Here is a 56,879-nt window from a genome sequence, read left to right as displayed (position 1 = left end):
AGTGGCGTAGCTCGTGCAGCAGGGGGTTCGTGACGGTGTCGGACTCGGCGAACAGCCGCCGCATCCGGGCCGCCTCGATGGCGCAGCGGCGCTGGACCACCGGCTCCTCAGGGCGGAGCGAGCCGTCGGCAAGCCCCTCCAGCAGCGGAATCGTGGTCGCCGACAACTCGGCGAACCTCTGCTGCCTGCGCCGGTGCGACTCGGCTGCGACGGCCTCGGCGACGCGTACCTGCTCGATCTCCCTGCGCGAGGCCTCCGCCGCCGCGCTGAGACTGCGCAGGATGGCGGCCGCCACAGCCACGCACAGGGGAAAGCCGATCACCGTCACCGAGCCTGTGGCGAACCTGGCCAGCGCCCCCCGGCTGGGCTCGTCGAACAGCACCAGATGCAGCAGGGCCATGACCTCGTGGGCGAGCAGGAACGCGGCCGAGGTCCGCAGCGGACGGTCCAGCAGCACGACGAGACCCGCCCAGTTGGCGGCGCCGAAGAGCCAGTCCACACCGGTCGACGTTCGCCCGTCCGGCAGCGTCGCGTACGACAGCGCGGACGCGGCCAGCACGACCGCGATGGCGGCCCAGCGCAGCCGCCCCCACGACCGCCGCCGCACGAGCAGCACGGCCTCGCCCGCGAGCACGGCGCCCAGCGCCGCGAGGGCGGCCACCTGCGCGAGAGCCGGCTCGTAGGCGTCCAGGTGCCGCAGCATGTTGGCCTGCCCGAGCCCCAGCACGATCGCCCCGGCGACGAGCAGGGTCGCGATCCGCAGGCCGTGCCGTAACTGCGTGCGCGTCCGCTCCTCGACGCCGTCACTCATCGCCGGCCCGCCATTCCAGCCGGACGAGGGTGCCCTCGCCCTCGGCGGAGGTGATCGTGGCCGTGCCGCCGACGCGGCTCATCCTGCCGCGTACGGACTCGCGCAGGCCGCGCCGGGTGTCCGGCACGTCCGCGGGCGAGAAACCCTTCCCCTGGTCGGCGATGTCGAGCCGCAGCGCGCGGGTGTCCCCGCTCAGCCGGACGGCCGCCCGCGTGGTGCCGGCGTGGCGGCGTACGTTGGTGAGGGCCTCCCCCGCCGCGTCGGCGATGACCCTGGCGATCTCGAACGGGAGCACCAGCCGCGCGGGTGCGTCGAACTCCACGGTCAGATGCGTCGCGTCGAGGTCGGCGCGCAGCAGGTCGACGAGGTCGGCGCGGCGGGGCGCTCGCCCGCTGTCGGAGCGCAGCCGGTCCAGGTCGCGGCGGGCCTGCGGGGCCAGCCAGTCCGCGTCCGAGCGCACCTGCCCGGTGCCGACCATCAGCAGGGTCGTGGCCGCGGTGTCGTGCAGGGAGTTGGCGAGCTCACGTTCTTCGGTGCGGACGGCAGTGGCCACCAGCGACTCGCCGCGTACGCGCGCGGCCTCGGCCGCCATCCGGTCGGCCTTTTCCGCGGCGTGGTGAACGAGCACCCAGGCCGCGCGGGACAACGCGGCCGCCGGCACCGCCCACATCTGCCCGGTGACCAGGGTCGCGTCCACGTCCAGCGCTCCCGCCGCCGTGTAGAAGGCCATCGCCCCGCCCCCGGCCACCACCGCCGCCGTGCCGCCCACCGGCGGCGAGGTGTGCCACTGGCACGTCACGCAGGCGAAGGTGATCAGCAGACGCAGCCACCCGGTGTTCCTGTCCTCGATCGCGCCGGTCCAGAAGACGCTCGCGGCCAGCCCCAGCAGGACGGCCACGTCGAGCGCGACCGGCGCGGTCCCCCGTCCGGCCCGCAGCCACCACGCATAACCGCAGGTCCACACCGCCGCGACGGCGACCACGGCCGCGGTGGGCGCCAGGTGCTCGGGTGGGGCACGGAACAGGGCGATCGCGCAGATCGGCGCCAGCGTGGCCAGGCGCACGGCGGCCGCGTACCGGCGGCCGAAGCGCACCAACAGCCGCGCCGCCTCCCCGGCCAACCGTCACCTCGCAATCCGCCCGTTTCGCGATCTCGCTGTGACGCAGCCTAACGCGCGAGATCAGCACGACCACGATCGACTGCACGGCGGCGCCGGCGCGACAAGCGTGCGCATCATGTCAAGCAGGCATTCCGCAGCGCCCGCACCATCGAGCCCCGCCTGCCGTGCCCCGGCCGCTATGGTCGCGTCATGTACTCGACGCAGGTTTCCCGGCACGTGAATGCCTCGCGTTCGGCCGTCTACCAAGCGCTGCTGGATGCGGATGCGATCGCGAAGTGGCGGGTGCCGGCCGGTATGAGCAGCCATGTGCACGCATTCGATGCCCGCGAAGGAGGCGCCTTCCGCGTCTCGCTCACCTATGACGCGCCGGTCGGCACCGGCAAGTCGGCACCTCACACCGACACCTACCACGGCCATTTCGTGAAGCTCGTGCCGGACGAACAGGTGGTCGAAGTGTTCGAGTTCGAGACGGCGGATCCCGCGCTCCGCGGCATGATGACGATGACGACCACGCTCACCGATGCGGACGGCGGCGGCACCGAGGTCAGCATCCTGCATGAAGGCATTCCCGACACTGTGCCCGCCGCCGACAACGAGCTGGGCACGCGCATGGCACTGGACAACCTCGCCCGGCTCGTCGAGTCGAGCGAGCGTTCCGGGTGACCGAATCCGCGCCCGACTCGATCGAACCGTGACCTCGTTGTCAGGCGTTCACCGGACACGTCCCCTTTCCCGCCGTCCGTAGGCTGGTGACCAGCCGTGATACAGGCGCAGGCGGCATCGGCATCGGCATCGCCGAGCACGGTCCCGCGCGTTTTCCGCTCGCTCGAGAACGAGCCCGCGCGCACGGGGGTTCCGCCTGACAATCGCTGGTCCGTTCGAGAGGTCGACGTTGTCCACACCATTCCCGCCATCCCCGGGTCCGGTCCCCGGCCGGCATCCGCAGGGCCCCACTGCGACCGGAACACCGGGATGGCCGGGAGGGCCGGGCCGGCATTCCGGAGGCCTTCCGGCCGTCCCGCCGGGGGGACCGGCGCCGGGATGGCCTGGACCCGGTGGCCCCGGCGGGCAGTGGCCGCCTCCCCAGCGCCGCCGCGGCGGTGGGAAGGGGCCGCTGATCGCCGTCATCGTCGTCGTGCTCTGCGTCGTCGTGATCGCCGGACTGGCCGGGGCCTGGATCCTCCTCCGCCCAGGTGGCGGCGAACCCGCATCGTCCTCGCGTCTCACCCTGGACCAGCGCGATCCGCTCCGGTCGCCGTCGCCGGCGGCCGAGGCGGTGAAATTGCGGCCGATCACCGGCGACCAGCTCTGCGCCGCCGTACCGGACAGCCTCCGCAAGAGCCTGGTGACCGACGGCAGGTACGGCGGGAAGGATGCCTCCACATCAGCCGCCACCGAAACCGAGAAGCGGGCCGCCTGCTCCTGGCACAACAGCAAGATGGACGTCGGCAACGGCGTCATCGGCCATCGCATGCTGAGCATCTCGGTGAAAGCCCAGAGCCGTGACAGGCAGAACGCGGTCGAGTACGCCAAAGAGCAGTTCGGCAGCGACAAGAAGACCCACGAGCGGCGGGTCAACGTCCGGGACGGCAAGCGGATCGATGGGAGGACCTCCGGTTCGGCGTTCGGCCCGCTCGTCGGGCTGAAGTACGGCGACGAGTCGTACAGCCAGAGCTCGATCGGGCACAGCGGCCTCAGGGCCGCCGTGTTCGTCCGGCAGGGGCCCTGGCTGATCACAGTCGAGTACGTCGGCAGCAACCGGACCGGGAACAAATACCCCTCCGGCGACGAGGTGCGGGCCGCGGCCGGCAAGGTCGCCGAGCGCATCACGGCGGAAATGGCCAAGGACGCCGGCAAGGTGAAACTCACCGGACCGTGCGCGATCCTCACTGCCGAACACATCGAGTCGGCGTTCTTCCCCACCGCTGAAGGCCCGTCCGTCGCCGGCAACGACGGCAGGATCAAGCAGACCACCTGCGCATGGAGCGTCCGCGAGAAGGTTCCGCACAAGCCCGGGGAGGAGTACACCGCTCGTGGCGGCGAGCTGCGCATCCACGTGGTCGACTGGGGCGGCGGCGACAGCGGGTCGAAGTTCCAGTTCCACCGAGATGCTCAGAAGTTCGACCGCTACCACGCCAAGGGTGGCATCGGCGACAACAATATCCACACCGCCTATGAGCCCCGCCGGGAACTCTCCGGACTCGGCGAGAAGGCGTTCGCCGTGATCTCCACCACCACCAGGCCGGACAGCCCGGACAAGGAGCCCATGCAGGAGGTCCTGGTCAAGGTGCTCTTGGGCGACCGGACGGTCGAGCTCACCTTCAGAGGTACGACGACCGGCGGCGGCATCATCGCCGCCGATGATTACCAGAAGCCGGTCTTCGAACCCTCCGCCGCGCAGCAGGCCGTGGCGAAGCTGGCCAAAACCGTCGTGGCCGGCCTGACGTGACCGACGGTGCCGAGGTCCTCCATCGGAACGGAGACCTCGGCACAGCGCGACCACGCACCTGCCTGGCACCGGAGGAGTACGAAGGGATCCACTACCCTCAAAACCAGCCAAACTCGGGCATACCAAGGTCTCCATCACAGCGGGGCCGGTTCACCGTGGTGAATGCGATGCATCATTAAGGAGAATCCCGTGCTCTCGCTCACCTTCGCCGATCGCCCCCCTTCCGCTGCCACGCGCTCACCACTGTGGGCACCGACATGGAACCGGATGATCACGGTGGTGGCCGCGGCCGTGATGGCCTTCGCCGGGTGGCAGAACCGGTGGATCAGCGACGACGGCCTGATCGCTGTGCGGACCGTCGAGCAGCTGCTTGCGGGGAACGGGCCGGTCTTCAACATCGGTGAGCGCGTCGAGGCCAACACCAGCACCGCTTGGACCTATCTGATCACGGTGGTCTCCTGGTTGACGCGGGGGGACGTGGCCTACGTCTCGGTGCTGCTCGGCCTGATGTGCACGGTCGGCGCCGTGACGTTCGCCATGCTCGGCGCCATGCACCTGCATGGCGGCTCGCGGTGGTTCCTGCCGGCGGGAGTCCTGGTCGTCCTCGCGTTGCCGCCGTTCTGGGAATTCGCGACCTCCGGCCTGGAGACCGGGTTGGCATTTCTGTGGATAGGTTTGTCGTGGTGGCTGCTGGTCCGGGCGGCTTCCGACGGGCCGGTGCTGCCCCTGGTGTTCGTCCTCGGTCTGGCGCCTCTCGTCCGGCCGGAGTTGGCCCTCGTCTACCCGACATTCTTCGGCGCGCTGCTCGTCCTGCGGTGGCCGGGATGGTGGCCCGCCGCCCGCTGGTTCGCTATGTCCATAGCGCTGCCGGCCGCCTATCAAATCTTCCGCATGGGCTACTACGGGCTTCTCGTGCCCAACACCGCCCTCGCCAAAGAGGCCGGCGAGAGCCGGTGGGCACGTGGTCTCCTCTATGCCGGCGACACCGTGCTGACCTATCAGCTGATCGGCCCCCTGCTCGCGGTCATCCCGCTGGCGCTGTGGGCCCTCCGCACGCGCCGGAAGCTCATCGTCTCGCTGGCCCCGCTCATAGCGGGGATTCTGATGCTGCTCTACGTCCTGCGCGTCGGCGGCGACTTCATGCACGGGCGGATGATGCTGCCGGTGCTGCTTCTCGTCTTGCTGCCTGCCATGGTCCTCCCCCTGCATGCCGTAACCGCACTCTCGTGCACGGCCGTGACACTGTGGGCCGTGGTCTGCGCGGTGGCGCTCGACGTGCCGTACAAACACGCCGTCGGGCCCGACGGAATCGCGGACGAGCGCGGCTTTTACGTGCTCCGGACTCAGGACCCGCATCCGGTCACCGCCGAGCCCTACGTCCGCTCCAGTCCGAACCCGCTGAGCACCGGGAACGCCACCGGCCTGCATGTGCCGGACGCGGGTCCGGGAACGGTGCCGCTCCGCACCGACCAGCCCGCACGCCTGGCGGTGTCAGGCAAGGTTCTGGGCACGCTGGGAGCGTCGTTCCCGCTGGACGTCCTCGTCGTCGACCAGCTCGGCCTGGCGAACGCCCTCGGCAGCCACATGGAGCTGGCGTGCGGGCAGCGAGTGGGGCACGAGAAGCCGCTTCCCGCCGCGTACGTCCTGGCCGACTACATGGCTCCCGGAACTTCGCTGCCGGACGCGCGGCTTCAGGCCGAGGTGACGCGGATCAGGAGCGAGCTGGCCACCGGCCGGTTCCGTGATCTGCTGGAAGCGACGAGGGCCCCGCTGACCCCGCGCCGATTCTGGGACAACCTGGTGGGCGCCCCCGCACGCACGGCCTTCCGCTTCTCCACCGGGAACGCCCCCTGCCCGTCATGAGCGCCTGTGCGAGAGGGGGTGGCGGCGTGCCGGCCCAGGCCGCTCGGAGCAGCGTTTCGACGGCGTCGCGGGTGACCGGGCGAGGGTTGACCCTCCCCGTCCTTTCCGCTGAAGGTCGGGCTTCCTCGGAGAGATTCGGTGAAGGAGCGCGTCACGACGAGGGCCCTGGAACAGGCTTGCCGGCCGCGCTCGCGGCTGATTCGGCGTCGTACCCGTAGATCCAGCCATTGCTGATCAATGGATCGGAGCCGGCCAGCGCGGCGTCGCGGGCCTGCTGTTCCGGCCCGTCCGGCAGGTGATTGACGTGGCCTCGGGCGTGGCTGACCTGCTGAAGCCGGGTCGTGCGCTCGATCCGAGCCGACTCGTAGCGTTTGAGCGCGCGTTCGGGATCGTCCAGATTCTCGGCCAGGCAGACGGCCAGGGCGGCGGCGTCCTCGATGGCCTGCGCCGCGCCTTGGCCGAAGAAGGGGAACATCGGGTGGGCCGCGTCTCCGAGCAACGTGATCCTCCCCCTGCTCCACCGTTCCAGCGGCGTCCGGTCCAGAAGTGCCCATCTGCCGGGTGTGCCGCCCGCCTTGATCAGGTCGGTCACGCGCGTGTCCCAGCCGGTGAACTCGGCCGAGAACTCCTCGACCGTGGACATGGCGCTCCACGACTCCTCGGTGTAGTCCCCGGCGGGGGCGAACGCGACGACGTTGACCGCCCGCCCGCCGCTGATCGGATAGTGCACGAAGTGCCGGCCGGGGCCGAGCCACAGTGTCTGCGCGTGGCGGCGGGCGAAGGCGGGCGCACGGTCGGCGGGCACGACCGTCCGGAACGCGCAGAGCCCGGAGTACTCCGGCGGCGCCGGCTCGGCGACCACGCCGCGCACCACCGAGTGCACGCCGTCGGCCCCGATGACGACATCGGCCTCCGCCCGGCTGCCGTCGGCGAAATGCAGCACCGCGCCGTCCGGCAGCGGCTCGACCGCCGTGCAGCGCGCGCCCAGGCGCAGCCATGCGCCGGGCACCGCCGACTTGACCGCGTCGAGCAGGTCCGCCCGGTGGACGACGTAGGTACGTTCGCCGTAGAGCCGCTCGCAGACATCGGTGAGCTGCTCCACCGACAGAACTCTGCCGTCCTCCCAGCGGCGGAACTCCCACCCCCACTCCAGCGGCACCGCGTGACGCACCAGCCGGTCCGTCAAGCCCAGCCGCCGCAGCAGCCGGGCGGCGTTGGGAGCCACCACCAGACCGGCCCCCACTTCCTTGAGTGCGGAGGCCTGCTCGTAGACCGTCGCCGTGAGCCCCGCCCGCCGCAGGAAGGCGGCTGCGGAGAGCCCGCCGATGCCGCCTCCGATGACGGCGATCCGCGGGCCGTGGGAATCACGCGGCACGTTCATGCGCATCGGCGGCTCCTCTGCTTTCCGGACGTTGAGCGGTTCTGATGATCACCAGCAAGGCGTGCAGAGGGAACGGCTATGTTCGTTGAATGAACGCCATTTCTTAGGTTTCCGCCCCTGCAGAAGGTCCCCCATGCCGCCCATGAACCAGCCCGGACGCACTGTCAGCTCCCGGTTGCTTGACGTCCTGTTCGCCTTCCGACCCGGGCACTCCCGCCTCACCCTCGCCGATCTCACCCGCCGCACCGGCATGCCGCACGCCACGGTGCGCCGTCTGGCGCTGCACCTGGTGGAGGCGGGGGCCCTGGACCGGGCGCCGGACGGCGGTTTCACCGTGGGCGTCCGCATGTGGCAACTGGGCGCGCTGGCGCCGCTGGCCGTGCCGCTGCGTACGGTGGCTCTGCCGTTCATGGACGACCTGCACACCACCCTGCGCCAGCACGTGCAACTCGCCGTGCTCGAAGGCGCCGAAGCGGTCATCGTGGAGCGCCTGTCCGCCGCGGACGCGGTCGGTGTCATCTCCCGCGTCGGCGGCTCCCTGCCTTTGCACAGTTCCGGTGTCGGGAAGGTGCTCCTCGCCCACGCCGACGCCGGCCTGCTGGATCGGGTGATCGAGCAAGGCATGACGCGCTACACGCCCCGTACCATCACGGAGCCGGCGCGGCTCAAGGACACCCTGGAGGAGTGCCGCAGGACCGGCGTCGCCGTGGTCCGCGAGGAGACGACCCCAGGGGTGGACTCGGTGGCGACCCGCATCATCGACGCCGACGGCGAGGTGGTCGCCGCGCTGTCGGTCGTCGTCCGCAGCGGATCGGTGGACCTGCGTACCGTGATCCCCGCGGTCGTCACCTCCGGGCTGGGTGTGTCCCGGCGACTCGGCCGGCATCCCCCGGTCCGGTCGCGGCTGCATCCAGCGGGTCCCCCGCCGTCGCGTTCCTGAAATCCGCCCGTAACGATCTCGCAAAGGACCCTTCCCCGACGAGCATGTGACCGATCACACTAGCGCTCAAGCATGTGACCGGTCACACCATCACGGGCACCCACCCCCCGTCGGGCGAACAGCCCGGCGCCAGAGAGGACAGTCATGCACCGACATCGGTTGTTCCAGCAGGCCCGCACGGTGGCCACCGTCGCGGCGCTCGCCACCCTGACCGCGAGCCTGACCGCCACCCCGGCCACCGCCGCCCCCGCAGTGGTCGTCGTGGACTTCGGGCAGCGCACCGGTCCGGTTCACGGCGGTGCGACCGGCATGCTGTACGGCCTGTCCGACCCCGGCGTACCGGGTGATTCGCTGCTCGCCGGCGCCCGGCCGCGCACCATCGCGCAGAAGGCCCCGGACGGCGACCAGCACCCCAACGGCGACGCGCTCGTGGTCGCGGACGGCTTCTTCGCCGCGGGCGGCGAGGAGATCGTCATCTACATGCAGGACGTCTACAGCCAGTGGCCCTACGAGAACCGCGGCATCGACGACTATCTGGCCAAGGTCGACACGATGGTGCGCAAGGTCGTGCGGGAGCGGCCACGGGACAAGGACAAGTTCGTCTGGGTGCCGTTCAACGAGCCCGACGGGATCTGGTACCAGAACTGGGCGGCGTCGAAGCAGAAGTTCTTCAGCGACTGGAAGGCGGTGTTCGAGCGCATCCGGTCGATCGACCCCGACGCCCGGATCGTCGGTCCCAACGAAGCGGCCTACAACCCCGGCCGGCTGCGCGACTTCCTCACCTGGGCCAAGGACGCGAGCTGCGCCGGCGGGAACTGCCTGCCGGACATCATGGCCTGGCACGAGTTGCAGCGCGACAAGCTCGCCTCCTACCGCGGCCACTACGAGCACTACCGCGCGATGGAGCGCGAGCTCGGCATCGGCCCGCTGCCCATCAACATCGACGAGTACGGCAACCGGCGTGACATGTCCGTCCCCGGCCAGATGATCCAGTGGATCTCCCTGTTCGAGGACACCAAGGTCGACGCCGACATGGCGTACTGGACCTACGCCGGCAACCTCGACGACCACGCGGTGCGCACCCGCCAGGCCAACGGCGGATGGTGGCTGCTCAAGTGGTACGCGGACGTGACCGGGCAGACGGTCAGCGCGACCCCGCCCCAGCTGGACGTCGCCGACACGGTCCAGGCCGTCGCGGCGATCGACGAGTCCGCACGGCGCGGCACCATCCTGGTCGGCGGCGGCTCGGAGCCTGTACGGCTCGACGTCTCCGGGCTCGACCCCGCCGTCTTCGGCAAGCAGGTCGACGTCGTGGTGTCCAAGGCCACCTGGACCGGGTACGAGGGCGACGCGCTCAAGCCGCCGGTCATCGCCACCCGGCGCGCCACCGTGTCCGATGGCAAGCTGCAGGTGGACCTGCCCGGTGGGGACGTGATGGCCGCCTACCGGGTCACCATCGTGCCCGCGAGCGGCGGCGAGCCCGCGCCCGACGCGCCGTGGACGGTCTCGGTCGAGGCGGAGTCCGCCGCGCTCACCTCCGCACAGGCCTTCAACCAGGACACAACGGCGAACGCCCAGCTGTACGCGACCTCCGGCAAGCGGGACGTCGGCGCCATGAACCGGGCCGGCTCGGCGGTGACGTTCCCCGTCACCGTGCCCCGCGACGGCCGCTACCGGCTGGGCATCTACCAGGGCGCGAACAAGGCGCCGGGCAGGCACGCGCTGTTCGTGGACGGCAAGCTGAACCAGCTCGTGCAGTATTCGGCCAACCTCGGCTGGACCTACCGCGGCCGCACCGATGTGGAGCTCGAGCTGACCGCCGGCACCCATGAGCTGTCCGTACGCACCAGCGCCGACGGCGTGAACCGGCTGCCCGGCAGCGACATCACGCTGGACAGGTTCGACCTCACCGAGGTGACCGGGGCCGAGCGCGCGGCGTACTCCGCCGACGAGGCGCGGCTGTCCGGCAGCGCGCGCATCACCCGTCAGGCGAAGGGACCGGCCATCGCGCTCGGCGGCGACGCACTGGCCACGTTCTTCGTCGCCGCAGGCGGGGACGGCTACTACGACCTGACGCTCGACTACCGGGCGCCTGACGCGGGCGACCTGCGGGTCCTGGCCGACGGGCGCGAGATCGCCGGCCTGCGGGCGACGCGGCCCGGCGAGGGCTCCTCCCGGGCCCGGGTGTACCTCCCGGCCGGCATCTCCAAGATCGACGTGAGCGGCCCGGCCGGCCTGGAGCTGCGCGCGCTCACCACGGTACGGGTGGCGGAGGCGGACGCGGCCGTCCACCGGGTCGAGGCCGAGCAGGCGCCGCGCGCCGGCACCGCGAACGTGGTCAACGTCCCCGCCACGAGCGGGTCGAACGCCTCCGCGGGCGCGTACGTCGGCCACATCGGAAACGGCCCGGGCAACACGCTCACCCTCCCCCGCCCGGACGGGTTCGGCCCCGGCGAGTACGTCCTGGTGGTGCACTACGCCAACGCCGACAGGAACACCGGCCACGCGTACAACACCGACGTCATCAGCCGTTTCCTCGACATCAGCGAGACCGGCGGCGCGACGACGCGCGGCGTGTTCCGGCACAACTACGCCTGGGACAACTTCTGGCCGCAGGCCACGCCCCTCACGCTCAGTACGGACACGGGCGCGATCGTCCTCGGCAACGCGACGGCGTACGGACCGAACATCGACCGGCTCGAGCTCGCGCGTCTCGTCCTCGAGATCGACAACAAGGCACGAGGCTGACGCCACCACCACGACCCGCCGCACACCGTGCGGCGGGTCCGTGTTCAGCCGGCCGTCCCCGGGCCGTGAGCACGGCTCAGCCGAACCAGAACACCGAAGCCCCGATCAGAATCAGCTGGAGCGCCAGCGCGCCGGCCAAGATCGCCAGCATGGCGATGATGTATCCCTTCCCGTTCCATGGCTGAGGGGCGGGGCCGAGGGCTCCTCGGGAGTAGGCCCACAGAGGGGCGCGGTATTCGAGTTCTAGCGCCATCCCGGGCTGGAGCCAGACCGTCAGGTCCGCGGGACCGATCCGCGAGGGGAGGAAATAGGGCAGGTGGACGTGCAGCTGATACTGACCGGGGGGAAGCGGGATCGTGTTGCGGCCCCATCGGACCAGCATCTGGTGGCCGTTGAGAATGATCTTGGGTGTGATCATGGCGAGCAGGAAGCCGAGCCAATGCCGCTTCACATCGAGAACGAGATGCGCCTGCGCCCCGGGGGGAACGGGTTGGGGCGGCCGGCTCCATGGGGTGTGCGGCGCGGGCGGATGCATGGCGCTCATGCTAATGCCATTCCGATCTCTGACGATCTCCCGTCAAGCTCGCGCCGGCTGTGGGCGGAACCTGTTTCATCGGAGGTCATACGGGCAGTGGATGTCGCACACCGAAGTCTCCGGACTTCTCGGCTGATCGCATCCGCCACCCTGCGCACCATCCCCTCGTGGTCCCGCGCCCGCAAAGGAAGCCATGGGTTGTGAGGAGGGAACGTGAGGGACATCCGTGGGACGTGCGAGCCACGCTTCCGTGCGGTCCGCGACGCGTTCCAGCGCAACTTCGACGAAGGCAGAGAGCTGGGCGCCGCGCTGGCCGTCTATCAGCACGGACGGGCGGTGGTGGACCTGTGGGGCGGGCTGGCGAACACCCGGGACGAGGGCGTCGCATGGCAGCAGGACACCATCGCGTTCCTGGCTTCGGCCACCAAAGGGCTGGTCGCCTCCGCCGCCATGTTGCTGGTCGATCGCGGCCTGCTCGACCTCGACACGCCGGTCGCGGACTACTGGCCGCAATTCGCGGCCGAGGGCAAAGCAGCCATCCCGCTGCGGTGGGTGCTGGGACACCGATCCGGCGTGGTGACGGTCGACCCACCGCTGACCCTGACCGACCTCGATCAGGGCACTCCATTGGCCGACGCCCTCGCCGCCGCGAGGCCCGCATGGCCGCCGGGACAGGCCCACGGATACCACTGCCTGACCATGGGCTGGCTGCTCGATGAGATCATCCGGCGCGTCACGGGGCTGTCGGCCGGGCAGTTCTTCGCCAAGGAGATCGCCGCCCCGCTGGCACTCGACCTGCACATCGGCCTGCCCCACGGCAAGGAGCCGCAGCTGGCCGAGCTCGTGCCGCCCACCGGAGAGCAGCTCTTGCAAGGGCGTGGCGCTCCGGAGTTCGACGGGCTCAACCAGGCGATCTGCGATCCCGCATCCCTCTTCCGCCGCTCGACCTTCGGCAACATCGTCCTGACGGCGGATCTCGTGACCAGTGTCCTCCTCCAAGCGGACATCCCTTCCTGTGGCGGAGCCGGCAGCGCCGCCGGCCTTGCCCGGCTGTACGCCGCTCTCATCGGCGAGGTCGACGGCATCCGGCTGCTGCGCCCGGAGACGACGGACCGGGCACGAGCCATCGAAGCCGACGGCATGGACCTCGTCCTGCAGTGCCACACCTCCTACGGCCGGGGTTTCATGCTGCCCGGCGGCCCGATGTGGCCTGGCTCCTGCTCCCCCACCGCCTTCGGCCATGCCGGCGTCACCGGTGCCTTCGCCTTCGCCGACCCGGACAACGGCCTCGGCTTCGCCTACGTGCCCAACCGCATGTCGGAACTCATCGACGGAGGCCACGACCGAGTCCGGCGCCTCATGGAGGCCACGTACCGCTGCGCCCTCACGTGACCGCCGTCAAACGGATCGTTGGTTCGCGTGGCCTCTTCGGATGCATGGGTAGGGGCCAGGTTCGCCTGCGTACGCAGGAACCGATGAGAAGTCCGAGAGGCGGGGGACGGAATGAGCCATCACACGCCAGAGCACGATCCTCGTTCGCGGTTCGAGGACGAGGGGATACCGGACCTTCAGGACGGCACGCCCGGACAGCAGTGGGCGGTGGATCCGCAGGAGGCTCCGCTGCCGTCCGACGAGCCGGTGGCCTTGGACGACTACGGGACCACGAACGAGGAGCAGATCCAGGGCGAGTCGCTGTCCGGCCGCCTCGACCGGGAGGTGCCGGAGGAGCAGCCGGTGTACGGCGTGGAGGAGTCCGCCACGGCCGCCCGGCCGCCTGCCGATGACGACGACGCGCCGGCCGTCGAGCGGGTGACCGAGGAGAGCGGCCTGGGCGTGGGCTCCGACCTGGACACCGGCTACGAACGCGACCGCGGCATCGATCCGGAGTGGCAGGCCCAGCCTGAGGAGCCGTCGGGCCAGGTCTGGGACGAGCCACGGCGCGCGGGCCGCCTCGTCGCGCCGGATGAGGGGTCGCGTGCGGACGCCGAGCCCGACGAGGTGGCCACGGAGGTCGGTCCGGACGCCGGCGGCTATGCGGCCGAGGAGGCGGCGATGCGAGTCGAGCCCGAGTGAGGAGACGGCATGTCGAACGAGCACCGTGAAGACCGCGACAAGCGGCGCGAGCAGGACAAGGCCACGACCTTCGACGCCGAGCTCCACAACATGGGCGGCGACGTGGGTCCCGCCTCGATCCGCGGCTCCAACCCGGGTCCCGGGTCGAAGCCGCGTGACGACGCCGAGCCCAGGAGCGGTTACGCCGAGCCCGTGGGATACGTCGCCGGGAGGGATGACGAGTGGCCGGTGACCGCGGGGTCCGACGAGAAGGCCGTCGCCGCCCGTACCGACGAGGTCGAGGACCACGTCGCCACCTACGGCCCGAGCCCGCACCCGATGCCGGCGGAGGACCTGGAACAGCAGGGAGCGGGCGGAGACCCGGGCTTCCGCGTGCAGGGGCCGGTCGACGAGGCCGAGCAGGGGATGGTCGTCGATGATGACGGCGGCGGCGAACCGGAGGAGCCCGCCAGCGCGCTGCGCGGCGGGGAGCACATCAGCGCGGACGTCGAATGGATGCCCTCGGACGAGGAGGACGACCCGGACGGCGGCTCCGGCCGCACGGACGCCGACGACGGAGGTTACCTGCCCGGAGAGGGCACCGGGCGGCCGTATTGAAGGATGGACCTGCTCCCCCACGCCAAACGCCTCAAGAACGGCTCGTCGGGTGAAGGTCTAGAGCACGTAATTCAGGGCAGTTCGCCGGTTTTGGCAGCCTCTTGGGAGAACGTCATGACCGCAGCCGAAGCCGAGTGGGTGGCGCGACAGGCGGTGGACAGCGCGGCGTACATGAGGTTGGACGACTGGTTCCTCACCGGCCCCGAACGCGGGAACGACGCGACCAGACTCACGCCCTGGACGGAGGGCAACCTGGTGCGCCCGCTGGTGCATGGTGCTACCTACTTCGCCGAGCTCGCCGCGCGCCTGGCCGACCTCGGCGAGGACGACCTGCTGCTGTTCGCCGACTGGCGTGGCGACCCTGACGAGCGGCTCACGCCGGACGGCCCCGAGGTGGCGGCCGCGATGGCCCGGGCGGCCGAGAAGGGAGCCCTGGTCAGAGGGCTGATCTGGCGCTCGCACCTGGACGTCCTGCGCTTCAGCTCGGCCGAGAACCGGCACCTCGGCGAGGACATCGAGGCGGCCGGCGGGCAGGCGCTGCTCGACACCCGGGTGCGGCACGGCGGCTCGCACCACCAGAAGTTCGTCGTCCTGCGCCATGACCGCGGCCCGGACAGGGACGTGGCGTTCGTCGGCGGCATCGATCTGTGCCACAGCCGCCGCGACGACGCCGAGCATCTGGGTGACCCGCAGGCGGCGCCGATGCCGGGCGTGTACGGCAAACGCCCGCCCTGGCACGACGTCCAGGTGGCGATCAGCGGCCCGGCCGTGGCCGAGGTGGAGAAGACCTTCTGCGAGCGCTGGGAGGACCCCGCGCCCGAGACCCGCCAGCCGCTCAGACGGCTGCACGACCGCATGACCCGGATGGCCGACGTGCCGCCGTTACCGGAGCCCGGCCCTCCGCCACCGGCGGCCGGGACGCATGCCGTGCAGCTCCTCAGAACCTATCCCCACCTGCGCCACGCCTACCCGTTCGCGCCGGAGGGCGAGCGCAGCGTCGCCAGGGCGTACCACAAAGTGCTGGCGCGGGCGAGATCGCTGGTCTACCTGGAAGACCAGTACCTGTGGTCCACGGAGGTGATCGAACCGTTCGCCGAGGCGCTGGAGCGGGAGCCGGACCTCCGGATGATCATCGTAGTGCCGCGCCATCCCGACCAGGACGGCTGGCTGGCCGGCCCGGCCAGCTTGATCGGCAGGTCGGAGGCGCTGGCCAGGCTGATGCACGCGGGTGACGGCCGGGTCGCGATCTACGATCTGGAGAACCACCGGGGCACGCCGGTGTACGTGCATGCCAAGGTCTGCGTCGTCGACGACGTGTGGGCGAACGTCGGCTCCGACAACGTGAACCTGCGCTCATGGACGTTCGACTCCGAACTGAGCTGCGCCGTGCTCGACGCGGAGCCCGACCCGCGCCTGCCCTCGGGAGCCCGCAGGTTCGCCAGGGAACTCCGGCTCACGCTCGCCGCCGAGCACCTGGACCGCGACCCTGCCGACATGGACGATCTGTGCGACCCGGAGAGCGCGTTCGAGGCGTTCGCCGAGTCTGCCGCGCGGCTCGAGGCCTGGCACCAGGGCGGCTGCCGGGGATCCCGCCCGCCGGGCCGGCTGCGCCCGCATCCACGGCCCGGTCTCGGCCGCGTCCGCCGGGCGATGGCCATGCCGCTGTACCGGATCGTCGTGGACCCCGACGGGCGGCCCCCGCGTTTACGCAGATCGAACGAGTTCTGAGCGCTGCCGCTCGCGCCGGTACAGGATCGCCCGGGCGGCCATGACGACGCAGCCGACGCCGAGCAGCACGCCCCAGAGCACATCGGTGAGGAAATGCATGCCGCGGTACAAGCGCGAGAAACCGACAGCGACCGGAGCGGCGATTCCCAGCGCCCAGATCAGCACCTGGAGCACCCTGTTGCGGACATGCGTGGTCAGGACGAGCGCCATCCCGCAGTAGAACGCGACGGCGGCGCTGACGTGCCCGGACGGGAAGCTGGAGGTGGGCGGGGCCTGGTCGATGTGCGGCACGGGCGGCCGGTGCCGGCCGACGGGCGCGGAGATCGCCAGGAAGATGAGGGACTGGCTCCAGACGGCCACGATGAGGAAGATCGGTTCGCGCCGACGCCGGTACACCAGTCTGAAGACGATCGCGGCGATCACTGTGAGCGCCACGATGTACGGGGTGTCCGACAGGCTGCTGCCGACATCGGTGAGCGTGTTCCACAGCGAGGTCCGGTCGGCGGCCAGGCTCCGGCTCACCGACGTCTCACGGGTGGGCCAGGCGAGGATCGCCCTGCCCACGCCGTACGTCACTCCGGCCATCAGGAGCATGGGCAGCAAGATCGATAACGCGTAGTGCTTCACGTGCTCAGTTCCGCTCATTGATGGCCTTCACCAACTCGGGTTCCACTCCCTCGACCGGCGGCGAGGCGGGCCTGCGTCCCTGCTCGCGCCGCCACGTCTCAAATGCCGCCGCCGTCGCGGCGATCACGGCCGCGCCCAGCACGATCCCTGCGGCCACATCGCTCACCCAGTGCACGCCGAGCGCGATCCTCGTGTAGCCGACCGACAACACCAGGAAGCAGGCGACAGCCCATGCCGCAACCCGCCCCCACCGAGGCAGCATGGGCAGGACAAGAAGGACGATCACTCCCGCGCCGAGCGTCACGTTCACCGTGTGGCCCGACGGGAAGGAGTCGCCCGGCGCCAGCGCGACGGGGTCCGGCAGGTGGGGTCTGGCCCGGGCCACGATGATCTTGAGCGCCAAGCCGAGCAGCCCGCCCACGGTCACGGTGGTGACCGCCCAGGCGGCCAGCCTCGGCGCGCCCTTGTACAGCAGCCAGGCGGCGTACGCGATGACCGCGAATCGCCACGTCCACGGCCCGAACAGATCCGTCCACACAAGGAGGAACCACGTCACGCCGGGATGGGCGAGCGCGTATTCGTGCAGATTCCGCGCGGCCTGCGCGTCCAGTCCGTCGACGGGCATCTTGGCCACGACGAGCAGCAGGCTGAACGGGATCATGATCAGTGCCGCCGCCAGGCCGGCGACCGTCAGCCGAAATCCCAGTCCACGGTGGCCGTGCCCTTGGCGCCCATTGCCGCTACGCATTTGCGCACGGCTACCCCGGACGAGGGGATCGATTCCTCCGGCTGAAATCGGGCGCCGAGGGTAGTCCGGAAGGCGTGTCCTCCATCGTGGCTGTCGTCGCGCACACCAAGAAGCTCCTCAGCTCAGGCGTGGACAGACTGCGGATGCTCATCGCCGAAGAAGGCTTCGGCCACCTCTGGCACGAGGTGCCCACGAGCTAGAAGGCGCCCAAGAACGTCCGCCGAGCCCTCATGAGGCCATGCTCGCAGGCGAAGACCACCGCCTGCGCGCGGCTGGACCAGCCCGAGCTTCGTCATGGCCCCGGTTGGGATGGGTCTTGACCGCCGATGCGCTCACCGTCAGGTGGTCCGCGATCTCCTTGTCGGCTCCGGACATCCCGGTCGACGAGCAGGAACCGCTGAGCGGTGCCTTCATCGCCGCAAGCTCCGGATCGTGCAGGTCAAGGCCGGAGCATGCAGCGCGCCGACCGTTGACCGTCCGGCGTTCCCGGTGCTAGCGTCGACACGGTTTTTCTATAATCATAGAAAAAAGATCCCCGTTTCCGTCCTCCCCGCTCTTGGTGTGGTGGCGGTGAGGGCGCAACTGGAGGGGTAACCACGTGGCGACGACACCTCACACCACAAGCCCGCTGCTGCACAGCGGCCCGGCCGGTGCAGCGGCGCTGGCCGAGCAACTGCAGACCGCCGTCGTGGAGATGGCTCGCTGGATGGACGAGTACGGGGACTTCAGCCCGCATCCTTCCTTGGACGTCGAGGTGGGCAGGCTGGAGCGGGCCACCGAGGAGCTGCGCGCCCGGTTGCGGGACAACTATCCGTTCTTCCACCCCCGCTACGTCGGGCAGATGCTCAAGCCACCACACCCCGCAGCGGTGATCGGCTACGTCACCGCGATGCTGATCAACCCGAACAACCATGCCCTCGACGGCGGGCCGGCCACCGCGCGGATGGAAAAGGAGGTCGTGGCACAGCTGGCGACCATGTTCGGCTTCGACCAGCACCTGGGCCACCTGACCAGCAGCGGCACCATCGCCAACCTCGAGGCGCTGTTCGTCGCCCGCGAGACGCACCCGGGCAAGGCGGTGGCCTACAGCGCCGACGCGCACTACACCCACTCCCGCATGTGCCACCTGCTGGGTGTGGAGGGCACGGCGGTCCCGACGATCGCTGACGGCACGATGGACCTGCAGGCCTTGGAGGAGCTGCTGCGCACCGGGGCCGTCGGCACCGTGGTGGCCACCACCGGCACGACCGGACTGGGAGCGATCGACCCCGTCCACGACATCGTCGCGCTGTGCCGGCACTATGGGGCCAGGGTGCACGTCGACGCAGCCTACGGCGGGTTCTTCCGCCTCATCGCCGACGACAGCGCCGACGGTGTGGCCGCCGCCCCCTTCGCCGCCGTCGCCGAGTGCGACTCGGTCGTCATCGACCCGCACAAGCACGGCTTGCAGCCCTATGGCTGCGGCGCGGTCCTGTTCAAGGACCCCGGCGCGGCGCGGCATTACCTGCACGAGTCGCCTTACACCTACTTCACCTCCGAGGAACTGCACCTGGGTGAGATCTCCCTGGAGTGCTCCCGCGCCGGCGCGGCGGCCGCCGCCCTGTGGCTGACATTGCGGCTGCTACCGCTGACACCGGACGGCCTGGGCGCGGCGCTGCGCCCCGGCAGGCGAGCGGCGTTGGCCTGGGCCGAGCGCATCAGGGCCGGCGAGCAGCTGAGCCTGTACCAGCACCCGCAGCTGGACATCCTCACCTACTACCCCACCCGTGACCGCTTGTCCGAGGTGGACCGGGCCAGCGCCCACGTCATGACGCGGGGCATGCATCTGCCTCCGGCACAGTCGCTGTTCGTGGCGACCTACACGGTCGATGCCGCCGCGCTGGCCGCGCGCGGGCACCGGGTGGCCGCCGACGTGCCGCACGGCCGCATCCTCCGCAGTGTGCTGATGAAGCCCGAGACCGAGCAGCAGGTGCCGTCCCTGCACGAGCACGTCCTCGACCTGCTGGCCGACAGCGGCACCTAGCAGCAGCCTGCACAGATCCCCAGCCGACCGACGAAGGGAGCAGTCGTGCCGAAGGTCGTCGACCACGACCGGCGCCGGGTGGAATTCATCGAGGCCGCCTGGCGCACCATCGCCCGCACCGGATGGGACTCGGCCACCATGGCCGCCATCGCCGCCGAAGCCGGCTTCTCCAACGGAGCGCTCAAACCGTACTTCGCGACCAAGGACGACCTGTTTGCGGCCGCCTTCGACCACATCTACGTCCAGACCGGCCGCCGCATGGCCGCGGCCACTTCCGGCAAGCACGGCCTGACAGCCCTGCGCGCTTATTGCCAGGAGATCCTGCCACTGGATGGAACCACCCGGGACGAGGCCCGCATCGTCATCCCTTTTTGGCATAAAGCTCTCACAAGTCCCCTCCTGGCCGCACGGCACGAGCACGCCATGCGGGAGTGGCGCGAACAACTCCAGCGCTACCTCATCGAAGCCCGAGAGGCCGGCGAGGTGCGCACCCCGATCTCCGACGAACACATCATCGGGCACCTGCTCACCGCGCTGCTCGGCGCGCAGGTCACCGCGACCCTCATGCCCACCTCGGAGACCGCCCAGACCCTCACCGCACAGCTCGACAGTTTCCTCACCCTGCTCAAGGCCCCTTGACCCAACTGTTGTGTTGCCGAGCTCTGAGCGGGCGCAGGGCAGGGCTGACGTCACGAGGAGATGCGCTCGGGGGCGAACCTTCCGCCGACCGGGACACGGCGTATTGCGGGTCGGCTCCGGCGGTGAGCTCCAGCACCGGGCGGGAGATGTCGAAGGACCAGTAGGTCCACTTTCAGTGGGAGGGGCATGGCAGTCAGCCCTCTGCGAGGCCGGCCGCGGCGGGAATCGGGCCGCCGCCGTCGGGGATCCAGCGGCCCGAGTCGCGCCATTTGACGGCTTCGTGGAAGCCGTGGGTGGCGGCGAACCCCTGGAACCAGCGGCCTTCGGGCGAGTGCCGGGTGATGCCGTCGAACAGCGTGGCCAGGATCTGCGTGCCGTGCAGGCCCATGTTGTCCGCTTGGCGCGCTCGGCGCCCAGCCGGTACACCCACATCGCCGTCGTCGGACAGCCCCACACTCGCGCGGGCATGCAGCCGATCCGGGCGTCACCTCCGCCATCACCACCAGATCGCACGACAGGGCGATGTCGCTGCCCCCGGCGACCGCCCGGCTGACCATGTCACCTCGTCCATTCACCGTCAGCTCTGACTGTAGGGGGAGCGTCTCACAGTCAACATTGACTGTGAAGAGCTTGCGGGACGTCGGACAGCAGATTGCGAGCGCCATCCCCCGGCGGTCGATGCCGGTCGGCACACCGAACGCCTTGCGGGCCGGACGTGGTGGAGCCAGGGATGGCAGTCGGCGTTGTCGCCGGTGCTGCCATCCCTGGCAGTCCGGTCAGGCGGCGGGCTCGGATTGGATCGTGGCGTCGTCACCTCCTCTGGGGCGTGGGACCACGGCGATGTGCGGGCGGCCGGTCAAGGGATGCGGGCCGACGTGAGCGCGTACCCCGAAGACCCCCTCGATGAAGTCAGGCGTCAGCACCTCCAAGGGCGGGCCCTGCCCGGCGAAGGCGTTGACGCCGCCGGCGGCCTTGATCACATCGTCGTAGATGCCGCCGGTCATCACGGCGGGCAGGCCGTTGGCATTCATCATGGCCATGCCGGGATAAGCGATGAGCACGTTCTTGGCGGGCCGGCCCGCGACCCGCGCCCGTACGGCCTCGATGCGGGCGCGCAGTCCGCGGTGGCCCGCACCGCGGACGACTGGATCGGTGCCGGGCTGATGACCTCCGCCGAGAAGAATGCGGTGGTGTCCGCGGCTGCCAGAGCCAGGCTCCGCCGGTAGCGGCCGTAACCGCACCGGTTTCGCTCAGGAACCGGGGACCAGCAGCGCGTCGAGCAGGACCTCGACACGCGCCCGCAGCTCCTCCCGCCGCTGCCTCCTGCCCGCGAGCTGCCGGAGCAGCCCCTGCTGGAACGATGGTGGCAGGTGGGCGGCACCTGCCCAGCGCGGCGGAGGTCACGGCCGCGCGATACTCCAGCTCCGCTCACCGAGGTGATCTGCTGGGCCGATCGCGCTCTCGGCGGACCGTCGGCTTCCTTCCCTTGATGGTGCTCCGCCGCAGAGCCCTGATCACCTCGTCGGCGGCGTCTTCGGGCACCTCGACCAGAGAGAAACGGTCAGCGATCTCGATCGTCCCGATGTCACGCCCACTCATGCGGGATTCGCCCGCGATCGCACCGACCAGATCCTGTGGCCGCACTCCGGCCGCGCGACCAAGACCGAAGAACAGGCGGGTCATTCCCCTCGCGGGCATGCCGCCGCGCCGCTCCCGGCCTCCGGCCACCTCACGACGTCCCTGCCTGTCCGCCCCGGTTCGCAGGACGACCTCGGGAATCTCCTCCTCGTCCGCCACGGCCCCACCGGACTCATGCGCGAGCTTCACCGCGGCGAGGGCCACCTCCATGATCTCGAACTCATCCGTGAGCGACTCCACCACGACGCGGAAGGGCTCCAGGTCGTCTTGGAGAACGCTCTCCTCCAGGGCGGCCCGGGTCAGCTCCAGGCGGCGCGCGCGCAGGTCGGCGACGGTCGGCAGCCTTTCCACGCCGATCCGCTGTCCCGTCACCCGCTCTATCGCCTTGAGCATTCGATGCTCACGCGGCTCGGCCAGGGTGAGAGCGACCCCCTCCCGGCCGGCCCGGCCCACCCTGCCGATGCGGTGGACGTACGACTCGGGTGCGGAGGGGACGTCGTAGTTGACGACGTGAGAGAGTTGCTCGATGTCGAGGCCACGCGCGGCCACATCGGTCGCGACGAGCAGCTCCGCCGTCCCGCTCCGCAGCCGCCCCATCACGCGATCGCGCTGCTCCTGGTCCATCCCCCCGTGCAGCCCCTCGGCACGGTAGCCGCGGCCGTTCAAGGTCTCACTGAGCCGGTCCACCTCCTCACGGGTGCGGCAGAAGACGATCGCGGCTGCGGGCGCTTCCACATCCAGCAGGCGCCCGAGCGCCGCAGGCTTGTGCGCCCGGGCGACGACATAGGCGCTCTGCCGCACCAACGGTGGCTCTCCCCGTGCCGCCGCCTCTCGCCCTATCTCGATCCGTACCGGGTCGTGCAGGTGACGGCGAGCGATCCCGGCGATGCGCGGCGGGACCGTCGCCGAGAAGAGCACCGTCTGGCGATCGTCCGGAGTCGCCTGGAAGATCGCCTCGATGTCATCGGCGAACCCCATGTCGAGCATCTCGTCCGCCTCGTCCAGCACGACGGTCTGCACGCCACCCAGGCGAAGCGTCTCCCGGCTGATGTGGTCGAGTGCGCGTCCAGGGGTCGCGACCACGACATCGATCCCGCGTTTGAGCGCCTGCAGTTGGCGGCCGATCGGTGCCCCACCGTAGATCGGGAGGACGCGGGTGCCCATGTTGCGGCCGTAGCGATGAAAGGCCTCCGAAACCTGGATGGCCAGCTCTCGTGTGGGCACGAGCACGAGCGCCACCGGCTCACCGTCGGTGGTCTGGGGCATGCGCTGGAGCACCGGCAGGGCGAACGCCGCCGTCTTCCCCGTACCGGTCGCAGCCTGCCCGAGCAGGTCGCGGCCCTCCAGCAACGGCGGGATCGCCTCGCATTGGATCGGGGTGGGCTCTTCGTATCCCAGATCGGACAGCGCGCGTAGAAGCTCGGGCCGCAGCCCCAGGTCGGCGAAGCTCGACGCACCATCAGACGTGTTCAAGGTCATCGTCGGCGCCTCCTCCAGCGCCCCCTACCTCCAGACGCAGCCGGAAAACGCACTCCCTCTGCCGCATCTGTTCGCCGCCTGGATCCCGCCTGCCGGACGGCACCCTGGTCACGATCCACGCGGCAGGTGAGCCGGGGTGGTTCTTCCGCTGGGCCACGCCACTGCTGGCCGGCCAGGTGCGGGCGAGCACCACCGCCGACCTGGCGCGCGCCTGCGCGCTCGCCTGGAACACTGACGAGCTACCCGTTCGCAAGTTCGGCCAGTAGCTCCTGCGTCCGCTCGGCCGCGACATGCCGCCAGTCGATGCCGGTCTTCTCCGACAGGTAGGCGGCCAGCGCGGGCTGACCGTTGGCGCCGATCTCGACCAGCCGGAACGTTTCTCTTCGCCGGCCAACGCGATCTGATCAGCGAGCCCGTCGCGGGAACGACAGACCCGCCCGATCGAGGTGATCGGCGGGATGCGGGGACGGCTGGCGCGGTAGGTCGTCGGCCTGGAGTGGTAGCGCGCCGCCGCCATGGCCGCCGCCCGCAATATGGAGGTGTCCGGGCACCCCCGCGCCGGGCCTGCACCCGCACGCCGTTGCTGGCCACGCCAAGCCGTCAGGGCTGACGAGTTTGCAACCTCCAGGAATTTGTTCGATCTTCTGGTCGCCGAGCTGACTGCGCCGAGGAGATGTTGATGCTGACCTTCGACGGCAAGGGCGTGGTGATGCGGCCCGCGGCGTTACGCCCAGCCCCCGCACGGCCGCCGCAGCCCACCGGCATACCTTCCGCACCCGCCTGGCCTCGGGTGAAAAGCAAGCCCGTAAGCGCATGGCCACCTTGGCGGTGGTCCACGACGCCGCCCCCGCCCCGCGTCGTCCGCACGATGTGATCAGTCTGGGCGCGCGCACCGGGGAGCGGCCGGTGCGGGCCGGGCCGGGCTTCTTCCACGCCCCCGACGCACGCGGCTCTGGGATCACGCGTTTGCGTGTCCCGGTTTGACCAGGCCCGTCTCGTAGGCGAAGACGGCGACTTGGGTGCGGTCGCGCAGCTGGAGCTTGTTCAGGATGCGGCCCACGTGAGTCTTGACGGTCTGTTCCGCGAGGACGAGCCGGCCCGCGATCTCCGCGTTCGACAGGCCGTGGGCGATGAGGGCGACGACCTCGGTCTCGCGTTCGGTGAGCTCGCCGGCGCGGGCCTGGGCCGGGGGCCGCGGGGTGCCGCCCAGCCGGGAGAACTCCGCGATGAGTCGCCTGGTGATGTTCGGGGAGAGCAGGGCCTCGCCCGCGGCCACGACGCGTACGGCCTCGGCGAGCTGGACACCCGAGGCGTCCTTGAGCAGGAATCCGCTGGCGCCCGCCCGCAGCGCCTCGTACACGTATTCGTCGAGGTCGAAGGTCGTCAGGATGAGGACCTTGGTGGCGAGGCCGGGATCCGCGGTGATGCGGCGAGCGGCCTCGATGCCGTTCAGCCCGGGCATCCGGATGTCCATCACGATCACGTCGGGGTGCAGGTCGGCGGCCTTGGCGACGGCGTCGGCGCCGTCCTCGGCCAGGCCCACGACCTGGATGCCGGGCTGGGCGTTGAGAAGGACGGAGAAACCCTCGCGGACCATGGCCTGGTCATCGGCGATGAGCACGCGGATCGTCACGTGTGGCCTTCCTTCGCGGTCGTGGCGGTGTCCACGGGCACCGGGAGCAGGACGGAGACCTCATAGCCACCGCCGGGCGTGGGACCGGCGGCCAGTTCGCCGCCGAGCATCGCGGCACGTTCACGCATGCCCATGATGCCGTGACCGGCGCCGGGCGAGGGCTTGGTCTTGTCACGGGAGGGGCCGTTGAGCACCCGCAGCCGCAGCGTGGAGAGCGCGTAGACGATCTCGACGCGGACCGTGGAGCCGGGCGCGTGGCGCAGCGCATTGCTCAGAGCCTCCTGGACGATGCGGAAGCCCGACAGTTCCACACCCGGTGGCAGCGGGCGGGCCGTACCCGAGACGTCCAGCTCAACGCGCAGGCCGGCGGAGCGCACGTTGTCGACGACGTTGCCGAGCTGGTGCAGGGTGGGCTGGGGGCCGCCGGGCGGCAGGGAGTCATCGGCGCTCTCCGCGCGCAGGACCCCCAGGACGTGGCGCAGCTCGGTGAGGGCTTCGAGGGCGTTCTGGCGGATGACGGCGAAGGCGGTGACCAGTTCTTCGGGGGGATCCTCGACGCGGTAGGGCGCGGCGTCGGCCTGGATGGAGATGACGGACATGTGGTGGGCGACCACATCATGCAGTTCGCGCGCGATCCGGGCACGCTCCTCCAGCAGGGCCCGGCGCCCCCTCTCCGCGATGGTGGCCGCCTGCTGCTCCTGGAGCCGCTGCCGTGTCTCCCGGAGGCTGCGTGCCGAGGTGCCGAGGAACACGGCGACCGCGAAAATCACCGCGGGAGTCAGCGGGTCTTCCCAGAGCAGGTCTCCGCCCGGCCATTGCATACCGCCGGCCAGCAAGCCGCTGAGCAGCAGCGTCTCGACGGCGACCCGGGGCCGGTTGCGCAGCGCCACCAGGAACAGCACCCCGGCATGGACGAACCATGGCCACGGCTGGCCGATGAACGTGGGCGAGTAGGGCGTCGCGGCGGTGCCGGCCAGGAACGCCATCGACAGCCACCACGCCGGCACCGGCCAGCGCAGTGCCGACACCAGGATCACCGCGTGGGCGATCGCGAACGGCGCGGCCTCGGTGCCCTCGGCTGTCGCGGCGAGGAGGACGGCGGCCAGCACGATCAGCACGTGTGGCAGCCATTTCAGCGGCCGCGGCCCGGCCATGGGCGGCAGCGGCTGGCGGGCCGACGTGAGCAGATCCGCTCGTACGCCCCGCAGCACGGCACCCATCGCGTCGGCCCTGTCCACGTGGACGATCCTAGACATGGGACGGCTCCTCGCAGGCGTTTCGCGCTCCGCCCTTCGAGGGACGGCCGGCCCGGCCGCGCTCGGCCGCGCCGAACGCGGCCTGGCACACGGCCAGCGCGATCGCGAAGACCGGCAGCCAGCCGAGCCGGGCCAGGACCCAGCCGAGATCGTCCGGCCTGGTGTGCAGGCCCGGCAGCGGGCCGGACAACAGCCCCATGGCGGTGACCGCGAGCATCGCCGTCTGGTGCCAGAGGAAGATCGTCATGGCGGAGAGGTTGGCCGCGGCCACGGCCGCCCAGACCATCGGCCGGGTCATCATCCGGCGCAACGGCTCGCGCAGCAGCAGAGCCAGTCCGCATTGGGCCAGGCCGAAGGCGACGGCCGCCAGGGTGGGCGGGTTGAGATTGGAGACCGGCGCGCCGGGCACCCCGACCATGGACGCCGGGTATCCGCCCCAGATGACGAGGCCTGCGGCGGCGACCCCGCCGATGATCAGCAGCGGACCCGAGCGGCGGGTGTCGAACCGGCCCCGCGCCCACGCCGCGCCCAGCGCGTACGGCACCAGCCAGCCGGCCACCACGTTCACCCAGCCGAGCCAGGCCGGACCTCCAAGACCGAAGCGGACCACGTCGACAGCGGCGACCACGGCGAGCGGCCACAGCGGGCCGACCCGTAAGACCATCGGGGTCAAAGCCGTGAGCAGTGCGAACACCAGCAGGAACCACAGGGGCGACAGGACCAGGGTCAGCAGCGTGCGCACCGTCTCAAGGGGTGTGCCGGACAAGAGCATGACGACGGCCGTCACCGCCCACACACCGAGGATCACGACGACAGGCCGGAACAACCGGGCCAGCCGCCCGCCGAGCCACCGGCCGTACCCCACACCGCGCCGGCGGGAGGCCTGGTAGCCCTTCGCGGCGACGTGCCCGCCGACCAGGAAGAACACGGCGAGGGTCTGGAAGATCCAGGAGAGCGGGGCGAGCCAGGGCATGTACTGCAGCGGGCTCGCCCCCTGCAGAGAACCCCGACCGGCCTCGACCACGGCGCTGACCAGCCAGTGGCCGAATATCACGCCGAGGATCGCCAGGGCTCGCAGAGCATCGACGGCCCGGTCGCGATCAGATGGGGTCCGGGCGTCGACGCGCCGCGTCAGTTCCCGCAACCCCGGCATCGGGCGGCGACCGGCTCGGACGGGACGATACGACTGGGCGGTCACCGGGTTACCTCCCGGTCGTGCCCCAGGGCGATACGCGCCAGGTTCGCCACCGATGCCGAGCCGGGCGCGAGATAGTCGCCGTGGCCGCCGTCGCCCGCGGCGAACAGCCGGGCGCCGAAGCCACCCGAGACCGGATCGGCGCCGAAGCCGATGGTCGTGCCGAAAACGGGCAGGCTCAGGTGCGGCACGCCGCCGATCCAGTCCCGCGCTCCCCGCCCCGCCCACACCCGCGCGGCGGTGCCCAATCCCGCCGCCGTGTCCGCGCCGGTGCCGGGGCTGCCGAACATGGCGATGTCGGCGACGGCCAGGCCGGCGGCGGCGCGGCCGCACACCACCGAGCCGTAGGAGTGGCACAGCAGCGAGACCTGCGCGGCCGGGTTCGCCCGGCGCACCGAGACGACGAACGCACGCAGCGCACGCGCGCCGTCTTCTGCCCGGCCCGTCGTGACCGCGTCGGTGCTGATCAGCCGGGGTGGTGTGTAGCCGAGCCAGGCCACGACGGCGACCTCGGCGGCCGGGTCCAGGCGGCGGATCTGCTCCTCCAGCGAGCGGGCCGCCCAGCCGAGCCTGGCGTGCGGCTTCGGGGTACGGGCGTCGTAGGTGTCCAGGGTGGTGTCCGAACCGGGCACCAGAACCGATATCCGCCGGGCGGTCGCCAGGTCGCCCAGGACCTCGACGGCCCGGCCCTCGCCGCGGGCGTCGAAGGACAGGAACGTCCGGGCGGAGCCGGCCATGGCCCGCAGGGCCTCTGCCCGCCGGTGGTCCCCGCCCTGCTCGGCCATGCGCGCGGCCTGGATGATGTTGGCCCGGTTTGCCGCGTACCGGGTCTCGAGGGTGCCGGCCGACAGGACGGGCAGCATCGCCGGGACGGGGGCCGGGACGCCCGCCCGGGCCGCGGCCGAAACCGGTGCGCACAGCGCGGTGATCACCAGCCCGGCCAGCGCACCGCGCCACAGCCGGGTACCGCGGCCTGGGATCCACATGTCGCACCTTCCCTTCCAGAGGTTGACCTGGACAGGAAGTTACGAAGAGGCGCAGGTAATCAGCGTCCCGCTGTGGAGCCCACTTCCGGATGTAGCTCTCAGGTACTGCGGGTATCGGTCCTACCGCGTCGAGGCCCGCAGCGCCGTGCATCCCCTCCGTCGAGAGTGAAGGCGACGTGGATCCGGGCACCTCGGCGCGACACACGATGGCACGGCGGATGGCACACAGGCGGAACGCCTTCGGGGTGTATCCCTTCACTTCGACCTAAGGGCACCATCATGACGGCGCGATTGCGTCCCGTGACGCCGCGCCATCCTGCTCGGCCACCTCGCGAGCCACCGGATCGGTCACCGTGAACAATCCCGGCCCCTCTTCCCGCGCCCAGCCGCGTTCCACCAGCCGCTTCAGCTTGGACCGCAGCCCCTCCCGCTTGGCAGCCTCATCCGGCAATCCCATCGCCACCGCGATCTGCCCGGCACGCATCGCCGCACCGGCATCGGCCATGATCTCCACCACGTCCCGGCAGGCGCGCGGCAGCACCCCCGCCTTCATGCCCGCCGCCACGGCGGCACCGTCACCGCACCCAGCACCGGCGGCCGAACCGGCGCTTCACCCGCCCCGGCGAGGCCGGCCTGTCCTTCGGGCTCATCGAGCGGCCGGGCTGCTTCGCCCAGATCTCCTCCACGGTCTCCCGCGTGATCGTCAGCCGTGACAACCGGTCCTGCTCGTCCTCCAGCTGTGACGCCGGCGCGGCGATCTGCTCGTGGGTTTCCTTGATCCGTTGCCGGACCACGGCTTCACGCCGCGCCAGTTCCCCCAGCAACGAGCCCATCGTCACCACCGCCTCACACCTTTGCACTCACAGTAAAAGGCGGTTCCCGGACCAAACAGTCACGTCCGCAAAGGCCAGGTCAGACACTCACTGCAACAGAGCTACACCCTCGGATGAGCCGGACGTGTCGAACCGGACCTGCGGGGCAGCAGGGGAGCATGGCTGGGATAGCGCTACGGAGCATGGCTTTCAACGATCACGCGGTGATCCCGCACGAGCATTCCCACGAGGCCGGCGACGTCTCACCGCATCTGCAGTGGGCCGGCGTACCGGACGGGACGGCCGAGCTGGCGTTGCTGTGTGAGGATCCGGACGCCCCCGGCGGCACCTTCACCCACTGGCTGGTCGCCGGCATCCCGCCGGACACCACGGAGCTGGACGCGGGGGCCGAGCTGAAGGGGTTCGTCGCCGGCCGCAATGACTTCGGCAGTCAGGGGTACGGCGGCCCGCATCCGCCGCCGGGCGACGACCATCGTTACTTCTTCCGCCTCTACGCCCTGTCCGAGCCGACCGGCCTGGCGGACGGTTTCTCGACCGCGGACCTCCAGCGCGCGATCGAGGGAAAGGTGCTGGCCTCCGGCACGCTGGTCGGCACCTACGGCCGGTGACCGGGGCGCCCACGGGCGACGCTCAGCACGCCGGCGCGCGGGCGACGTAGCCTTTGCCGCAGGTGACAGGCGCACGGCCGCCGCCATGCCGATCCCGGCTACCTGGAGTCGGTCGGCAGGGTGGAGCGCAAGCCGGCCGCCTGAGCCCGCCGTAGCAGCAGGTGCATGAGGCCGCCCGCCACCAGGCCCCAGAAGGCCGAGCCGACGCTCAGCCAGCTCACGCCCGAGGCGGTGACCGCGAAGGTGACGACCGCGCCCTCTCTGCCGTGGGCCTCGGTGAAGGCGGACGAGAGCGCGGAGCCGAGCGCGCCGAACAGGGCGAGCCCGGCCACCGCGGTCACCAGGACGGGCGGCGACAGCAGGACCAGGGCGGCGGCCGCGCTGGACAGCAGGCCGAGACCGATCATGGAGACGCCCGCCGTGACCGAGGCGATCCACCGGCGGGAGGGGTCCGGTGCCGCCTCGGGTGAGGCGGCCAGCGCGGCGGTGATGGCGGCCAGGTTGATGGCGTGCCCGCCGAAGGGCCCGCCGAGCGCCGAGGCCGCCCCCGTCGCCAGCAGCACCCCGCGCAGCGGCGGGCGGTAGCCGTACCCGGAAAGGACGGCCATGCCGGGGACGTTCTGGGCGGCCATCGTGACCAGGAACAGCGGCACGCCGATGCCCACCACCGCGGAGAGGCTGAAGGCGGGCAGTGTGATCTCGACCACCGGCACCAGGCTGAGGTCTCCGGGAGAGTAGGCGATCGCGATGACCGCCGCCGCGGTCGCCAGCGCCCCCGGCACCGCCCACGTGCGGGCGAAGCGGTAGAGCAGCGCCCAGACCAGGATGACCGGACCGGCCAGGTACGGCACGTCGAGCATGGCTTGGACCGGCGCGAGACACAGCTTGAGCAGCACCCCGGCGAGCATCGCGGCGGCGATCGGGCCGGGGATCGCCGCGATGGCGCGGCTCAGCCACGGGATCAGACCCGCCGCCATGATGAGCAGCCCGCAGACGACGAACGCGCCCACCGCCTCTGCGAACCGGGCGTCCGCGGTCAGCAGGAGCGCGGCACCGGGAGTGGACCACGCGATCGCGATGGGCATCCGGTACCGCAGGCCCAGCACGATCGAGACGGCCCCGACGGCGACGCAGAGCGCCATCAGCCCGGAGGCGGCCTGCCGTTCGTCGGCCCCGACGGCCCGTAACCCGGCGAGGACGACGGTGAAGGAGCTGGCGAAGCCGACCAGCGCGGTCACCACTCCGGCGATGATGGGCTGCGTTCGTTCCATATATGGAACACTACACGGATCGGGCAGGATGGTCTCATGACAGCCGTGAGCGGTGACCCGCGTGAGGTCGGCAGGAAGGTGCGCCGGCTCCGGCAGGAGCGTGGGATCTCGCTGTCAGAACTGGCCAGGCGAGCCGGAGTGGGCAAGGCCACGCTGTCCGGCCTGGAGACGGGTGTCCGCAACCCGACCCTCGAGACGCTGTGGGCTGTCACGGCGCAGCTCGGCGTGCCCATCGCGGCCGTCCTCGACACCGGCCCCGCCGCGCCGGTGCTGGTGCGCGGCACGGCGGTCGAGGCCACGCTGCTGGAGGTGTTCGACGACGCGGGCGTGACCTACGAGCTCTACCGGATACGGGTGCCGCCGGGCGCCACGCAGACGTCACCCGCCCACCACAACGGCGTGACCGAGCACATCACCGTCTTCTCCGGCACGCTCAGCGCGGGTCCGCTCGACGCGCCGCTGGTGGCGGGCCCCGGCGGCTACCTCAGCTGGCGGTCCGACGTGCCGCATGGCTACGCGGCCGTGGGTGCCGAGCCGGTCCTCGCGTCGCTGCTCATCCGCTACCCGGCCACCAGCTGACCGTCGTTCACCAGCCACAGCCCGCCGTCGGCCACCACCCGGCTTGATCGTTTCGCGGACAGCGAGACGGCCTTGGACTGATCGCGCACGGTGCTGAGTCGCTGCCGATCGCTCCAAGCATGTCGAGTCCACGATGGTGCTGTCCCGGTTCGGGTTCGCCGGCGTGGGGGTGGCCACTAGACTCGACGGCCGTGGCGGACACTCAGTACGAAGACCTGTTGCGGCTGGCACTCACCTCTGGGACGGCCAAAGCCGATCGGACCGGCACCGGCACCCGAAGTGTCTTCGGGCACCAACTACGCTACGACCTCTCACAGGGGTTCCCGCTGGTCACCACCAAAAAGGTGCACCTCAGGTCCATCGTGTACGAGCTGCTGTGGTTCCTGAGCGGCAGCTCGAACGTCGGCTGGCTGCGTGAACACGGCGTCACCATCTGGGACGAATGGGCCGACGCGAACGGCGAACTCGGGCCCATCTACGGCGCGCAGTGGCGCAGCTGGCCCACCCCGGACGGCGGGCACATCGACCAGATCAGCGAGGTTCTCGACACTCTGCGCCGCGACCCGGACTCCCGTCGGATGATCGTCTCCGCTTGGAACGTCGCCGAGCTGACCAAGATGGCACTCGCGCCATGTCACGCCTTCTTCCAGTTCTACGTCGCCGACGGCAAGCTCTCCTGCCAGTTGTACCAGCGCAGCGCGGACCTGTTCCTCGGCGTGCCGTTCAACATCGCGAGCTACGCCCTGCTCACGCACATGGTGGCGCAGCAGTCCGGCCTCAAGCCGGGCGACTTCATCTGGACCGGCGGCGACTGCCACATCTACGACAACCACGTCAAGCAGGTGACCGAGCAGCTCTCGCGTACGCCGTTCGAGTTCCCCGAGCTGCGTCTGCGCCGAGCCGACTCACTTTTCGACTACGCCTACTCCGATGTGGAAGTGCTCGGCTACCAGCACCATCCGGCCATCAAAGCTCCGGTCGCGGTGTGAACGTCGGGCTGATCTGGGCGCAGACACTCGATGGCGTGATCGGCGCGGACAACGCGATTCCGTGGCGACTGCCTGAGGACATGGCGCATTTCAAGGCGACCACCCTCGGCCATTCAGTGGTGATGGGACGCAAGACGTGGGATTCACTGCCTTCGCGATTCCGCCCGCTATCCGGCAGGCGCAACATCGTGGTGACTCGCGATCCGCATTGGGTGGCCGAAGGCGCGGAACGTGCCGGGTCCATCGCCAGGGCCCTGGAACTCGCAACCGAGCCGTTGGAGCCGACCGCCTCTGCTACGGCATGGGTGATCGGCGGCGGGGAGATCTACCGTGCGGCCTTGGCATATGCCACGACGCTCTGGGTGACTGAAGTCGATACGACGGTGGACGGCGACACCTACGCCCCGATACCGGACCCGGGGTGGGAAGTCGCCGAGGACAGAGGCTGGCAGTCCTCGTCGTCCGGGCTGTGCTACCGCATCCGCAGATACACGCGGTGATGCGGCAGCCCTTCCTTGTCCGATGCCGTGACGGCCGGCTCCTTGCGGACCGCTTCCTCGTTGCGCGGGGAGGAGCGTTCTTCGCACCGGCGGCACCGGGCAGAGGCGAACGGTGTTCCAGTCAGCGAATGCGTCGCCCTGTTTCGGCACAGGAGTAACCGCCCAGCGCCTCCACGCTGGCGCGGAAATCGGGACGCTCCAAGAGCGCCCACAGCGGAGCCAGCAGTTCCTCGGCGAGCTCGCTGCTGCGGAGTACCAGGTCGTAGGGTTCCTGAGCTACCGGGATGAAGTCGAGCCCGAACGCGCGGGCGGCGGCGAGGATGCCCATGCCGGCGTCCGCCCGGCCCGCGGCCACGGCTGCGGCCACCGCGAGGTGGGTGTGTTCCTCCCGCGAATAGCCGGGCACCGCACTCGCGTCGATGCCGAGGCGTGCCAGCTCGTGGTCCAGCAGCGCCCGCGTGCCGGCGCCTCGCTGCCGGTTCACGTAACGCAGGTCGGGCCGGGTCAGGTCCTTCACCCCGGTCAGGCCGAGAGGATTGCCAGGTGCGACGATCAGTCCCTGATCCCGGTGCACCAGCCGGACCACGGCGACGTCCGCGGCCGGGCCCAGCAGCTTGTCCACATACGGCAGCGTGTACTCGCCGGTCGACGGGTCCAGCAGGTGCGACCCCGCGATGTGGCACAGTCCGTCACGCAGGGCCACGAGGCCGCCCAGCGACCCGACATTCGACGACGCCAGCGTGATCAGCGGGTCGGCGGCACGCAGTGCGGAGGCCGCGAGATCGAGCACCAGGTCGTGCGAGCCGATCGCGACGATGGTCCGGCCGATCTCGGACAGGCCACGCAGCAGTTCGACCCGGACCTGTTCACCGGCGTGGTGGCCCTCCACTCCGGAGGGCACCACGAGCAGGCCGTCAGCGCGTACGAGGGAGGTGAGCACGCCGGCGCCCCGGGGCAGCGGGGTGGCCACGAGCTGATCGCGCACCCGGCCGAGACGTACCCGCACCCAGTCGTCCATGCCGATGGCGGACGGCAGCTTCCTCGCCAGGCGTGCGATGGCGGACGGGCGTTCACGCGGCGCGGCGCCCTCCAGCTCGGCGAGGATCGGAGCCGCGAAAATGTCGAAGGTCAGCGCCGCGGACACTGGATAGCCGGGGACTCCGATCACGGGTGTCGCGGCGACCGCGCCCAGGACGACCGGGTGGCCGGGTCGCACGGCGACCCCGTGGACCGCCACGACGCCGGCGGCGGCGACCACGCGAGCGGTGTAGTCGTCCCGCCCGGCGCTCGAACCCGCGATGAGCAGCACCAGGTCGGCGTCGCGGGTGGCCTCTTCGAGCACTGCGGTGATGGCCCCGGGGTCGTCGGGGACGATCTCGGTGACCCGGGTCTCGCAGCCGGCCTGCCTCGCCTGGGCGGCCAGCATCATCGAGTTGGTGTCGAGGATGTCACCGGGGGCGAGTTCCGCTCCGATCGGGCGGATCTCGTCGCCGGTCGGCACGATCACCACGCGCGGCGCGCGGCGGACACCGAGTTCGGCCGCTCCCGCCGCCGCGCAGGCGGCGACGTCAACGGGGCGTAGCCGGTGGCCTTCCGGGAGCAGCAGCTCACCGGCACTGATGTCCTCCCCGATGGACCGGACGTGCTGGTAGGGCGGAACGGCGGCCCGGAGCTCCGCCCTGCCGTCCGCGGTGCGATGCACGTGTTCACGCATGACCACGGCGTCGTACCCGTCGGGCAGCGGGTCGCCCGTGTCGACGACCTCGAAGTCGCCGGCGGCCAGGAGCACCGGGCTGGTCTCGGCCGCGCCGACGGTGTCGGCGGCGCGTACCGCGATGCCGTCCATGGCTGCGGAGTCGAAGGCGGGTGAGGATCGCAGCGCCCACACCGGCTCGGCCGTCACCCGGCCCACGGCGGCACCGACCGCTACCCGGACCGCCTCGACCCGGGCGGGACACCCCGCCGCGGCACGTGCCTCGCGCCAGACGGCGAGGGCATGCGCCGCGGGGACATCGGAGACGAAGGGACTCTCTGCGCTCATCGGTACAGGATGACCTCTACCTCGGTGCCCGCGTCCAGGCCGGTGGCCGGTTCGGGCACGATCACGTATCCGTCTGCGCGGGTCAGGACCGACAGCAGCGCCGACGGGCCGAAGATCGGCTCCGCCACGCCGTTCCGGACCATGACCTGGACCACGTCGAGCCGGCCGGCCGCCGAGGCCAGGTCGCGGGAGAGCCGTACACGCGTGCTCGGCTGCGGCGGCGGGGCCTCGCACCCGGCGATACGCCACAGCAACGGCACCCCGACCTGCCCGAACACGACGAGCGCGGACAGCGGGTTGCCCGGCAGCCCGATGAGCGGGATCCCGGAGCACTCGGCCAGCAGCGTGGGCTTGCCCGGCTTGACGGCGATGCCGTGGCACCAGATCTCACCGATGGCGGCCACCGCGCCCGCCGTCTCGTCCCTCGCCCCGACCGACGAGCCCGCCGACACGACGACCAGGTCGGACTCGGCCACGGCCGCGACCAGCCGCTCCTTGAGCGCGCCGGGCTCGTCCGGTACGATGCCGGCGATCACCGGCTCGCCGCCCGCGTCGGCGACCAGCCCGGCCAGCGCGGAGGCGGTGGCGTCGCGCACCTGCCCGGGTGCGAGCTCCACCGTGCCGGGCGGCACCACCTCGTCCCCGGTGGAGATGATCGCCACCCGGGGGCGGCGGTGCACGGCGACCGTGGTCACCCCTGCGGCGGCGAGGAAGCCGAGGTCCGGGGCGCGCAACGGCCGGCCGCCGGGGGCCAGCACGCCGCCGGCCGCCACGTCCTCGTCCGCGCGGACGATGCCGCCGCCCGGCGCGACGGGCCGGGTGACCTCGATCGTGCCCGGCATGGTCTCCGCGGTGTACTCGACCATCACCACCGCGTCGGCGCCGGCCGGAAGCACTCCCCCGGTCGGCATCGCGACGCATCCGCCGGCCCGGACCGCCACGGTGGGCTCGGCGCCCATCCGCACCGCGCCGATCAGGTCGAGGTAGGACGGAAGCCCGTCGGAGGCGCCGTAGGTGTCCATCGCCCGGACCGCGAAGCCGTCCACGGTGGAACGTGCGAAGCCGGGCAGGGCGGCGGGCGCCGTGATGTCCGCGACGGGCACCCGGTGCAGCGCCGCCGACAGCGGGACGCGCTCCGCGGGGGTGCGATGCGCGGGCCGGAATCCGGACCGGACCTCGGCGAGGGTGCGGGCGGTGAAGAACTCCCTGCCGCTCAACGGTCCGGTTGCTCCTTCGAGCCTTCGGGCCGGGGCTGCGGGCGAGCCGTCGCGGCGCCCTTGTTCAGCCCGAGCACGGACACCACCGGGCCCAGTGCCACCTGTCCGAGCCCGCAGATCGAGGTCTTGCGCATGGTCTCCTCCAACTGCAGGATACGGCCGCTCTGCGCGTCATCGAGGGTCGAGGAGCCCGCGTCCAGCACGCCGCGCAGCAACTCGTGGGCCTTGGTGGACCCCACTCGGCAGGGCACGCATTTGCCGCACGACTCGTTGCGGAAGAAGCGCAGCACGTTCGTCGAGGCAGCCAGCAGATCAGTGCCCTCGGCGAGCACCACCAGGGCGCCGGAGCCCAGCATGGTTCCCGCCTCGGCGAGTGTCCCGAAGTCCAGCGCCAGGTCCAGCTGGTCGGGGCCGATGAAGTTGGAGGACGCTCCGCCGGGCTGCACGGCGCCGACTTGAGCGCCGCCGAGCACGCCGCCGGCGATGTCGATCAGCTGGCGCACCGTCGTGCCCATCGGCACGCAATAGACGCCGGGGCTCTCCACGTGCCCGGAGACGGCGAAGAACTTCCAGCCGACGGAGTCGCCCTCACCCTGCTCGGCCCACCATTCGGCGCCCCGTTGCAGGATCACCGGCACGTCGGCGAAGGTCTCCACCGAGTTGATCAACGTCGGACGGCCGTGCAGCCCGTAGTTGCCCGGGAAGGGCGGCTTGTTGCGCGGCTCGCCGCGGTGGCCCTCCATGCATTCCAGCAGCGCGGTCTCCTCACCGAGGATGTAGCCGCCGGGCGAGACGAAGATGTCGAGTTCGAGGCGCCGGCCGCTGCCGCAGGCGTTCTCGCCGATCACGCCGGCCTGGCGTAGTGCCGTGATCTCCGCGTGCAGCACGCGCTCCTCGGGGCCGTATTCGTGCCGGATGAAGATCCAGCCCTGCTCGGCTCCGACCACGGCCATGCCGAGGAGGAGGCCTTCGATCACCAGGTGCGGCTGATCGGTCAGGATCTGGCGGTCCTTGAACGTGCCCGGTTCGGACTCGTCGGCGTTGCAGATCGCGTACTTGACGCCGCCCGGCTCGGCGGAGGCGACCAGGCTCCACTTCTTGCCCGTCGGGAACCCGGCACCGCCCATCCCGCGCAGCCCAGAGGCCTCCAGCGTGGCCACCACGCTGTCGGCGCTCATCTCGCCGGCCAGCAGCGCGCGCAGGCTCGCGTAGCGGGTCGAGACATCCGATCCGGCCGGGTACGGATCGTTGGGCCAGGGCTCGGTCCGTCCTGTGACCGTGGCCTCGGCGAGTTCTCCGTCCCGTGCGGCGCCGACCAGGGAGTCGACGTCGGCGACCGGCGCCGGGTGCTCGTTCACGGCCAGCGCGGGGGCGATGTCGCAGCGGCCCAGGCAGGACACCTCGACGAGCTCGATCTCCGTGTCGTCGCCGTAGCGTTCGCGCACCTCGGCGATCCGGTCGTCCGCGGAGCGCAGCCAGCACGACAGGTCGTGGCACACGTTGACGGCCACCCTGGCGGGCGGGGTCGTGCGGAAGTGCGGGTAGAACGAGATGAGGCCCTCGATCTCGTAGAGCGGCCGCCGCATGGTGCGGGCCAGCTCTTCGAGCTCCTCTCGCGGCAACCAGCCCAGCCGCGCCTGGATGGCGTTGAGCGCCGGGATCAGCGACGGCCCGGGGAACTTCCCGGCCCGTGCCTCCACACCCGGCACCCGGGGACGTCCCAACTCGAAACTCAGGGTCATCTAGACACTTCCCATGTTGCTGAGGGGCTCCGCGTCTTCCACGCTCAACGCCTCGACCTGAATCGCGCAGAACTTGAACTCGGGGATCTTGCCGTAGGGGTCGATCTCGTCGATCGTCAGCAGGTTCGCCGCCGCCTCACGGAAGTGGAACGGGATGAAGCAGTTGCCCAGCTGCTCCCGGTGGGAGACGCGTACCTGCAGGGTGATGGCCCCGCGCCGGGAACGCACCCGAGCCATCTGGCCGTGCGACAGCCCCCGGTCGGCGGCGTCCTTGGGATGCATGTACACCTCGGCGATCGGCGAGATCGCGTCCAGCGCGAACGACCGCCGCGTCATCGACCCGGTGTGCCAGTGTTCGAGGAGCCGGCCGGTGTTGAGCACCAGCGGGTACTCCGCATCCGGCAACTCCTTCGCGGGCAGCCAGTGCGCCGGGACGAGATGGGCGAGGCCGTCGTCGGTGTTGAACCGCTCGTCGAACAGGACCACGGTCCCGTCGGAGTGCTCGGGATCCTCGTTGGGGTAGAGCTTGCCGGTCAGCCCGAGGTTGGCGTGGCGCAGGTTCGCGTACGACGGCATGAGCGCGACCATCTCGTCGAACACCTCGCTGGGCGAGGAGTACGACCACTCCAGCCCGATCCGCTGGGCGATGTCCTGGATGATCTCCCAGTCCACCCGTGCCTGGCCCGGCGGGTCCATCACCTTGCGGCCGAGCTGCACCCGGCGATCGGTGTTGGTGTAGCTCCCCTCCTTCTCCAGGTACGACGACGCCGGCAGGATGACGTCGGCGAACTCCGCGGTCTCGGTCAGGAAGATGTCCTGCACCACCAGGAAGTCCAGCTGCGACAGTGCCTTGCGCACCTTGTTGATGTTGGGGTCGGACAGGAACGGGTTCTCGCCCAGCATGTACATGCCGCGCACGCCGCCGGGCTTCAGCACCGACCCGATGATCTCGGTGACGGTGAGACCCCGGTTGGGGTCCAGCTCGGCGCCCCAGGCCTCCTCGAACCGCCGTCGGGCGGCCTCCCGGTCGACACCCTGGTAGTCGGGGAGGAACATGGGGATCAGTCCGGCGTCGGAGGCGCCCTGGACGTTGTTCTGCCCGCGCAGCGGGTGCAGGCCGGTCCCTGGCCTGCCCACGTTGCCGGTGATCGAGCAGAGCGCGATCAGGCAGCGGGCGTTGTCGGTGCCGGTGGTGTGCTGAGAGATGCCCATCCCCCAGTAGATGACTCCGGCCTTCGCCTCGCCCCAGACTCGCGCGACCGTACGGATCAGGTCCGCGTCGACGCCGGTGATCTGCGCGGCGCGTTCCGGCGGGTAGTCGTTGACCGTGCGGACCAGTTCCTCGAAGTTGGAGACCCGGGCCTTGATGAACTCCCGGTCGATCAGCCCCAGCCGGATCACCTCGTGCATGACCGCGTTGTAGAACGCCACGTCGGTGCCGGGCTTGACCTGGCAGTAATAGTCGGCGTGCTCGGCCACGGTGCTGGCGCGGGGGTCGACATAGATGATCTTCGTGCCGCGCCGACGGGCCTGCTTGAAGAAGGAGCTCGCGACGGGGTGGTTCGCCGTCGGATTCGACCCGGTGATGATCACCACTTCGGCGTTGGCGACGTCGCCGTACGTGGTCGAGACCGCGCCGGAGCCGACTCCCTCGAACAGTGCGGCCACCGACGAGGCGTGGCAGAGCCGGGTGCAGTGGTCGACGTTGTTGGTGCCGAAGCCGGCCCTGATCAGCTTCTGGAAGAGGTAGGCCTCCTCGTTGGAGCACTTCGCGGAGCCGAACCCCGCGATGGCGCCGGCACCCTGCTCCGCGTGGATCTCCCTCAGCCGCCGGGCGACGAGGTCGAGCGCCTCTTCCCAGGTGGCCTCGCGGAAGTGCGGCAGCACTTCGTCGTAGTCGACCAGGCCGCCGGGCTTGCGCCGGCGGTCCTTGCCGTTCTTGCTCAGCTTGGCACTGCGGCCGCCGCCACTGCGGTTGCCGCCGGCGCCGGCGCGCCCCCGGTCGTTGTCCTCGTCGCCGCGCACGTCCGCCGACAGCGGACCCTTGGGATAGGACGACTCCTTCCGGATCAGGGGCACGGTGAGCCGCTGCGGCGAGGCCGCGTAGTCCCAGCCGTACCGGCCCTTGACGCACAGCCGGCTCTTCGAGCCCGGCTGGTCGCGACCTTCGGCGAAGGCGATGGCGCCGCGTGACCGGTCGACGTAGTAGGTGAGGGCACAGCCGACGCCGCAGTACGGGCACACGCTGTCGACCGCGTCCAGCTCCTCGCGGGGCCGGATGGGGATGCCGTTGATCGCCTTGTTGGTCAGTGCGCCGGTGGGACAGGCCTGCACGCACTCGCCGCAGGTCACGCACGAGCTGGCGCCCATCGGGTCGTTGAGGTCGAAGGCGATCCTGGTCGAGTATCCCTTGCCCGAACGGCCGATGACGTCGTTGCCCTGGATGTCGTCGCAGGCCCGGACACAGCGGTCACAGAGGATGCACGCGTCGTGGTTGACCTCGATCACCGGGTTCGACGAGTCCAGTCCCCGGCCGGAACCGCACGGCAGGTCGGTGGTCTCCTTGGCCACGTCGAACCGATCGGCGAGGTCGAGGAGCAGGTTGTCGCCGGTGGTCGTCTGCTTCGGATCCTCCGCGCGCGGCGGCTGGTCGGAGATCAGCAACTCGGTCAAGGTGGCCCGGTTGCGCTCCAGCTCCGGCGTGCTCGTCTTGACCTGCATGCCGTCCTCGCAGGGGCGCACACACGCCGCGGCGAAAACCCTGCCCCCCGTGTCGACCACGCACATGCGACACACGCCCACGGGGTCATAGCGCTCGTTGTGGCACAACACTGGGATGTCGATGCCGACCTGCTTGGCCGCATCGTAGATGCTGGTGCCCTCGGGCACGGTCACGGCACGGCCGTCGATCTCGGCCGTCACAGTCCGGACGGCCGTTACCGGCTCCTCGAGAGTCGTCATCTCAACTCCGTCAGTCGAGCGGCTATTGGCATACAGAATACGGCATACAATCTGGCACTGACAATCCGCCATGCAGTCTAAAGTGTGAGCTCGACACCATTTCTCACGAAATTCGGCGTTAGTGGGAACATGGGTGGATTGTCGAGCTATGTGAACGTATGCACCGTATCCGAGTCAAGCATCGAGCAGCAGATCTTCAAGATCGGCCGCCGCGACGCGACCCTCCTCGTCCAGGCCGCGTGCGGCATAGTATCCGGCGATCATCGACCGCAGGCGGTCGGCGTCAAGCACGGCACTGCGGCCGGAGCCGAGCTCAAGCGGCGTTTCCAGCATCCGGGCCGGCAACGTGTCATCGGCCGCGGTGGCACCCTCGCGCACGTTGAAAGCCCGTTTCGCCCGGACGATCCGCCGCGCGGCGCCGCGTAGCTCGTCGGCGTCCAACGGCCATCCGGTGACCAGCCCGAGCAACCTGGCCCACTCCGTGAAGGGATCGTCGAAGACACCGCGAAGGAACTTGCACAGGATCATCGAGTCCATGACAGCGGCTCGATCCTCGGTGCCGACCGCTGCCGCGACATGGGCGGCGCCGCCGTCGAACCGGTCGAGCTCGCCCGACAGATCGGCCTCGTAGGCGCCGGACCGGTTGTGATCGGCCCCCCTGGCGTTCACCGCGAGCCCGAGCGCCATCGACTGGAGGCTTCGCGGCTCGTAACCGGGCAGCTCCATCCCCTTGACCTGCGGCGCGAAGTCGATCGAGCCGTGGCCGACCGCCTCGGCGGCCCGGCGCGAACCCTGCGCCAGCAACTCCCCCAGCCCGGGCGAGCGCGTCCCGATCGCGTCCAGTGCCCGCAACACCGCCTTGCCGTCGCCGAACCGCAGCCACGGCTCGTCGATGAGACCACGCTCGACACACTCCATGGCCCAGGCGATCGTGCCGCCCGCGGAGATGGTGTCGATCCCCAGTTCGTCGCATCGCGCGCTGGCGGCGAACACGTCATCGGGATCGGACACCCCGCACAGTGGGCCGAGCGCGAAGACGTTCTCGTACTCCATCCGCTGGCTGCCGCCGCCCTTGCGCGAGTAGATGTGCTCACAGCCGATGGAGCACGACGCGCAACTGTTACGCGCCACCCCGCGCAGCTCGTGCAGTTCCTCGGCGGCCAATCGGGGCGCGCCCTCGAACGTCGCCGCGGTGAAGTTGCGCGTGGGCAACGTGCTGACGGCGTTGAAAGCCAGGAGGTTGGCCAGGGTGCCCAGTTCCCTGTACTTGGCGGTGGCCGGTCCGAAGCTGCGCTTACGCAGGTCACGGGCAGCGGCGAGGACGCCTGCCTGATCCGCGACCGACACCTTGGTCGCGGCCCTGACCAGCACGGCCTTGATGTTCTTCGCTCCCAGCACCGCGCCCAGGCCACCCCGGCCGGCATGGCGGCCGTCATGGCTGATCGTCGCGTACCTCACTCCTCGCTCGCCCGCGGCGCCGATGGCCGCAGTGCGCCAGTTACGGCCGAACCGCGACTTCGCCGCGGTCTCGGCCTCGCCGGCCGCCAGCCCCGCCAGGTCCGGCGCCGGCTCGAGACGTACGCCGTCGCCGTCGATCAAGAGCACCGAGAGCTCGTCGGCACGACCACGGATCACCAGCGCGTCATGCCCGGTGAGCTTGCCGGAGATGGCGAACTGGCTGGAGGCGAGGGCATCGGTCAGCAATCCGGTCAACGGCGACTTGGCCACGACCGCGAATTTCGCACTGGTCGTCAACGGAGTCCCGACCAACGAGGAAAAGACGAAGGCCAACGGCGCCGCCGGAGCCAGCGGATCGACACCGGGAGGCGCCAGCCGATGCAGCAACCATGTGCCGAGCCCCACCCCGCCCAAGTAGGACCGCAACACCCGCTCTGTCAGCTCGAAGGGGGTGCCCGTAGCCTCCCGGCCACCGACGTCGACGAGCAACGCTCGTCCGAAGAAACCACCAGGCGCCATGTTCAGACCCTAAGCCTCATCCGCCGGCGTCCGCGGACAGGAAGGAAACGATGTCGCCCGCGACCAGAGGCAGCAACTCATCCCGGGTGATCTGATCGCCGTTGACCGCGGCTATGACATGGCGGTCCAACGCCAGCCCGACCGAGGCGGCTGCGGCTCCAAGCGTGGCGGCCCGGACACCTTTCGGCCGGTGCCCGCCTTTCTTCGCCAGCGCCCCGAAACACTCGACCACGATCTCCGGTGGAAGCCGATCACGTGCCGCCGCATAGTCCTCCGGGGTGTTGACGTTCACCACGGATTCCAGCATCGGATCATGCCGGGCGATTGCCGTGTCCGCGAGCAGCTGCTCGTCGCTCAGTTGAGCCACTTCGCAGTGCTTGAAGAGCATGCCCGGCCGGAGGTCGCCCTCGGCGAGGAGATCCGCGACCAGCCCGGCCAGGGCGGTCCGGTAACCGGCCGCCAGCGGTTGCCGGAAACCACGTGCCACGGGCAGCAAGACGTCGGGCCCCGAGGCCAGGCCGCGCAGGACGCACCGGACGAAAGCCGGATGGAGAAACGGCAGGTCGGTGGAGCATACGAAGGCGATCTCGGCCCGGTCCGCCACCGCTGCCAGCCCCACGGCCAGGCCCTGCATGGGGCCCAGTCCTTCCACAGGGTCCTCGACCACGGTGACCCCCGAGGGCAGTGGCGGCAACTCCTGCCCAGGGGCGGCCACCACGACGACCGGGCCGCCGACCGTCCTGGCGAGCACCGCGGTGGCGCGATACAACAACGTGGAACCATGCCACTCCAGCCAGGCCTTCGGCTTCCCCATCCGTGTGGAGCGCCCGCCCGCAAGCACAACGCCCGCAGCAGTCTGCATGCCCGCATGCTAAGCCACCGCTCAACCACCTCTACCGACGCCACCCCTTCACCCGGACGGGCCGCCGGGTGGCGCCGTCGTCGGCGGACGTCTCCGGGCGGAGCTTCGTGACCTTCCCGGACTCACCCTCGATCCAGATCGGCAACCTGCACTCCGTCGGCTAGTTCGGCCGGATCCCGGCGACGATGCGCCACCACACGCTCGCGAAGCTCGGGCGGGTCGGGGGACGGACGTCCCGTGACTCGATCCTCTCAGGGAATCGAGCCTCCAACAGACCCGGGGCGACTCACTGCGTACCGTCCCAGATCCGATCAAGACCCAAGCGGATCATCGCGCGCTTGGAGCAGGGCGCGTAGCCGGAGGTCGTGGGCGGCTTGCCGGAGCGGCCGTAGCCGCGCAGGTCCGGGCAGACATCGTGTGGTGCGGGGCGAGGCGGCTCGCCGCATCGTTATCCCTGCCTCAGAGGAAGGCGGTGACGCCCTCGTAGTCGCCTCGGGGTGCTCGGCCTGACGTCTCGTACTCGAGGAGCAGCAGGCCGGTCGGCGTCGCCTCATGATGGACCAGGCGGAGACCGGACGTGGTGCCCGGACCGCCCAGCAGGCGGCGGCCGGCTCGGAGGACTGCGGGCGCGACCACGAGGCGAAGCGTGTCGATCAGGCCCGCTGCCAGGAGCGTGTCCCCCAGGCGGGCGCTGCCGTGGATCTGAAGTTCTCGTCCCGACCGCGCCTTGAGCTCGGTGACCGCCTGGATCGGGTCGCCTCCGAGCATGGTCGTGGGATGCCAGGTTCCCTCGGTGAGGGTGTTGGACACGACGTACTTCGGCAGCGTGTTCATCCGTTCGGCGAACGGATCGGCCGGGTCGGTGATCTTGGGCCAGTCGCGCGCGAACGCTTCGTAGGTGCGCCGGCCGAGCAGCAGACCGCCGGCGAGGTCGAGCCAGCCGGAGGCGCGCTGGACGAACGTCGCGTCTATGTGGGGCACGAGCCAGCCGCCGAGGGCGAAGCCGTCGCTGGTGTCCTCGTCCGGAGAGCCAGGTCCCTGGCTGACCCCGTCCAGCGTGACGAACTCGGTGAGGGTGATCCTCATCGCGGGACCGTGCTCTCAGCGAAGGCGGCCAACTGGCCGGCGACCGTGCCCCAGCCCTCGGCGAAGCCGAGCTTCTCGTGGTGGGCGCGGGATTCCGGGTCGCCGTGCCGTACGAGAATCCGGTAGTCCGTGCCGTCCGGGTGATCGTTCAGCGTGATCGTGGCGGTCATCGCAACCGGGGCGGGGTTCGCGGGACGCCACGTGCTGGTGATCGCATTGGTGAACACGATCCGCTCGAGTTCGTCGACGGCGAGGAAGCACGCGTCCAGATGCGGGACGAACTCGGCCCCGCCGTCACTCAAGCGCGTCACGAACGCTCCCCCGGGTCGCAGGTCCAGACGGTCCACCCGGCAGCGGGACGGAGCCGGCACCCACCACTGCTCGAGCCGGGACGGATCCGTCCAAGCCCGCCACACGGTCGCGCGCGGGGCGCGGATGACCCGCTCCAGAGCAAGGTCGAGATCGGGGTTCACTGCCTGTTCGCCTTCGGGTCGGTGACGAACCGCTCCAGGCGGTCGGTGCGCTCCTCCCAGATGCGGCGCTGCTCCGCCAGCCAGTCGTCGACGAGGGCGAGTCGCTCGCGGTTGAGCACGCACGTGCGCACCCGGCCGGACTTGACCGTGCGGATGAGCCCGTTCGATTCGAGCATCCGGACGTGCTTCATGAACGACGGGAGGGTCATCGGGAACTCGCGGGCCAGGTCGCCGACGCTCGCGGGCCCGTGACCCAGGCGCCGGACGACGGCGCGCCGAGTCGGGTCGGCGAGGGTGACGAACACGCCGTCCAGTGTCGCCGAATACTGTGCCATGAGGCTAAGTATTGCGGCCCGCGATAGTTAGCGCAAGGGCTAAGTATTAGCCACGGAGCCGGATGATCCCCCGCGTGGCCGCCACGGTCACGGCAGCGGTGCGGTCATCGACACCGAGCTTGGCGAAGATGTGCAGCAGGTGAGTCTTGACCGTGGCCTCGCTGATGCACAGGTGGGCGGCGATGGCCTTGTTGCTCATTCCCTGGGCGACCGCGCCGAGAACCTCGATCTCCCGGCCGCTGAGTGCGCCGGGCGTTTCGGCACGCGCCCACGACAACACCCGGCTCGCTATCGCGGGCGAGAGGGCGCTCTCCCCTCGGGCCGCCGCCCTGATGGCGTCGAACAGCTGCTCACGGCGGGTGTCTTTGAGCAGGTAGCCAATGGCTCCCGCGTCGATGGCACGTGAGATGTCGCCGTCGGTGTCGTAAGTGGTCAAGACGATCACTCTGGCACCGGGGTCGTGCCGGCGGATCCGGCTGATCGCCGTCGCGCCGTCGACCTCGGGCATCTGCAGGTCCATCAGGGTGACGTCGGGCCGCAGATCGCGCGCCAGCCGTACGGCTTCTGTGCCTGAGACCGCCTCGCCGACCACCTCCAGATCGTCCTGAGTGCCGAGCATCGCCCGGATGCCGTCGCGGACCACCGGATGATCGTCGGCGATCAGGACGCGGACGGTCATCGCGCCACCGCCGGGAGGCTGGCCACGACCGTGGTGCCCTCCCCCGATGTGCTCTCCACGAGTAACGTGCCGCCGAGTTGCTCCATCCGCTCGAGCATGATCAACAGGCCGTGGCCGGAGGCGGCCCGCTCGGGATCGAAGCCGTCGCCGTCGTCGTGAACATCCAGCACGACCAGGTCCTCCATGTACGACAGGGTCAGCGTAACCTGCTCGGCGCGGGCATGGCGGCGAACATTGGCGACCGCCTCCTGCGCCACGCGCAGCAGCTCCGCCTGGGCGTGCGCGTCCAGGGGCCGCAGCGTCCCGGTGATCACGGTGTGCGCCTCGATGCCGGTCTCGTCGGCCAGGCGGCCGGACAGCCGCCGCAGGGCCTCCGGCAGGCCGCCCTCGTCGAGCTCGCCGGGTCGCAGCGCCCGCACCACCCGGCGGCTTTCCGCAAGGTTCTCCCTGGCCGCCCGTAACGCCTGGGTCAGGTGCTTGTTGTCCGGCGACGTCTCTTGCGCCGCCTCCAGCAGCATCACCACGCTGGCGAACCCCTGGGTCAGGCTGTCGTGGATGTCGCGGGCCAACCGCTGCCGCTCGGCTGCCACGCCCGCCTGCCGCTCGGCCACCGCCCGCGCCTCCTGCGCGGCCTGCAGCCGGTCGATGAGCCGCTGGCGCTCGGCGCTCTGCCGGGCCACCGAATAGAAGTACCCGACCGCGGTGGCCGCGCTGATCGCGATCAGCGCGGTGATGGCGATCTCGGTCCAGGTGATCGACCCGCTCTCGTGGTAGCGATGCCACAACCAGCCTCCGGCGCACGACACCACCGCGACCAGCCCGACGCGCACGGCGTCCATGCAGTACGGCACGAGCACGCTCAGGCAGACCACCAGGAAGGAGGAGTCGACGGCGAACAGCCCCAGCCAGAGCAACCCGCCGCCGAGCACATACGGCAGGGGCACATCGCCCGAGGGCGGCGTCCGCAGCACGAACCACGCCGCGTACCACGCGGCCAGGCCGCCCACCAACAAGACCGGGAGGACCTGACCCACCTCCATCAGAGGTCCGGCCGAGGTCAGCACCAGCCAGGAGGCGAAGAAGGCGTGCTGCCACCGGCGCCGCGACCGCTCCCAGGACTCCACGGCACCGACGATAATCAGCCGCCCGTCGGCTCGGCATCAACCAGTCGACTGACCTTGCGATCGGTGTCCTGCTCGATGTGCGCGCAGCCGTACGGAAACCAGACTCGACGGCGTGACAGCCATCCCCAGCCCGTCCCAAGCCGTCTGGCACCTCGGCCCGCTCCCTATCCGCGCTTACTCCCTTCTGATGGTGCTCGCCATCGCCGTCGGCATCTGGGTGACCCAGCGCCGCTGGTCCGCCCGCGGCGGCAGGCACGGCGCGGTCGGGGACATCGCCACCTGGGCCGTGCCGTTCGGCATCGTCGGCGCCCGGCTCTACCACGTGGCCACCGACTGGCAGCAGTACTTCGGTCCCGGCAAGGACCCCCTGCGTGCTTTCGCGATCTGGGAGGGCGGAATCAGCATCTGGGGCGCCGTCGCCGGTGGCGCTGTGGGCGCATGGCTGGCCTGCCGCCGGCGCGGCATCGCGCTGCGCGACTTCGCCGACGCCGCCGCACCCGGGATCGCGCTCGGGCAGGCGATCGCCCGCTGGGGGAACTGGTTCAACCAGGAGCTGTACGGCGGGCCGACCACACTGCCTTGGGCGCTGGAGATCGACCCCACCCACCGGCCGCCGGGCATGGAGTCCACGGCCACCTACCATCCGGCCTTCCTCTACGAGTCGCTGTGGAACCTGGGCGTGGCCGGCTTCGTCGTCTGGGCCGAGCGGCGCTTCCAGCTCGAGCGCGGCCGGACGTTCGCGCTGTACGTCGCGGCCTACACCGCAGGTCGCGCCTGGATCGAGTGGCTGCGCATCGATCCAGCCCCCCACATCCTCGGGCTGCGCTTCAACGTCTGGACCGCGCTGCTGGTCTTCGGGGCGGCGGCTGCCTACCTGACTGCCGCTCGCAAGGTACGCAACCCCTGATCCCGATCCTGTAGGACGAGGTCGAACCGGACGCTGTCGAGGGCGACCCGCCGCCGCGCCGCCACGATCGCTGATCGTCGTCGCGGCCGTCGCCCTGATGGCGTCGGCTTCCTGCCACGTCAGGCAGGTCAAGCACACCGTCCAGTTCTGTGCGGTCGAAGGCTGCCCCCGTGATCAGCGCATCAGTGAGCCTGGCCTCGTCGAGGATCGCGTCTGACAGATCCGCGGTCGCCAGGCGGGCGCGAGTGAGGTTGCCTTCAGCGATGCCGCCGCCTTCTCGACCTGCCCGTGCCCGTCACTGTCATGGGTGTTGACTTGGGCGAGAGGGAAAGCTCGCGCACGAACGCTGCAAGCACCTCCATCACGGCCGGATGATCGCACGCCGAGTCACGCCGTCGGTGTCCACTGTGATCCGGACGAGGTTCTTCGCGCCCTTGCTCGTGATCACCGCGGTCACCGGTTCGGCTCGGACCTGGCCGGTTTCCGGGTCGGTGGCCAGGACGCGATCGCCGACGTCGACCTCTTCGATGGGTTCTGCTCTTCGGACGGCTGATGGGGCACGCCGCGTTCAGCGCCGGTCCACCGGCCTGGGAGCCGAGGATGTTCAGCGCGGTCTCCCCGCAGGCACCCAGATCGCCGCTGGTGAAACGCTGGATTCCCGCAGTGATACCGAGCTCGTCAGCGGAGATCTTCGCGACGGCCGGAATCGCGTCGATGAGGAGCTGGAGTTGCCGATCCACCTCCGCCTGCGCGGCTCGTCAGTGCGGCTTCTGCCTCCTGCTTGCGCTTGGCCTTGCAGGCGACGCTCTTGGGCTTGACGCACGGGTCGCTCGGGCCGGCGTAACTCCGACCCATGAACGGTATGCGACAGCACCCTGACGTCTATCGCGTCGTACGCCGGAGGCCTCTCACCCACGTCGAGAAGCCTGGCCGGCACGCCCCCGAGTTAGGGATGTTCGCTTACCGTCCCGGTGTATCCGCGGTCATGGAGTCGGGCAGCGGCGAAGTGTTCTTCACAAATCCTCCTTGAACCCAAGGAGTCAGCCGCACGGCAGACAGTCTCTCCGACTAGAAGTTTGCCAACTTGTCACGCCTTTGGTTAGTGCGTTATCTTTTGCCGCATACGTCCGGTTTGTCCGGTCGTTGTTTTGACCATCGCATGACATCACAGGCTCATCTGTGACCGCTGAATCCGCCCACGGGCGGAACCGGGGACCCACCGTACTTCCTTGGGGTGAATTGGCACCGGCGTGCCATAGGGCAGCTTCCACGCCCGAACCCGTCAGCTAACCCGGTAAGCGGTATGGAAGCAAGGAGAACTCCCTACCGATGGCCGATCATCGTCTCAACTCCACCCCAAAAATCAACTTCGCCCGAGTGGCCAGCCATATGGTCGCCCCGGGCATGCCGCGCAGGCTCGCGGCAACGGCGTTGCTGGCCATGACCACCGCCGTAGCGGCTACGTCCGTCGCCGATCCCGCGCACGCCAACGACCTCCCCTACGGTCAGGACGTCTCCAACTACCAGGCGACGCACGACTGGGCCGCCAGCGGCGCCAAGTTCGGCATCGTCAAGGCGACCGAGGGTAGCGATTTCACCGACCGCGCCTTCGTCCGCCACTGGACCGAGATGGCCAAGCGGAACATCGTGCGCGGCGCCTACCACTACGGCCATCCGGCCAACGACCCCATCGTCGAGGCAGACTTCTTCCTGTCCGTGGTGAACAAGCAGCCGGCCAAGCCAGGTGACCTCCTGGCCCTGGACCTGGAGACCACCGACGGCCAATCCGTCGCCGACGTCAACGCCTGGGCCAAGAAGTGGCTGGAGCGAGTGAAGGCCAAGACCGGGATCACCCCGCTGTTCTACTCCAGTTGGAACTTCGCCAATACGTACGGTCAAGGCCTCGGCCAGTATCCGTTGTGGGTCGCCCACTACGGCAAGGCCAAAGGCACGGTCACGCCGCCCGCGCCTTGGAAGAGGTGGACCATCCATCAGTACACCGACAGCCCCGTGGACCAGAACGTCTCCGCTGTTCACTCGGACCAGCTCCGCGCCCTGGGCCGTAAGTAACCAGAGTCCTTCGACGCGCGGCACGCCACACCGTGCCGCGCGTCGCCGCGCGGACGGTGCGCAGGCAAACGCCGAGCCCCGGCGGTCTCGCCGACAACGGAACCAAGGGCAAGCGGGCGCGATGAAATCAATCCGGGTCGGCACGGAAGCCTGATCCCGCAAATGGACCGGCTTGGGGCGGTCATCGATCAGCCATCGGCGACGCACTTCCGGTTTCGGGGGGCCGCAGCGGCTGGTGGGGCCAAGGTGACGGCCAATGACATCGGCGCCGCTTCCACATCATCCGCGGGACTGAGCGCCGAAGGCGTCACCACCATGAAGGCGTGGCGCAACTGCGCCGCGGACACGCGGATCGAAGGCAGCGGCTCCTACCGGCTCGGCGGCGGATGCATCGCGAGGCAGATGCTGGCTCTTCTGTACGACGGCATCACGCCGGGCAACCATGGCTGGCGGCACCATTTCGCGCCACCTACGAGCCGTGACCGGCTCCGCCAACACGATCGACGCCGGCGCCGGAGCCTAGCGCGACTGTTCCTCCGTTTCGGGGAGAGTCCGCCTATTCGTCGATCTCACCGTCTATGGACGTCCTGTCAGGGCCTGAGAGGCCGGTCGACCTTGCGAGGCTTGCCCGATGCGCCTCGTACAGCAACGGAACGACACTCTTGGATATCTCGCTCGTGTACTCCGGGAGTTCCTGGCCGAGAGCCAACGCTTCGACGAGAGGCGTAACGGCTTCGCCATGTCGTTCTGCTTGGCTTAACGTCCACCCATGCACAACAAGATCCTGCACGTAGTCATATAGGTGCACGGCGCGTTTGCTCAACGAGCAATCGTTCTCTTTTCAGAGAGCTCCCGTCAAATCAGGCGACGCAATTCTCGGCACCCACACCCTTGGCGCTGGGCCTGGACAACGAGAGTCGGCAACCGTTCTACGCAGTTGGCCCGGCCGCGCCGGGGCCTCCGGGGCGCGATCGTCAATCCTTGCCGACCACGGAGCCGACCTCGGCGGCCATCCGTACGAATCCCTCAGGGTCGGGCTCATCGCGCGCAGGCTCGAGCACCACGTGATCGGCGCCGGCCCGGGCCCGCTCCCGCGCCATCTCAACGGCCGCTTCCCGGTCGTTGCCGTGAATCTGGACGTAGGAGATCAACAGGTGCCGCTCCGTACGGCCCGACGCCTCCGCGCCCTCGTCCACAAGCTGCCGCGCCTGCCGTACCAGGTCAAGGGGCATGCCAGCGTGCAGGATGGTGCCATCGGCCGCCTCCCCGGCGAGCCGCAGCGTGCGCGGTCCCGAGGCGGCGGCGAGCACCAGCGGCGGCGTGGGCGGCGGCCAGCCGAGGGCAACCGCGTCGAGCTGAACGTACCGGCCCCGCGTGGTGACCTCCTGGCCACGCAGCAGCGCACCGAGCACGTCGAGATGCTCGCGTAGGAGCGTCAGCGGCGATTCCACCCGCTCCCCCACCTGCGCCATCCAGTCCTGCACCCCATGCCCGACACCCACCGATACCCGGCCAGGGAAAAGCCGGTGCAAAGTGGCGATCTCCATGGCCGTCAGGGCGACGTTGCGCAGCGGCACGGGCAACACCCCGATCCCGACGCGCAACCGGTCGGTCCAGGCCAGCGCGGCCGCCGCGGCGGCGATCCCGCTCTCCAGGAAGCAGTCCTCCCAGAGCCACAGCTCCTCCAGGCCCGCTTCATCGGCCGCACGGGCCACAGAGCGCAAGCGCTCTGGCGGGTTTTGGGGGCGAAAAATCGCGCCGATTACCGTCATGATGAGATCATCCCCAATCGCCCTGACTTACGCACGACATCCCGCCAAGCCATCGGCGTCGCCGCCGGGGGATCCGCCGAGCCGGTCGCGGGCCTCCAGCCGCCCGCCGCCCTCGCAAGGCGACCCGGGCCGCCCGCCGCGCCCGCCGCACCCGAACCGACCCGCACCCCCGCCCAGAGACGCGGGACAGATCCAAGAACCGGCCCACCTCGAAACGCCCCACCCGCGCTTCAAAGACCTCCAGCCGTGTGCCCGACCGGCGCACGGCGCCCGCCCCACTCCCCACCGGGAATGGACAGCGTCCGGCGGGCCAAGCACCCCAGACGACCCGCCCACCCGCGGAACGTACAGGTCTTGCACGCGATCCTCACCACCGGACCGGCTTCCACCACGTCGCGGCCACCCCCGTACTCCTCCTGGGAGACTACGCAGGCGGCCCGCCAGGCCGCGCCCACCCGATTTGCCCGAAATCCTCAGGTCAACACAGAGAATCGCAGACGCTCACCTGGCATCGGCGGCGTTCTCCGGCGGGTGTGTGGGTAGGCGGGGCGGGAGGGCGAGACGGCAAGGTGACTGTGATGGTGCAACTGGTCGAGGAGCGGCCGTACCGGTGGCGGATCGAGCCCGAGGGCGGCATGCGGGTGCCGGGCGTGGTCTTCGCGACCCGGGAGCTGCTGCCGGACCCGTCGGAGGATCAGGCGCTGGCCCAGGTCGCGGCGGTGGCGACGCTGCGCGGGATCGTGGAGGCCGCCTACGCGATGCCCGACATGCACTGGGGGTACGGGTTCCCGATCGGCGGCGTGGCGGCCACCGACGTGGCCGCGGGCGGGGTGGTCTCGCCGGGCGGGGTGGGGTTCGACATCTCCTGCGGCGTCCGGCTGCTGCTCGCCGACCTGCACGTGGACGACCTGCGGCCACGCCTGGACAAGCTGATGGACGCCCTCGACGTGTCGGTCCCGCGCGGCATGCGCAAGGGCGCGGTGTGGCGGCTGCACAGCCAGGCCGAGCTGGAGAACATCCTGGCCGGCGGCGCCCGGTACGCCGTCGAGCGCGGCCACGGCGAGCCCGGCGACCTGGAGCGCTGCGAGGACCGGGGCGCGGTGGCCGACGCCGATCCGGCCGGAATCGGCTCCCGGGCGCGGGAGCGCGGCCTGCAGCAGGTCGGCAGCCTCGGCTCGGGCAACCATTTCCTGGAGGTCGAGGCCGTCGCCGACGTGTACGACGAGGAGATCGCCGAGGCGTACGGGCTGTGGCAGGGCCGGGTGTGCGTGATGATCCACACGGGGTCGCGCGGGCTGGGCCACCAGATCTGCACCGACGCCGTGAAGACCATGCAGGCGGCGATGACCAGGTACGGCATCAGCGTGCCTGACCGGCAGCTGGCCTGTGCGCCGGTCGAGTCGCACGAGGGACGGGCCTACCTCGCGGCGATGGCGGCGGCCGCCAACTACGGCAGGGCCAACCGGCAACTGCTCGGCCAGGCCGCGCGCCAGGCCTTCGACCGCGTCACGGGCCACGGCGACCTGACCCTGCTGTACGACGTGTCGCACAACCTCGCCAAGCTGGAGACCCACCAGGTGGACGGCGGGACGCGGCGGCTGTGCGTGCACCGCAAGGGCGCGACGCTGGCGCTGCCCCCCGGCCACGCGGACCTGCCGCCCGACCTGCGGCCGGTCGGGCAGCCGGTGCTGGTGCCTGGGTCTATGGGGGTGGGGTCGTACGTGCTGGCCGGAGTGCCGGGCGGGCCGGCGTTCGCTTCGGCCTGCCATGGGGCCGGTCGTCGGCTGAGCCGCCACCAGGCGGTCAAGACCACCAGTGCGGCCACCTTGAGGGCCGAGCTGGAGCGTGCCGGGATCGCCGTGCGCGGGGCGTCGGCGCGCGGGCTGACCGAGGAGACGCCGCAGGCGTACAAGGACCTGGACGCGGTGGTCGAGGTCTGCGTACAGGCGGGCCTGGCGCGCAAAGTGGCCAAGCTGGCGCCCGTCGGCGTCGTGAAGGGCTAGCCGCTCACCGTGCAGGTCCCGTGGGGCTAGACGTCGACCACGACGTGTGCCCGCCATGTCCCGTCCGTCTCCCCGAAGCGCACGTCGTGCGCGGTCACCGCCTTCGGCATGGCGCCGACCTGCTCCACCGACTCCGCCGGGACGGTGGCCAGCCGCAGCCCGGCCGCGCCGGGCGACACGTCCACGACCAGGCGGCCGTGCACCTCGATCTGGTAGATCACCTCTTGCAGCACCTCGACGAGCAGGTCCTCGTCACTCTGCACCGTCACCGTGACGTCCACGCCGTCCCCCGGCGGCGCGTCCCGGATGTCGGCGAAGCTCTCGACCAGGCCACGCACGGCCTCGGCCAGGCATTCCTCGCGGCTGTCCGCCCACGCCTCCACCGCGATGTCCGCGGTGTGCGGCATCGCGCGATGGCCTCCGCTCATATCGCCACTCCAGCAGCAAGCCGCTGTGCCGGGAATCCTCTCGCCGTCAAGGGTTCCCCTCGTTTCGGCCCGTAGTCGGCACGGGCGTTTGCCGCATCGGCCGCGGGTAGGCGGCACGGCATGATGGACGTCGATGAGAAGCGCCGCCTGGTCCGGGGGCTGTTGCGCGAGGTGGGACGCGGTTTCGCCGAGCCGCACGGGTTCCCGGTGACCAACAGCCCGGGACGGCTGTTCCAGCTGCTCTACCTGTCGATATTGCTGCGCCGCAGCAACGACTACCACGTGGCGGTGGAGGCGGCCCAGCGTCTGCGCGACCGGTGGGACACTGCGCAGAAGCTGGCGGCCTCGCCGTACGAGAAGCGGGTCCAACTCCTCGGCAAGGGCGTGCGGCGGGGCACCGCCGAGGTCCTCGGTGAGCTGGCCCAGACCGTGGCCGGCCGCTATCGGGGCGACCTGCGCCGACTGCGTACCGAAGCGCGGCGGGACCCCGTCCGGGAGCGGGCGCTGCTGGAGGAGCTCCCCGGTGTGGACGGCAAGGTCGTGGACCTGTTCTTCCGCGAGGCCCAGATCCTGTGGAAGGAGGTGTCGCCGTTCGCCGATCCGCAGGCGCTGTCCGCGGCGCGCAAGCTCGGGCTGGGCCGCACCCCCGAAGACCTGGCCGAGCTGGCGGAGTATGAGGAGTCCGAGCAGTTCGGGTGGCTGGTCGGCGCGCTCGCCCAGATCGATCTGGACCACCGCCACGAGGAGATCCGCGCCCTCGCCGGTCGGTGAATGGCGCCGGACTCCTACCGTACGCGCACGACCACGCGCGGATTCACGATCATCGCCGAGGGCCTGTTCGGTAACGTCCCAGAACGCGAGGCTTCGCTCGCGTTCTGGCGAAGGTCATCTGTACGCTGTGGACGTGACTACTGAACCCGCGCGCGACGCCGCGTCGTCGCGCACCCCCGGCGTGGGCAGTCGGCCGAAGAGGATCGCCTGGGGCGCTCTCGCACTGTTCCTGGCCGCGTTCGCCGTTTTCGAGAGCCAGAAGTACGGCCTTCCGACCACGGCCGCCGCGCTGGTGTTCTTCGTGTTCCCCGATCTGACGCGGCTCGCCGGGGTCCGCCCGCCCGGCGCTCTCTACCAGGCCGTGAACCGCGTGTGGATCCCGCTCGTGGTGCTGGTCGGCTACACCCTCGGGCCGATCGTGTGGCCGCCGCTCTTCACGGCCGGCCTGGGCTGGCTCACCCGCATCGCTTTCGATCGGATGCTCGGGCGCTGGCTTGATCCGCGCAGCCCGGCTTAGCCTGTGCCGAGGCCGGCAAGGCCACCCTGCCGGGCTCCGACGCACAACGCCGCGCCGCACGGCTCGATATCAACAAACGGCTCATGATCGTGCGAAGGCGGGTCAGGGGAGCAGGACCGTGGCCATGCCGAGCACGGCGCAGATGCCCAGGATGCGCAGCATCGGCCACTTGAGGACAAACGTCATGACGAGCGCGGCCACGGTGATCGTGAAGGCGATCGGGCTGAGGGTGGCGAGCTCGGGGAGCTGGATCGTGAACGGCCCCCACGCCCAGGTGAAGGTGCGGGCGAACAGGGTGTGCTCGGCGAAGTACAGCGCCAGGTTGGCGATGACGCCGACGACGGCGGCGGTGATGCCGGTCAGGGCGGCGCTGATGGCGGTGTTGTGGCGCAGCCGCTCCACGTAGGGGGCGCCGAGGAAGATGAACAGGAAGCAGGGCACGAAGGTGACCCAGGTGGTCAGCAGCGCGCCCAGCAGCGCACCGGCCCACGGGGTCAGGGCGCCGGGGTCACGGTAGGCGCCGAGGAAGGCGACGAACTGCACCACCATGATGAGCGGGCCTGGTGTGGTCTCGGCCAGGGCCAGGCCACGCACCATCTCCCCGGGCGTGAGCCAGGCATATGTCTCGACTGCCCGCTGGGCGACGAAGGCGAGCACCGCGTAGG

The 56,879-nt window shown here is 70.4% G+C and carries 52 protein-coding genes, 1 pseudogene and 1 riboswitch (2 of these 54 only partly in view); of the genes and pseudogenes, 22 read left to right on the top strand and 31 right to left on the bottom strand.

The annotated features are described in order from the left end of the window. Together EDD27_RS11850 and EDD27_RS11845 are read right to left on the bottom strand one after the other, a co-directional pair. Positions 1-811, bottom strand: the 5' portion of a protein-coding gene (locus EDD27_RS11850) for a hypothetical protein (RefSeq protein ID WP_127932458.1). It extends 323 nt beyond the left edge of the window; only the first 811 of its 1,134 coding nucleotides appear in the window; its start codon is at positions 809-811; its stop codon lies beyond the left edge, outside the window. Further along, positions 804-1,931: a sensor histidine kinase gene (locus tag EDD27_RS11845; RefSeq protein ID WP_127932457.1), complete on the bottom strand. Its 1,128-nt coding sequence runs from the start codon at positions 1,929-1,931 to the stop codon at positions 804-806. Before EDD27_RS11845 ends, EDD27_RS11850 begins: the two co-directional genes overlap by 8 nt. A gap of 189 nt (positions 1,932-2,120) precedes the next feature. On the opposite strand from EDD27_RS11845, the gene EDD27_RS11840 reads away from it, so the two are divergent. The 3 genes from EDD27_RS11840 to EDD27_RS11825 all read left to right on the top strand — a co-directional run bounded on the left by EDD27_RS11840 (position 2,121) and on the right by EDD27_RS11825 (position 6,243). After that, a complete protein-coding gene (locus tag EDD27_RS11840; protein ID WP_127932456.1) occupies positions 2,121-2,594 on the top strand; it encodes an SRPBCC domain-containing protein in 474 nt (157 codons plus the stop codon). 472 nt (positions 2,595-3,066) lie between these two features. Then, positions 3,067-4,380, top strand: a complete 1,314-nt coding sequence (locus EDD27_RS11830) for a hypothetical protein (protein ID WP_127932454.1) — start codon at positions 3,067-3,069, stop codon at positions 4,378-4,380. 267 nt (positions 4,381-4,647) lie between these two features. Continuing rightward, on the top strand, positions 4,648-6,243 hold the full coding sequence (locus EDD27_RS11825) for an arabinofuranosyltransferase AftB family protein (protein WP_127932453.1): 1,596 nt from the start codon (positions 4,648-4,650) through the stop codon (positions 6,241-6,243). A gap of 151 nt (positions 6,244-6,394) precedes the next feature. On the opposite strand, the gene EDD27_RS11820 is transcribed toward EDD27_RS11825, so the two are convergent. Further along, positions 6,395-7,630, bottom strand: coding sequence for an FAD-dependent monooxygenase (locus EDD27_RS11820; RefSeq protein ID WP_127932452.1), 1,236 nt, complete (start codon positions 7,628-7,630; stop codon positions 6,395-6,397). 136 nt (positions 7,631-7,766) lie between these two features. On the opposite strand from EDD27_RS11820, the gene EDD27_RS11815 reads away from it, so the two are divergent. Next, positions 7,767-8,564, top strand: coding sequence for an IclR family transcriptional regulator (locus EDD27_RS11815; protein WP_206641368.1), 798 nt, complete (start codon positions 7,767-7,769; stop codon positions 8,562-8,564). Positions 8,565-8,708: 144 nt separating this feature from the next. Further along, positions 8,709-11,312, top strand: a complete 2,604-nt coding sequence (locus EDD27_RS54105; RefSeq protein ID WP_164903577.1) for a CBM35 domain-containing protein — start codon at positions 8,709-8,711, stop codon at positions 11,310-11,312. Between the two features lie 76 nt (positions 11,313-11,388). Here the strand turns inward: EDD27_RS54105 and EDD27_RS11805 are convergent, their stop codons facing one another. Beyond that, positions 11,389-11,847 (bottom strand): hypothetical protein, encoded by a 459-nt coding sequence (locus EDD27_RS11805; RefSeq protein WP_127932450.1) that lies wholly within the window; start codon positions 11,845-11,847, stop codon positions 11,389-11,391. A gap of 213 nt (positions 11,848-12,060) precedes the next feature. Between EDD27_RS11805 and EDD27_RS11800 the strand changes: the two genes are divergently transcribed. From EDD27_RS11800 to EDD27_RS11785, 4 genes are all read left to right on the top strand, one after another. After that, a complete protein-coding gene (locus EDD27_RS11800; RefSeq protein ID WP_127932449.1) occupies positions 12,061-13,239 on the top strand; it encodes a serine hydrolase domain-containing protein in 1,179 nt (392 codons plus the stop codon). A gap of 111 nt (positions 13,240-13,350) precedes the next feature. Then, a complete protein-coding gene (locus EDD27_RS11795) occupies positions 13,351-13,920 on the top strand; it encodes a DUF5709 domain-containing protein (protein ID WP_127932448.1) in 570 nt (189 codons plus the stop codon). A 9-nt stretch (positions 13,921-13,929) separates the two neighbouring features. Continuing rightward, complete coding sequence (locus EDD27_RS11790; protein WP_127932447.1) at positions 13,930-14,517, top strand: hypothetical protein; 588 nt, start codon at positions 13,930-13,932, stop codon at positions 14,515-14,517. Positions 14,518-14,631: 114 nt separating this feature from the next. Continuing rightward, complete coding sequence (locus EDD27_RS11785; protein WP_241563983.1) at positions 14,632-16,245, top strand: phospholipase D family protein; 1,614 nt, start codon at positions 14,632-14,634, stop codon at positions 16,243-16,245. Here EDD27_RS11785 and EDD27_RS11780 read toward each other — a convergent pair. After that, entirely contained in the window at positions 16,222-16,890 is a 669-nt protein-coding gene (locus EDD27_RS11780) for a phosphatase PAP2 family protein (protein WP_127932446.1), read from the bottom strand. The two genes, EDD27_RS11785 and EDD27_RS11780, sit on opposite strands and share 24 nt — an antisense overlap. Continuing rightward, positions 16,877-17,620, bottom strand: a complete 744-nt coding sequence (locus EDD27_RS11775) for a phosphatase PAP2 family protein (RefSeq protein WP_127932445.1) — start codon at positions 17,618-17,620, stop codon at positions 16,877-16,879. Before EDD27_RS11775 ends, EDD27_RS11780 begins: the two co-directional genes overlap by 14 nt. 74 nt (positions 17,621-17,694) lie before the next feature. Between EDD27_RS11775 and EDD27_RS57685 the strand changes: the two genes are divergently transcribed. The 3 genes from EDD27_RS57685 to EDD27_RS11765 all read left to right on the top strand — a co-directional run bounded on the left by EDD27_RS57685 (position 17,695) and on the right by EDD27_RS11765 (position 20,282). Beyond that, the gene (locus EDD27_RS57685) at positions 17,695-17,820 is read left to right on the top strand and encodes a hypothetical protein (protein WP_277750705.1); all 126 of its coding nucleotides are present in this window, start codon (positions 17,695-17,697) and stop codon (positions 17,818-17,820) included. 398 nt (positions 17,821-18,218) lie between these two features. After that, complete coding sequence (locus EDD27_RS11770; RefSeq protein ID WP_241563982.1) at positions 18,219-19,643, top strand: pyridoxal phosphate-dependent decarboxylase family protein; 1,425 nt, start codon at positions 18,219-18,221, stop codon at positions 19,641-19,643. A gap of 45 nt (positions 19,644-19,688) precedes the next feature. Beyond that, positions 19,689-20,282, top strand: a complete 594-nt coding sequence (locus EDD27_RS11765) for a TetR/AcrR family transcriptional regulator (RefSeq protein WP_127932444.1) — start codon at positions 19,689-19,691, stop codon at positions 20,280-20,282. A 193-nt stretch (positions 20,283-20,475) separates the two neighbouring features. Here EDD27_RS11765 and EDD27_RS56440 read toward each other — a convergent pair whose 3' ends face one another. The 3 genes from EDD27_RS56440 to EDD27_RS11745 form a co-directional block, all read right to left on the bottom strand. Beyond that, the gene (locus tag EDD27_RS56440) at positions 20,476-20,670 is read right to left on the bottom strand and encodes a hypothetical protein (RefSeq protein ID WP_241563981.1); all 195 of its coding nucleotides are present in this window, start codon (positions 20,668-20,670) and stop codon (positions 20,476-20,478) included. Positions 20,671-21,058: 388 nt separating this feature from the next. Further along, positions 21,059-21,322, bottom strand: a complete 264-nt coding sequence (locus EDD27_RS55465) for a hypothetical protein (protein ID WP_206641367.1) — start codon at positions 21,320-21,322, stop codon at positions 21,059-21,061. Positions 21,323-21,710: 388 nt separating this feature from the next. After that, positions 21,711-23,399: a DEAD/DEAH box helicase gene (locus EDD27_RS11745; protein ID WP_127932443.1), complete on the bottom strand. Its 1,689-nt coding sequence runs from the start codon at positions 23,397-23,399 to the stop codon at positions 21,711-21,713. A gap of 661 nt (positions 23,400-24,060) precedes the next feature. Between EDD27_RS11745 and EDD27_RS56435 the strand changes: the two are divergent. Continuing rightward, positions 24,061-24,320, top strand: a pseudogene (locus EDD27_RS56435) (ISKra4 family transposase); the annotation flags it as partial. Positions 24,321-24,357: 37 nt separating this feature from the next. On the opposite strand, the gene EDD27_RS11740 reads toward EDD27_RS56435, so the two are convergent. The 6 genes from EDD27_RS11740 to EDD27_RS11715 all read right to left on the bottom strand — a co-directional run bounded on the left by EDD27_RS11740 (position 24,358) and on the right by EDD27_RS11715 (position 29,311). Further along, on the bottom strand, positions 24,358-25,032 hold the full coding sequence (locus EDD27_RS11740; protein ID WP_127932442.1) for a response regulator: 675 nt from the start codon (positions 25,030-25,032) through the stop codon (positions 24,358-24,360). After that, positions 25,029-26,288 (bottom strand): sensor histidine kinase, encoded by a 1,260-nt coding sequence (locus tag EDD27_RS11735; RefSeq protein WP_127932441.1) that lies wholly within the window; start codon positions 26,286-26,288, stop codon positions 25,029-25,031. The genes EDD27_RS11740 and EDD27_RS11735 overlap by 4 nt, the downstream gene beginning before the upstream one ends. Next, on the bottom strand, positions 26,281-27,486 hold the full coding sequence (locus EDD27_RS11730; protein ID WP_241563980.1) for an acyltransferase family protein: 1,206 nt from the start codon (positions 27,484-27,486) through the stop codon (positions 26,281-26,283). Before EDD27_RS11730 ends, EDD27_RS11735 begins: the two co-directional genes overlap by 8 nt. Then, positions 27,483-28,469, bottom strand: a complete 987-nt coding sequence (locus EDD27_RS11725) for an alpha/beta hydrolase (RefSeq protein ID WP_127932440.1) — start codon at positions 28,467-28,469, stop codon at positions 27,483-27,485. The genes EDD27_RS11730 and EDD27_RS11725 overlap by 4 nt, the downstream gene beginning before the upstream one ends. 277 nt (positions 28,470-28,746) lie before the next feature. Next, complete coding sequence (locus EDD27_RS11720; RefSeq protein ID WP_127932439.1) at positions 28,747-29,034, bottom strand: hypothetical protein; 288 nt, start codon at positions 29,032-29,034, stop codon at positions 28,747-28,749. 10 nt (positions 29,035-29,044) lie between these two features. Continuing rightward, positions 29,045-29,311: a hypothetical protein gene (locus tag EDD27_RS11715; protein WP_127932438.1), complete on the bottom strand. Its 267-nt coding sequence runs from the start codon at positions 29,309-29,311 to the stop codon at positions 29,045-29,047. Between the two features lie 173 nt (positions 29,312-29,484). On the opposite strand from EDD27_RS11715, the gene EDD27_RS11710 reads away from it, so the two are divergent. Continuing rightward, complete coding sequence (locus EDD27_RS11710; protein WP_241563979.1) at positions 29,485-29,910, top strand: YbhB/YbcL family Raf kinase inhibitor-like protein; 426 nt, start codon at positions 29,485-29,487, stop codon at positions 29,908-29,910. A gap of 98 nt (positions 29,911-30,008) precedes the next feature. On the opposite strand, the gene EDD27_RS11705 is transcribed toward EDD27_RS11710, so the two are convergent. Beyond that, on the bottom strand, positions 30,009-31,181 hold the full coding sequence (locus tag EDD27_RS11705) for a benzoate/H(+) symporter BenE family transporter (RefSeq protein WP_127932436.1): 1,173 nt from the start codon (positions 31,179-31,181) through the stop codon (positions 30,009-30,011). Positions 31,182-31,217: 36 nt separating this feature from the next. Between EDD27_RS11705 and EDD27_RS11700 the strand changes: the two genes are divergently transcribed. The 3 genes from EDD27_RS11700 to EDD27_RS11690 all read left to right on the top strand — a co-directional run bounded on the left by EDD27_RS11700 (position 31,218) and on the right by EDD27_RS11690 (position 33,249). Beyond that, on the top strand, positions 31,218-31,760 hold the full coding sequence (locus tag EDD27_RS11700) for a helix-turn-helix domain-containing protein (RefSeq protein WP_127932435.1): 543 nt from the start codon (positions 31,218-31,220) through the stop codon (positions 31,758-31,760). 191 nt (positions 31,761-31,951) lie between these two features. Beyond that, positions 31,952-32,749, top strand: a complete 798-nt coding sequence (locus EDD27_RS11695) for a thymidylate synthase (protein ID WP_127932434.1) — start codon at positions 31,952-31,954, stop codon at positions 32,747-32,749. Next, the gene (locus tag EDD27_RS11690; RefSeq protein ID WP_127932433.1) at positions 32,746-33,249 is read left to right on the top strand and encodes a dihydrofolate reductase; all 504 of its coding nucleotides are present in this window, start codon (positions 32,746-32,748) and stop codon (positions 33,247-33,249) included. The genes EDD27_RS11695 and EDD27_RS11690 overlap by 4 nt, the downstream gene beginning before the upstream one ends. Before the next feature lie 121 nt (positions 33,250-33,370). Here the strand turns inward: EDD27_RS11690 and EDD27_RS11685 are convergent, their stop codons facing one another. From EDD27_RS11685 to EDD27_RS11635, 11 genes are all read right to left on the bottom strand, one after another. Next, positions 33,371-35,290, bottom strand: coding sequence for a molybdopterin biosynthesis protein (locus tag EDD27_RS11685; RefSeq protein ID WP_127932432.1), 1,920 nt, complete (start codon positions 35,288-35,290; stop codon positions 33,371-33,373). Then, positions 35,287-36,507: a molybdenum cofactor synthesis domain-containing protein gene (locus EDD27_RS11680; protein ID WP_127932431.1), complete on the bottom strand. Its 1,221-nt coding sequence runs from the start codon at positions 36,505-36,507 to the stop codon at positions 35,287-35,289. Before EDD27_RS11680 ends, EDD27_RS11685 begins: the two co-directional genes overlap by 4 nt. Continuing rightward, on the bottom strand, positions 36,504-38,249 hold the full coding sequence (locus EDD27_RS11675) for an NAD(P)H-dependent oxidoreductase subunit E (protein ID WP_127932430.1): 1,746 nt from the start codon (positions 38,247-38,249) through the stop codon (positions 36,504-36,506). Before EDD27_RS11675 ends, EDD27_RS11680 begins: the two co-directional genes overlap by 4 nt. Continuing rightward, the gene (gene fdhF / locus EDD27_RS11670) at positions 38,250-41,210 is read right to left on the bottom strand and encodes a formate dehydrogenase subunit alpha (RefSeq protein ID WP_127932429.1); all 2,961 of its coding nucleotides are present in this window, start codon (positions 41,208-41,210) and stop codon (positions 38,250-38,252) included. Positions 41,211-41,384: 174 nt separating this feature from the next. Continuing rightward, complete coding sequence (locus tag EDD27_RS11665; RefSeq protein WP_127932428.1) at positions 41,385-43,187, bottom strand: aldehyde ferredoxin oxidoreductase family protein; 1,803 nt, start codon at positions 43,185-43,187, stop codon at positions 41,385-41,387. 16 nt (positions 43,188-43,203) lie between these two features. Next, positions 43,204-44,049, bottom strand: coding sequence for an NTP transferase domain-containing protein (locus EDD27_RS11660; protein WP_127932427.1), 846 nt, complete (start codon positions 44,047-44,049; stop codon positions 43,204-43,206). Positions 44,050-44,508: 459 nt separating this feature from the next. Beyond that, positions 44,509-45,135, bottom strand: a complete 627-nt coding sequence (locus EDD27_RS11655; RefSeq protein ID WP_127932426.1) for a dihydrofolate reductase family protein — start codon at positions 45,133-45,135, stop codon at positions 44,509-44,511. Then, a complete protein-coding gene (locus EDD27_RS11650) occupies positions 45,132-45,608 on the bottom strand; it encodes an SRPBCC domain-containing protein (protein WP_127932425.1) in 477 nt (158 codons plus the stop codon). The genes EDD27_RS11655 and EDD27_RS11650 overlap by 4 nt, the downstream gene beginning before the upstream one ends. After that, complete coding sequence (locus EDD27_RS11645; protein WP_127932424.1) at positions 45,605-45,943, bottom strand: ArsR/SmtB family transcription factor; 339 nt, start codon at positions 45,941-45,943, stop codon at positions 45,605-45,607. Before EDD27_RS11645 ends, EDD27_RS11650 begins: the two co-directional genes overlap by 4 nt. A 46-nt stretch (positions 45,944-45,989) precedes the next feature. Further along, positions 45,990-46,622, bottom strand: coding sequence for a response regulator (locus tag EDD27_RS11640; RefSeq protein ID WP_127932423.1), 633 nt, complete (start codon positions 46,620-46,622; stop codon positions 45,990-45,992). Next, entirely contained in the window at positions 46,619-47,746 is a 1,128-nt protein-coding gene (locus EDD27_RS11635; protein ID WP_127932422.1) for a sensor histidine kinase, read from the bottom strand. Before EDD27_RS11635 ends, EDD27_RS11640 begins: the two co-directional genes overlap by 4 nt. 112 nt (positions 47,747-47,858) lie before the next feature. Between EDD27_RS11635 and lgt the strand changes: the two genes are divergently transcribed. Beyond that, on the top strand, positions 47,859-48,653 hold the full coding sequence (lgt, locus tag EDD27_RS11630; RefSeq protein WP_127932421.1) for a prolipoprotein diacylglyceryl transferase: 795 nt from the start codon (positions 47,859-47,861) through the stop codon (positions 48,651-48,653). On the opposite strand, the gene EDD27_RS58615 is transcribed toward lgt, so the two are convergent. Beyond that, positions 48,574-48,888, bottom strand: a complete 315-nt coding sequence (locus EDD27_RS58615; protein WP_421917275.1) for a pentapeptide repeat-containing protein — start codon at positions 48,886-48,888, stop codon at positions 48,574-48,576. The genes lgt and EDD27_RS58615 overlap by 80 nt on opposite strands. 939 nt (positions 48,889-49,827) lie before the next feature. Next, positions 49,828-49,969: riboswitch (cyclic di-AMP (ydaO/yuaA leader) on the top strand. A 13-nt stretch (positions 49,970-49,982) separates the two neighbouring features. On the opposite strand from EDD27_RS58615, the gene EDD27_RS11620 reads away from it, so the two are divergent. Beyond that, a complete protein-coding gene (locus EDD27_RS11620; protein ID WP_127932420.1) occupies positions 49,983-50,723 on the top strand; it encodes a glycoside hydrolase family 25 protein in 741 nt (246 codons plus the stop codon). Between the two features lie 974 nt (positions 50,724-51,697). On the opposite strand, the gene EDD27_RS11615 is transcribed toward EDD27_RS11620, so the two are convergent. Beyond that, the gene (locus EDD27_RS11615; protein ID WP_241563978.1) at positions 51,698-52,438 is read right to left on the bottom strand and encodes an LLM class flavin-dependent oxidoreductase; all 741 of its coding nucleotides are present in this window, start codon (positions 52,436-52,438) and stop codon (positions 51,698-51,700) included. Positions 52,439-53,073: 635 nt separating this feature from the next. On the opposite strand from EDD27_RS11615, the gene EDD27_RS11610 reads away from it, so the two are divergent. Continuing rightward, positions 53,074-54,498, top strand: coding sequence for an RtcB family protein (locus EDD27_RS11610; protein WP_277750704.1), 1,425 nt, complete (start codon positions 53,074-53,076; stop codon positions 54,496-54,498). Between the two features lie 26 nt (positions 54,499-54,524). On the opposite strand, the gene EDD27_RS11605 is transcribed toward EDD27_RS11610, so the two are convergent. Continuing rightward, positions 54,525-54,926 (bottom strand): archease, encoded by a 402-nt coding sequence (locus tag EDD27_RS11605; RefSeq protein ID WP_127932418.1) that lies wholly within the window; start codon positions 54,924-54,926, stop codon positions 54,525-54,527. A gap of 120 nt (positions 54,927-55,046) precedes the next feature. Here EDD27_RS11605 and EDD27_RS11600 point away from each other — a divergent pair, with 120 nt between their 5' ends. Both EDD27_RS11600 and EDD27_RS11595 read left to right on the top strand, forming a co-directional pair. Continuing rightward, positions 55,047-55,697 carry a hypothetical protein gene (locus EDD27_RS11600; RefSeq protein WP_127932417.1) on the top strand — a complete coding sequence of 217 codons (651 nt, stop codon included), beginning with the start codon at positions 55,047-55,049 and terminating at the stop codon, positions 55,695-55,697. Positions 55,698-55,830: 133 nt separating this feature from the next. Beyond that, positions 55,831-56,214, top strand: a complete 384-nt coding sequence (locus EDD27_RS11595) for a hypothetical protein (protein ID WP_206641364.1) — start codon at positions 55,831-55,833, stop codon at positions 56,212-56,214. A gap of 102 nt (positions 56,215-56,316) precedes the next feature. Here EDD27_RS11595 and chrA read toward each other — a convergent pair whose 3' ends face one another. Continuing rightward, positions 56,317-56,879 carry the final stretch of a chromate efflux transporter gene (chrA, locus tag EDD27_RS11590; protein ID WP_127932416.1) on the bottom strand. It continues 793 nt past the right edge of the window, so only the last 563 of its 1,356 coding nucleotides appear in the window; its start codon lies beyond the right edge, outside the window; it ends in the stop codon at positions 56,317-56,319.

The organism is Nonomuraea polychroma (genome assembly GCF_004011505.1).
Lineage (GTDB): Bacteria > Actinomycetota > Actinomycetes > Streptosporangiales > Streptosporangiaceae > Nonomuraea > Nonomuraea polychroma.
The sequence above is the reverse complement of the archived record's forward strand: the minus strand, read 5'-3'. Positions and strand labels throughout refer to the sequence as shown.

Excerpts from the sequence above, each read along its gene's own strand:
- EDD27_RS11840 (WP_127932456.1), top strand. The coding sequence starts at position 2,121 with ATGTACTCGACGCAGGTTTCCCGGCACGTGAATGCCTCGCGTTCGGCC.
- EDD27_RS11825 (WP_127932453.1), top strand. The coding sequence starts at position 4,648 with ATGATCACGGTGGTGGCCGCGGCCGTGATGGCCTTCGCCGGGTGGCAG.
- EDD27_RS11820 (WP_127932452.1), bottom strand. The coding sequence starts at position 7,630 with ATGCGCATGAACGTGCCGCGTGATTCCCACGGCCCGCGGATCGCCGTC.
- EDD27_RS11815 (WP_206641368.1), top strand. The coding sequence starts at position 7,767 with ATGAACCAGCCCGGACGCACTGTCAGCTCCCGGTTGCTTGACGTCCTG.
- EDD27_RS54105 (WP_164903577.1), top strand. The coding sequence starts at position 8,709 with ATGCACCGACATCGGTTGTTCCAGCAGGCCCGCACGGTGGCCACCGTC.
- EDD27_RS11805 (WP_127932450.1), bottom strand. The coding sequence starts at position 11,847 with ATGCATCCGCCCGCGCCGCACACCCCATGGAGCCGGCCGCCCCAACCC.
- EDD27_RS11795 (WP_127932448.1), top strand. The coding sequence starts at position 13,351 with ATGAGCCATCACACGCCAGAGCACGATCCTCGTTCGCGGTTCGAGGAC.
- EDD27_RS11790 (WP_127932447.1), top strand. The coding sequence starts at position 13,930 with ATGTCGAACGAGCACCGTGAAGACCGCGACAAGCGGCGCGAGCAGGAC.
- EDD27_RS11785 (WP_241563983.1), top strand. The coding sequence starts at position 14,632 with ATGACCGCAGCCGAAGCCGAGTGGGTGGCGCGACAGGCGGTGGACAGC.
- EDD27_RS11780 (WP_127932446.1), bottom strand. The coding sequence starts at position 16,890 with ATGAGCGGAACTGAGCACGTGAAGCACTACGCGTTATCGATCTTGCTG.
- EDD27_RS11775 (WP_127932445.1), bottom strand. The coding sequence starts at position 17,620 with ATGCGTAGCGGCAATGGGCGCCAAGGGCACGGCCACCGTGGACTGGGA.
- EDD27_RS56440 (WP_241563981.1), bottom strand. The coding sequence starts at position 20,670 with ATGGGCCTGCACGGCACGCAGATCCTGGCCACGCTGTTCGACGGCATC.
- EDD27_RS55465 (WP_206641367.1), bottom strand. The coding sequence starts at position 21,322 with ATGGCCATGATGAATGCCAACGGCCTGCCCGCCGTGATGACCGGCGGC.
- EDD27_RS11745 (WP_127932443.1), bottom strand. The coding sequence starts at position 23,399 with ATGACCTTGAACACGTCTGATGGTGCGTCGAGCTTCGCCGACCTGGGG.
- EDD27_RS11735 (WP_127932441.1), bottom strand. The coding sequence starts at position 26,288 with ATGTCTAGGATCGTCCACGTGGACAGGGCCGACGCGATGGGTGCCGTG.
- EDD27_RS11725 (WP_127932440.1), bottom strand. The coding sequence starts at position 28,469 with ATGTGGATCCCAGGCCGCGGTACCCGGCTGTGGCGCGGTGCGCTGGCC.
- EDD27_RS11710 (WP_241563979.1), top strand. The coding sequence starts at position 29,485 with ATGGCTTTCAACGATCACGCGGTGATCCCGCACGAGCATTCCCACGAG.
- EDD27_RS11705 (WP_127932436.1), bottom strand. The coding sequence starts at position 31,181 with ATGGAACGAACGCAGCCCATCATCGCCGGAGTGGTGACCGCGCTGGTC.
- EDD27_RS11700 (WP_127932435.1), top strand. The coding sequence starts at position 31,218 with ATGACAGCCGTGAGCGGTGACCCGCGTGAGGTCGGCAGGAAGGTGCGC.
- EDD27_RS11685 (WP_127932432.1), bottom strand. The coding sequence starts at position 35,290 with ATGAGCGCAGAGAGTCCCTTCGTCTCCGATGTCCCCGCGGCGCATGCC.
- EDD27_RS11675 (WP_127932430.1), bottom strand. The coding sequence starts at position 38,249 with ATGACCCTGAGTTTCGAGTTGGGACGTCCCCGGGTGCCGGGTGTGGAG.
- fdhF (WP_127932429.1), bottom strand. The coding sequence starts at position 41,210 with ATGACGACTCTCGAGGAGCCGGTAACGGCCGTCCGGACTGTGACGGCC.
- EDD27_RS11665 (WP_127932428.1), bottom strand. The coding sequence starts at position 43,187 with ATGGCGCCTGGTGGTTTCTTCGGACGAGCGTTGCTCGTCGACGTCGGT.
- EDD27_RS11660 (WP_127932427.1), bottom strand. The coding sequence starts at position 44,049 with ATGCAGACTGCTGCGGGCGTTGTGCTTGCGGGCGGGCGCTCCACACGG.
- EDD27_RS11655 (WP_127932426.1), bottom strand. The coding sequence starts at position 45,135 with ATGAGGATCACCCTCACCGAGTTCGTCACGCTGGACGGGGTCAGCCAG.
- EDD27_RS11645 (WP_127932424.1), bottom strand. The coding sequence starts at position 45,943 with ATGGCACAGTATTCGGCGACACTGGACGGCGTGTTCGTCACCCTCGCC.
- EDD27_RS11640 (WP_127932423.1), bottom strand. The coding sequence starts at position 46,622 with ATGACCGTCCGCGTCCTGATCGCCGACGATCATCCGGTGGTCCGCGAC.
- EDD27_RS11620 (WP_127932420.1), top strand. The coding sequence starts at position 49,983 with ATGGCCGATCATCGTCTCAACTCCACCCCAAAAATCAACTTCGCCCGA.
- EDD27_RS11610 (WP_277750704.1), top strand. The coding sequence starts at position 53,074 with ATGGTGCAACTGGTCGAGGAGCGGCCGTACCGGTGGCGGATCGAGCCC.
- EDD27_RS11605 (WP_127932418.1), bottom strand. The coding sequence starts at position 54,926 with ATGAGCGGAGGCCATCGCGCGATGCCGCACACCGCGGACATCGCGGTG.
- EDD27_RS11600 (WP_127932417.1), top strand. The coding sequence starts at position 55,047 with ATGATGGACGTCGATGAGAAGCGCCGCCTGGTCCGGGGGCTGTTGCGC.